The organism is Microcoleus sp. PH2017_24_DOB_U_A (assembly GCF_020738205.1).
Lineage (GTDB): Bacteria > Cyanobacteriota > Cyanobacteriia > Cyanobacteriales > Microcoleaceae > Microcoleus.
The window spans coordinates 83,687-141,357 of sequence record NZ_JAEQCT010000055.1; the positions used below are offsets into that span (position 1 = coordinate 83,687).

At 44.7% G+C, this 57,671-nt stretch carries 46 protein-coding genes and 4 pseudogenes (1 of these 50 cut by a window edge); 29 read left to right on the forward strand and 21 right to left on the reverse strand.

Translation table 11 applies throughout. The features are described from left to right. Positions 1 to 143 precede the first annotated feature (143 nt). Positions 144 to 2,063, reverse strand: a complete 1,920-nt coding sequence (locus tag JGK07_RS16455; protein ID WP_293189810.1) for a response regulator — start codon at positions 2,061 to 2,063, stop codon at positions 144 to 146. 445 nt (positions 2,064 to 2,508) lie between these two features. Next, positions 2,509 to 3,795, reverse strand: a complete 1,287-nt coding sequence (locus JGK07_RS16460; RefSeq protein WP_293175564.1) for a chemotaxis protein — start codon at positions 3,793 to 3,795, stop codon at positions 2,509 to 2,511. Positions 3,796 to 4,221: 426 nt separating this feature from the next. Between JGK07_RS16460 and JGK07_RS16465 the strand changes: the two genes are divergently transcribed. From JGK07_RS16465 to mrdA, 4 genes are all read left to right on the forward strand, one after another. Next, the gene (locus tag JGK07_RS16465; protein WP_293242613.1) at positions 4,222 to 6,765 is read left to right on the forward strand and encodes a GAF domain-containing hybrid sensor histidine kinase/response regulator; all 2,544 of its coding nucleotides are present in this window, start codon (positions 4,222 to 4,224) and stop codon (positions 6,763 to 6,765) included. Between the two features lie 71 nt (positions 6,766 to 6,836). Continuing rightward, positions 6,837 to 7,202 carry a four helix bundle protein gene (locus tag JGK07_RS16470; protein ID WP_293189812.1) on the forward strand — a complete coding sequence of 122 codons (366 nt, stop codon included), beginning with the start codon at positions 6,837 to 6,839 and terminating at the stop codon, positions 7,200 to 7,202. A 96-nt stretch (positions 7,203 to 7,298) separates the two neighbouring features. Further along, entirely contained in the window at positions 7,299 to 7,985 is a 687-nt protein-coding gene (locus tag JGK07_RS16475) for an N-acetylmannosamine-6-phosphate 2-epimerase (protein WP_293175844.1), read from the forward strand. A 360-nt stretch (positions 7,986 to 8,345) separates the two neighbouring features. Beyond that, the gene (mrdA, locus tag JGK07_RS16480; protein ID WP_293242616.1) at positions 8,346 to 10,163 is read left to right on the forward strand and encodes a penicillin-binding protein 2; all 1,818 of its coding nucleotides are present in this window, start codon (positions 8,346 to 8,348) and stop codon (positions 10,161 to 10,163) included. A 364-nt stretch (positions 10,164 to 10,527) separates the two neighbouring features. On the opposite strand, the gene JGK07_RS16485 is transcribed toward mrdA, so the two are convergent. Next, the gene (locus JGK07_RS16485; RefSeq protein WP_293189813.1) at positions 10,528 to 10,755 is read right to left on the reverse strand and encodes a hypothetical protein; all 228 of its coding nucleotides are present in this window, start codon (positions 10,753 to 10,755) and stop codon (positions 10,528 to 10,530) included. Between JGK07_RS16485 and JGK07_RS16490 the strand changes: the two genes are divergently transcribed. From JGK07_RS16490 to JGK07_RS16515, 6 genes are all read left to right on the forward strand, one after another. Then, positions 10,754 to 11,407 carry a pentapeptide repeat-containing protein gene (locus tag JGK07_RS16490; protein ID WP_293290958.1) on the forward strand — a complete coding sequence of 218 codons (654 nt, stop codon included), beginning with the start codon at positions 10,754 to 10,756 and terminating at the stop codon, positions 11,405 to 11,407. The two genes, JGK07_RS16485 and JGK07_RS16490, sit on opposite strands and share 2 nt — an antisense overlap. Positions 11,408 to 11,447: 40 nt before the next feature. After that, positions 11,448 to 12,095 (forward strand): pentapeptide repeat-containing protein, encoded by a 648-nt coding sequence (locus JGK07_RS16495; RefSeq protein WP_293236664.1) that lies wholly within the window; start codon positions 11,448 to 11,450, stop codon positions 12,093 to 12,095. 52 nt (positions 12,096 to 12,147) lie between these two features. Continuing rightward, entirely contained in the window at positions 12,148 to 13,221 is a 1,074-nt protein-coding gene (locus JGK07_RS16500; RefSeq protein WP_293175550.1) for a pentapeptide repeat-containing protein, read from the forward strand. A 374-nt stretch (positions 13,222 to 13,595) separates the two neighbouring features. Continuing rightward, on the forward strand, positions 13,596 to 14,114 hold the full coding sequence (locus JGK07_RS16505) for a pentapeptide repeat-containing protein (protein ID WP_293175548.1): 519 nt from the start codon (positions 13,596 to 13,598) through the stop codon (positions 14,112 to 14,114). A 325-nt stretch (positions 14,115 to 14,439) separates the two neighbouring features. After that, positions 14,440 to 14,922 (forward strand): pentapeptide repeat-containing protein, encoded by a 483-nt coding sequence (locus JGK07_RS16510; RefSeq protein WP_293175546.1) that lies wholly within the window; start codon positions 14,440 to 14,442, stop codon positions 14,920 to 14,922. Between the two features lie 367 nt (positions 14,923 to 15,289). Then, positions 15,290 to 15,772, forward strand: a complete 483-nt coding sequence (locus tag JGK07_RS16515; protein WP_293175544.1) for a pentapeptide repeat-containing protein — start codon at positions 15,290 to 15,292, stop codon at positions 15,770 to 15,772. 215 nt (positions 15,773 to 15,987) lie between these two features. On the opposite strand, the gene JGK07_RS16520 is transcribed toward JGK07_RS16515, so the two are convergent. Continuing rightward, positions 15,988 to 20,334 (reverse strand): DNA/RNA non-specific endonuclease, encoded by a 4,347-nt coding sequence (locus tag JGK07_RS16520; protein WP_293290960.1) that lies wholly within the window; start codon positions 20,332 to 20,334, stop codon positions 15,988 to 15,990. Between the two features lie 421 nt (positions 20,335 to 20,755). Then, positions 20,756 to 21,784 carry a hypothetical protein gene (locus JGK07_RS16525; RefSeq protein WP_293225168.1) on the reverse strand — a complete coding sequence of 343 codons (1,029 nt, stop codon included), beginning with the start codon at positions 21,782 to 21,784 and terminating at the stop codon, positions 20,756 to 20,758. A gap of 103 nt (positions 21,785 to 21,887) precedes the next feature. On the opposite strand from JGK07_RS16525, the gene JGK07_RS16530 reads away from it, so the two are divergent. Then, entirely contained in the window at positions 21,888 to 22,823 is a 936-nt protein-coding gene (locus tag JGK07_RS16530) for a metallophosphoesterase (protein WP_293225170.1), read from the forward strand. Between the two features lie 156 nt (positions 22,824 to 22,979). On the opposite strand, the pseudogene JGK07_RS16535 reads toward JGK07_RS16530, so the two are convergent. The 3 genes and pseudogenes from JGK07_RS16535 to rpe form a co-directional block, all read right to left on the reverse strand. Beyond that, positions 22,980 to 23,180: pseudogene (locus JGK07_RS16535) on the reverse strand (transposase); the annotation flags it as partial. 328 nt (positions 23,181 to 23,508) lie between these two features. After that, on the reverse strand, positions 23,509 to 23,862 hold the full coding sequence (locus tag JGK07_RS16540; RefSeq protein WP_293191563.1) for a hypothetical protein: 354 nt from the start codon (positions 23,860 to 23,862) through the stop codon (positions 23,509 to 23,511). A gap of 323 nt (positions 23,863 to 24,185) precedes the next feature. Continuing rightward, the gene (gene rpe / locus JGK07_RS16545) at positions 24,186 to 24,887 is read right to left on the reverse strand and encodes a ribulose-phosphate 3-epimerase (RefSeq protein WP_293175534.1); all 702 of its coding nucleotides are present in this window, start codon (positions 24,885 to 24,887) and stop codon (positions 24,186 to 24,188) included. 240 nt (positions 24,888 to 25,127) lie between these two features. On the opposite strand from rpe, the gene JGK07_RS16550 reads away from it, so the two are divergent. Further along, entirely contained in the window at positions 25,128 to 25,502 is a 375-nt protein-coding gene (locus JGK07_RS16550) for a hypothetical protein (protein WP_293156757.1), read from the forward strand. Between the two features lie 104 nt (positions 25,503 to 25,606). Further along, a complete protein-coding gene (locus JGK07_RS16555; RefSeq protein ID WP_293175532.1) occupies positions 25,607 to 27,013 on the forward strand; it encodes an LCP family protein in 1,407 nt (468 codons plus the stop codon). 111 nt (positions 27,014 to 27,124) lie between these two features. Here the strand turns inward: JGK07_RS16555 and JGK07_RS16560 are convergent, their stop codons facing one another. After that, on the reverse strand, positions 27,125 to 27,547 hold the full coding sequence (locus JGK07_RS16560; protein WP_293175530.1) for a DUF2809 domain-containing protein: 423 nt from the start codon (positions 27,545 to 27,547) through the stop codon (positions 27,125 to 27,127). A 159-nt stretch (positions 27,548 to 27,706) separates the two neighbouring features. Here JGK07_RS16560 and JGK07_RS16565 point away from each other — a divergent pair, with 159 nt between their 5' ends. Then, positions 27,707 to 28,348 carry a ceramidase domain-containing protein gene (locus JGK07_RS16565; protein ID WP_293219538.1) on the forward strand — a complete coding sequence of 214 codons (642 nt, stop codon included), beginning with the start codon at positions 27,707 to 27,709 and terminating at the stop codon, positions 28,346 to 28,348. A gap of 433 nt (positions 28,349 to 28,781) precedes the next feature. Here the strand turns inward: JGK07_RS16565 and JGK07_RS16570 are convergent, their stop codons facing one another. Continuing rightward, a complete protein-coding gene (locus JGK07_RS16570) occupies positions 28,782 to 31,472 on the reverse strand; it encodes an ABC transporter substrate-binding protein (protein ID WP_293242628.1) in 2,691 nt (896 codons plus the stop codon). A 93-nt stretch (positions 31,473 to 31,565) separates the two neighbouring features. Between JGK07_RS16570 and JGK07_RS16575 the strand changes: the two genes are divergently transcribed. Beyond that, positions 31,566 to 31,703, forward strand: a complete 138-nt coding sequence (locus tag JGK07_RS16575) for a hypothetical protein (RefSeq protein WP_293175524.1) — start codon at positions 31,566 to 31,568, stop codon at positions 31,701 to 31,703. Between the two features lie 88 nt (positions 31,704 to 31,791). Here the strand turns inward: JGK07_RS16575 and JGK07_RS16580 are convergent, their stop codons facing one another. Then, positions 31,792 to 32,025, reverse strand: a complete 234-nt coding sequence (locus JGK07_RS16580; RefSeq protein WP_366934298.1) for a sensor histidine kinase — start codon at positions 32,023 to 32,025, stop codon at positions 31,792 to 31,794. Positions 32,026 to 32,665: 640 nt separating this feature from the next. Continuing rightward, positions 32,666 to 33,565 (reverse strand): alpha/beta fold hydrolase, encoded by a 900-nt coding sequence (locus JGK07_RS16585; RefSeq protein ID WP_293175518.1) that lies wholly within the window; start codon positions 33,563 to 33,565, stop codon positions 32,666 to 32,668. A 229-nt stretch (positions 33,566 to 33,794) separates the two neighbouring features. Between JGK07_RS16585 and speB the strand changes: the two genes are divergently transcribed. From speB to JGK07_RS16630, 9 genes are all read left to right on the forward strand, one after another. After that, the gene (speB, locus tag JGK07_RS16590; protein WP_293175516.1) at positions 33,795 to 34,724 is read left to right on the forward strand and encodes an agmatinase; all 930 of its coding nucleotides are present in this window, start codon (positions 33,795 to 33,797) and stop codon (positions 34,722 to 34,724) included. Between the two features lie 133 nt (positions 34,725 to 34,857). Further along, complete coding sequence (locus JGK07_RS16595) at positions 34,858 to 35,415, forward strand: thioredoxin family protein (RefSeq protein WP_293175514.1); 558 nt, start codon at positions 34,858 to 34,860, stop codon at positions 35,413 to 35,415. 243 nt (positions 35,416 to 35,658) lie between these two features. Then, positions 35,659 to 36,447: a molybdate ABC transporter substrate-binding protein gene (modA, locus tag JGK07_RS16600; RefSeq protein ID WP_366516875.1), complete on the forward strand. Its 789-nt coding sequence runs from the start codon at positions 35,659 to 35,661 to the stop codon at positions 36,445 to 36,447. Between the two features lie 166 nt (positions 36,448 to 36,613). After that, on the forward strand, positions 36,614 to 38,608 hold the full coding sequence (gene modB / locus JGK07_RS16605; RefSeq protein WP_293242634.1) for a molybdate ABC transporter permease subunit: 1,995 nt from the start codon (positions 36,614 to 36,616) through the stop codon (positions 38,606 to 38,608). 314 nt (positions 38,609 to 38,922) lie between these two features. After that, positions 38,923 to 39,321, forward strand: a complete 399-nt coding sequence (gene msrB, locus JGK07_RS16610; RefSeq protein WP_293175510.1) for a peptide-methionine (R)-S-oxide reductase MsrB — start codon at positions 38,923 to 38,925, stop codon at positions 39,319 to 39,321. A gap of 129 nt (positions 39,322 to 39,450) precedes the next feature. Then, on the forward strand, positions 39,451 to 40,179 hold the full coding sequence (gene pyrH / locus JGK07_RS16615) for a UMP kinase (protein WP_293156721.1): 729 nt from the start codon (positions 39,451 to 39,453) through the stop codon (positions 40,177 to 40,179). Then, entirely contained in the window at positions 40,166 to 40,672 is a 507-nt protein-coding gene (gene frr / locus JGK07_RS16620) for a ribosome recycling factor (RefSeq protein ID WP_293290962.1), read from the forward strand. The genes pyrH and frr overlap by 14 nt, the downstream gene beginning before the upstream one ends. A 771-nt stretch (positions 40,673 to 41,443) precedes the next feature. Then, positions 41,444 to 41,914: an NADAR family protein gene (locus JGK07_RS16625; protein ID WP_293175505.1), complete on the forward strand. Its 471-nt coding sequence runs from the start codon at positions 41,444 to 41,446 to the stop codon at positions 41,912 to 41,914. A 345-nt stretch (positions 41,915 to 42,259) separates the two neighbouring features. Then, positions 42,260 to 45,262 carry a GAF domain-containing protein gene (locus JGK07_RS16630; protein WP_293207529.1) on the forward strand — a complete coding sequence of 1,001 codons (3,003 nt, stop codon included), beginning with the start codon at positions 42,260 to 42,262 and terminating at the stop codon, positions 45,260 to 45,262. A gap of 33 nt (positions 45,263 to 45,295) precedes the next feature. Here JGK07_RS16630 and JGK07_RS16635 read toward each other — a convergent pair whose 3' ends face one another. From JGK07_RS16635 to JGK07_RS16645, 3 genes are all read right to left on the reverse strand, one after another. Continuing rightward, positions 45,296 to 46,063: a pentapeptide repeat-containing protein gene (locus JGK07_RS16635; RefSeq protein ID WP_293175501.1), complete on the reverse strand. Its 768-nt coding sequence runs from the start codon at positions 46,061 to 46,063 to the stop codon at positions 45,296 to 45,298. Between the two features lie 190 nt (positions 46,064 to 46,253). Then, positions 46,254 to 46,376 carry a hypothetical protein gene (locus JGK07_RS16640; RefSeq protein WP_293175499.1) on the reverse strand — a complete coding sequence of 41 codons (123 nt, stop codon included), beginning with the start codon at positions 46,374 to 46,376 and terminating at the stop codon, positions 46,254 to 46,256. 218 nt (positions 46,377 to 46,594) lie between these two features. After that, positions 46,595 to 47,239, reverse strand: coding sequence for a pentapeptide repeat-containing protein (locus JGK07_RS16645; RefSeq protein ID WP_293175497.1), 645 nt, complete (start codon positions 47,237 to 47,239; stop codon positions 46,595 to 46,597). Between the two features lie 1,051 nt (positions 47,240 to 48,290). Here JGK07_RS16645 and JGK07_RS16650 point away from each other — a divergent pair. Both JGK07_RS16650 and JGK07_RS16655 read left to right on the forward strand, forming a co-directional pair. Continuing rightward, complete coding sequence (locus JGK07_RS16650; protein WP_293158055.1) at positions 48,291 to 48,728, forward strand: helix-turn-helix domain-containing protein; 438 nt, start codon at positions 48,291 to 48,293, stop codon at positions 48,726 to 48,728. A 406-nt stretch (positions 48,729 to 49,134) separates the two neighbouring features. After that, the gene (locus JGK07_RS16655; protein ID WP_293175493.1) at positions 49,135 to 49,302 is read left to right on the forward strand and encodes a hypothetical protein; all 168 of its coding nucleotides are present in this window, start codon (positions 49,135 to 49,137) and stop codon (positions 49,300 to 49,302) included. A 40-nt stretch (positions 49,303 to 49,342) separates the two neighbouring features. Here the strand turns inward: JGK07_RS16655 and JGK07_RS16660 are convergent, their stop codons facing one another. Continuing rightward, positions 49,343 to 49,699, reverse strand: a complete 357-nt coding sequence (locus tag JGK07_RS16660; protein ID WP_293175491.1) for a metal-sensitive transcriptional regulator — start codon at positions 49,697 to 49,699, stop codon at positions 49,343 to 49,345. A 285-nt stretch (positions 49,700 to 49,984) separates the two neighbouring features. Here JGK07_RS16660 and JGK07_RS16665 point away from each other — a divergent pair, with 285 nt between their 5' ends. Then, complete coding sequence (locus JGK07_RS16665; RefSeq protein WP_293175489.1) at positions 49,985 to 51,268, forward strand: HhoA/HhoB/HtrA family serine endopeptidase; 1,284 nt, start codon at positions 49,985 to 49,987, stop codon at positions 51,266 to 51,268. Positions 51,269 to 51,512: 244 nt separating this feature from the next. Here the strand turns inward: JGK07_RS16665 and JGK07_RS16670 are convergent, their stop codons facing one another. Beyond that, positions 51,513 to 52,283 carry a hypothetical protein gene (locus tag JGK07_RS16670; protein ID WP_293225180.1) on the reverse strand — a complete coding sequence of 257 codons (771 nt, stop codon included), beginning with the start codon at positions 52,281 to 52,283 and terminating at the stop codon, positions 51,513 to 51,515. Positions 52,284 to 52,465: 182 nt separating this feature from the next. Here JGK07_RS16670 and JGK07_RS16675 point away from each other — a divergent pair, with 182 nt between their 5' ends. Next, positions 52,466 to 52,723 (forward strand): hypothetical protein, encoded by a 258-nt coding sequence (locus JGK07_RS16675; RefSeq protein WP_293191573.1) that lies wholly within the window; start codon positions 52,466 to 52,468, stop codon positions 52,721 to 52,723. Positions 52,724 to 53,339: 616 nt separating this feature from the next. Further along, the gene (locus JGK07_RS16680; protein WP_293177058.1) at positions 53,340 to 53,954 is read left to right on the forward strand and encodes a hypothetical protein; all 615 of its coding nucleotides are present in this window, start codon (positions 53,340 to 53,342) and stop codon (positions 53,952 to 53,954) included. A gap of 444 nt (positions 53,955 to 54,398) precedes the next feature. On the opposite strand, the gene JGK07_RS16685 is transcribed toward JGK07_RS16680, so the two are convergent. From JGK07_RS16685 to JGK07_RS16700, 4 genes and pseudogenes are all read right to left on the reverse strand, one after another. Next, on the reverse strand, positions 54,399 to 55,787 hold the full coding sequence (locus tag JGK07_RS16685; RefSeq protein WP_293177056.1) for a UDP-glucose/GDP-mannose dehydrogenase family protein: 1,389 nt from the start codon (positions 55,785 to 55,787) through the stop codon (positions 54,399 to 54,401). 201 nt (positions 55,788 to 55,988) lie between these two features. After that, positions 55,989 to 56,507, reverse strand: a pseudogene (locus JGK07_RS16690) (NAD-dependent epimerase/dehydratase family protein); the annotation flags it as partial. A 135-nt stretch (positions 56,508 to 56,642) separates the two neighbouring features. After that, positions 56,643 to 57,293, reverse strand: a pseudogene (locus JGK07_RS16695) (LAGLIDADG family homing endonuclease); the annotation flags it as partial. 195 nt (positions 57,294 to 57,488) lie between these two features. Continuing rightward, a pseudogene (locus JGK07_RS16700) lies at positions 57,489 to 57,671 on the reverse strand (GDP-mannose 4,6-dehydratase); its annotated part runs 252 nt beyond the window's last position; the annotation flags it as partial.

The window sequence follows — 57,671 nt, forward strand, 5'->3', positions numbered from 1 at the left end:
TTGGATTTTGGATTTTCGATTGGGGATTGAAGATTTTTGATTGTCAACTGTCAACTGTCAACTGTCAACTGTCAACTCTTCCTTCTTCCTTCTTCCTTCGTGACAACTGTCAACTGTCAACTGTCAACTGTCAACTGTTTAACTTACCGCTGTGTCAGAGCAAGTTTGTGTCGGAGTTGAGTCCGCTCCAAACGATTCAGGATGCGAGCAATTAATTCCGGTTCCACGATCGGCTTATTCACGTAGTCATCAGCACCCGCGACAAACATTTGACGCACTATTTCCGACTCAGAATGAGCGGTCAAAAATAGCACGGGAAGCTTGCTCCAGCGCAAATCGTTTCGCACTGCCAAACACAGCTCGATACCGCTGTAACCAGGCATCTCCACATCTAAAATTAGCAAATCTGGACAAGTGGTTTCGAGTACCTCCCAGAACTTTTCGGGCCGATCTAATGTTGTGACTTGCAATCCCCAAGGTTGTAGAATCACTTTCAGTGCAGCCAATAGATGCACATCATCGTCTACCACCATAACTTTGGCTTCAGCAGCACCTGTTTGATCGAGAACCTGGGCGACTGATTTGAGTATATCTGCTGGGGAGATAGATTTGTGTAAAAAGCCGGAAGCTCCCAAACGAGCAACTTCAATTCGATCGCTCAATTGATTGTTCCCGCTAAAAATCATCACTGGAATATCAGGTTTTTCAGTGCGGAGCTCGGCTAGGAGAGTAAGTCCGTTTTCCTGAATTCTGGAAAATGTCAAATCCAGTAAAATCGCGTCGGGAGGCTGTTGAGAAATCGCGCTTCTTGCGGATTGCCCAGATGTGGCAACTTCTATCTCAAAGCCCGAACCGGATGCTGCTGCTTTTAGTCGATCGCTCTGCAAAGTATCATCATCAACGATCAGAATGCGGCGCTTTTTGGAAACCGCAGTAACCAGCTCGCTTTCAGGTTCCGGCGGGCGATCGAATATCTGTTTGAGCAAATCCTGAAAATCCTCAATCTGCTGAGCAGTCTCCGGTTTAAAGATGTTTTGGGCCTTGAACAACTGTTCGATCTTGCGCGCAACTTCCGAACCTTTAGGCAGCCCTAAAGTTCCCAAAGAACCGACTAATTTGTGAGCTTGCTCCTGGGCTTCCCGCCGCAGTTGGTTGTCCAAGGTTCCGGTTTTCAGTTGGGCGATCGCGCGATCGAATATCACCACCTTTTCGATAAAATTAGCTTTTAACTTGCCCCGAATTTCCGCAACCACACTCAGGACTTGGAGGCGGCGCTCATCGTTGCTTAATTCCTGGCTGTGTGCGATCGATTCAGCAGGTACATTTTCTTGACTTTTAGCAGTTTCTGCCGTATCCCGGGCAACTTTTGGACTCTCAATCTCCTCCGGCAGACTTTTGAGCCGGTAGCCCAATCCATACACCGTTTCCACTAAATCTACAGTCATCCCGGCTGCTTTCAGCTTGTGCCGCAGCCCCTTGATATGAGCGGTAACGGCTTCTTCTTGAGGAAATTCGCCCGCCGACCAAATGCGATCGAGCATGGCACTGCGGCTGAAAATGCGCCGGGGATTTCTCAGAAAAAGTTCCAGCAGATTGTACTCTTTGGGAGTCAAATGCAGAACTTTTTCGCCATAAGTTACTTCCGTAGTATCCGGGTTGACTTGCAGTTTTTCCCAAGTCAAACTTGTACTCGACAAACTTGCCTTACCCCGGCGCAGCAAAGCCCGAATTCGAGCAATTAATTCTTGGAGATTAAAGGGTTTGACCACATAATCGTCTGCACCCGCTTCTAAACCTTGGACTCGATCGTTACTGCTATCTAGCGCTGTCAGCAATAAAATCGGCATTTGGCAGCCGGACGATCGCAATTCCCGACACAAACTAATACCGTCGAGTTTAGGAATCAGCACATCCAAAACAATCAAGTCGTAATCGTAGGCTTGTGCCAACTGCAAGGCTGTTTCGCCGTCTTCCGCCGTATTCACATTGTAATTATGAGCATTCAGCGCTCTGGTCAGCAAATTGATTGTAATTGTGTCATCTTCTACTAGCAAAATTTTCATAAGCCTAGCCTGTTATTTGACCAATTCTTGTGACTTTAAATCAAAATCTTGTGATGCAAATAGCGTTGCCTAACTCTTAATTTATTCGTATTAACCTCCTTCAAACAAATAGTATTGTGCAAATTGTAAAATTGTTACTTTTTATTTTTTCAGACCAACCGCCCCGACGATTATGAAGTTCTTGAAACACGAGCTTTTTTCCAGATATCACGACGATAACTCAAGGCGTCTTCCTTTTTCCTTCTCCTTCTCCTATATAGCGGTTCTCAAGCGTAGTGAGTATGCCCTGTTTGGCCGATGCCTCATGCCCCATGCCCCATGCCCCATGCCCTATGCCCCATGCCCTATGCCCTGTTTGGCCCATGCCCCATGCCCATTCGTACCTCATATGAGAGCTAGAAAGGCTATACATATCGAAAAGTTAAATCAGATGAGCCCTAGAATTTTAGGGCTTTTTCGACTTCAGCGCCTGCTGAATTTTTTGAATCAGATATTGCGATGAATCTTGCTGCTTAACTATATCTTCCCATTCAGAAATTTCAGCTTCAGCGTCTTCTAAATCTTTAACTAAAGAATGAGCAACAACACTTTTTTTAACTCCCAAATTTTCTTTAATGGCGGTCGGTGAATTGAAATCTTTTTCCGCTATTAATTCCTCCAACTCTAACAAAGCCATTTCCGCACGATCGATCTTGATGGTCACCGATTTAGCTACATTAGCACCCGCTCTTGCTGCCTCCGTGAGTTCGTGAACCCGAAGTTTAAATCGGCTGGCAATTTGCTCGATTTGGGTCCCCAATTCAAAAGTTTTACTTGCCAGTCTGCCAATTTCCAAACTCACCTTGCTCAGACCGCTGGGCTGATTTCCCATTTGATTGGTAACTACAGCCACCTGTACTGCTAAATGCCTGACTTGTTCGATCGCCTCCCCGATGGTTCGGGAAGTGCGGTTAACCGTTTCTAAATCATTAGCTATTGCTTTGCTAATACCCAAAATTTTCTGTGTATTATTGCAAATAGAATTAGCACCTTGAAAAGTAGCTTGAAATGCTTGGCGGCCTTCTGAAGAAATTAACTTCGCAATCCTCACAAATCGCTGATTTATTTGAGAAATTTCTTCAGCTTGTTTGACCAGTGTCACTTGCTCGCGACTCGGAGTATTCTGCAATACTTGGGCTTGAAGGTGTTGGGATTTTAGCAACTCCTGGCATTCATAAAATTTTGCCTGTTCTTGTTGAATGATTCCCATATATTTCTGTCTTTCTACTCTGTATTTTTGAATAAGCTTGTTAGCTTGAGCTAAAATTTTAGACTGGGCAATCACCAGAGTCCGAACGTCCAAAAGGCGGAAACTCTGATTGTCCATTACCACAATAATTGGTTCATAAATTAAATCTTTATGCCTGTTGAGAGACGCTTGTACGGCATCCTCAACTTTCCAGTTTTCCTCCATCAGCAAAGGCGGTATTCTCATAAAATCTAACAAGGCTCGAATCGGATGCTGACCGTAAATTTCTACGCGATCGGGGAGACTCATTTGTTCTCGAAATTTGACGCGAGAAATCATGCCCAATACCTGTGATTCGTGAGTAATAATCACTCCCGGTAGGTCTGGTTCTTGCTCGAATCTTTGAGCCACTACCTGTCCTGGAGTTGCAGCACTGACTTGGAAGTGGTGACACGGCAGATGTCCGATCGTGAAATCGGGGGTGAGTTGAGTTGGATTGCTCATTTACCCGGATAGTGTTAAGTAGAAGTTAACAAATTATATATTGATATTATACTGGATTAAGATTGTTTAAAGTAGTCAGCAACCCAGTCTTAAAAGAACTGAGCTTGTAAGAGTAATATCTCGCAAGCTGTGTTGACCAGCCTCAGCCTTAACTGGCTACGTTATTTGAGTCACGACACCGCAGAAAAACGGATACAAGCGCGCGACTTAAGTTGCGAGCAGCCCAAAATCTTAGCTCGAAGTTCCTGCTCCGGTGATTCACGAAGCTGCAAGTAAATCTAAAATCTAAAATCTAAGATCTAAAATCGACTGACTTCTTTGATCTCAAGTCTTTTGGAGCGGCCCCGTCTGCTGCGCCCCTGGTTCCCTCCCCAAAACAGCGGCATTCATATTTTGTCCTTTAAAACAACCGGGAAAATACCTAGATTGAAACCAAAAACCTTAAATCGAACTTTGCCGATCGCAACCTTTGAGGCTGCTTACCAGTTGTTAGAGCAAATGGCTGAACTCCCGGGGGCGATTTGGCTCGCCGACGATGCGATCGCCAATCCTGAAAATGGGGAAGGAAACTCGTCCCAAAGGTTTGCAGCAGTGGTATCAGCTCGGTTTAGCGCGCTGCTGCGGGGCGAGGCATTAGATGAGTTGGCAACAAACGGACGCAAACACAGTGAAAAACATCTCACTTCGCAATTAAATGTGGATTTGACTTTCGATCCAGGGGCGATCGCCAAATTCCTCTCTCCCCTCGCAGACAAACTCGCAGAAATAACGCCCGCACCGCCAAGACAAATTGACATTCGCGCCCTCAAACAAGCAATTAACAACATACAGCCGAACTCGGCAATTTTGCAAAGCGAATTCACCCTAAATTTGCTGGATCTTCTCGCTACCGATGCCAGCAAAAACAGTCCCCTGCCCCTAAAGCTCCCAACAGAAATAGAGGGAAACTCAGCGTTAAAACCGATCGCTCCAGAAACGCTACACCACCAGATTGCCGAAGCCGTCAATCACTTACAAATTGCCAGTCCCTGCATTTCATTTTGTCAGTCTGTGGAAGATGCTTTGCAGCAGCAGCTAGAACAAGAGCGACTTTTGAATCAGGTGACAACTCAAATCCGCCAGAGTTTGGAATTACCAGTAATTTTGTCAAAAGCAGTTTCGAGAGTGCGAGAGTTTTTGGATGTCGATCGCCTGTTAATTTATCAATTTGAAAAAGTGCCAGCCCCCCACCATGCCGAATTAGGTAAAGAAATACCTATGGCGGTTTCTGGCGAAGTCAAAGAAAATCCCGGTTCTTACTTGTATTTAGGTCGCGTTACCTACGAAGCTTTAGCCAGCGATGCTATCTCGTCTGTACTGGATTTTAGTGAAGGCGCCCAGTGTTTTCCCGATGGAGTCATTGACAGAGAGAAATATCGCAAAGGTTTGGCTTTGTGCGTCACTGATGTGGAAATAACTTACTCTTCGCACTCTTGTTTTTTAGAGTTGATGCGGCGGGCGAAGGTGCGCGCAAAGTTGCTAGTACCGATCGTAGTTCAAGACGAATTGTGGGGGCTGCTAATCGCCCACCAGTGTACTGTGTGCGAGTGGGAAGAAAGCAAAAAAACATTTTTGCGGCAAATAGCAGAACATTTGGCGATCGCCATTTACCAAGCCGAACTTTATGCAGAAGTCCAGCAGCAAAAGTGTACCTCTGAACAGCGCGTCATAGAGCGAACGCAAGAACTGCGCGATGCCCTTGCTACCGCCCAGTCTGCCAGCCTCGCCAAAAGCGAATTTTTGGCAGCTATGAGCCACGAATTGCGGACTCCCCTCACCTGCGTCATCGGCATTTCGGACACGCTGCTGCGGTGGTCTTACGGCAAAGTTGGCACCAAAGAAGTACCAATTGCCAAACAGCGACAGTACCTGCAAACTATCCGGGACAGCGGCGACCACTTATTAGAATTAATTAACGATATTTTAGATTTATCGCAAGTAGAAGCAGGAAAAGCAGTATTAAAAATTAGTGAATTTTCAATTTCTAAATTAGCTTCTCAGAGCCTGCACGCCTTCAAAGAAAAAGCTATAGCTAAAGGCGTGGAACTCGTGCAAGAACAGCGGATCAAACAAGAGTGCGATCGCTTCACCGCAGACCCGCGCCGCTTGAGACAAATTCTGTTCAATCTTTTAGGAAATGCGATTAAATTTACTCCCGAAGGCGGGCGAATCGTCCTGCGAGTGTGGGTGACAGAAGATAAAACTCGGACGCCAGCAGTGCGACAGCCCGGTACTGCACCCCCAGGTAGCACCGCTGTTTTTCAAATCAAAGATACCGGCATTGGAATTCCCGAAGATCAGCGATCGCTCTTGTTTCAAAAATTCCAGCAGTTAGATTCCCCATACCGCCGCGAATACGGCGGCACGGGTTTGGGATTGGCATTAACGAAACAGTTAGTAGAACTTCACGGCGGCGCGATCGAAGTCAACTCTACAGTTGATGTTGGCTCTACTTTTACAGTTTTTATACCAATGCAAACTAAAAGCAAAGATGAATCCACAAAATTCAAATATGAAAAATCGAATTCATCTTTACCGCTGCACTCTTCCTCCTTGCGGGGCAGCCTCGTCCTCGTAGAAGAAGATGAAGAAACTGCCATGCTGATTTGCGATATCCTGACAGCCGCAGGAATGCAGGTAGTGTGGATGATTGAAGGCTCGGCGGCGGTAGAACAAATTGAACTTTTGCAGCCCAATGCTGTGATTGTGGATATGCGTTTACCCGGGATGAACGGCTGCGAAATAATTCAACAACTTCGCCAAAAACCCGCTACTGAAAATCTCAAAATTCTGGCTTTAAGCGCTAAAGAAATTCCCGCAGATGAAATATCTTTTGTGACGGCGGGAGCTAACGATTGTTTGGCTAAACCGATTCACCCCGAGCAATTGCTTGACAAAATTCTTTCTTTAATGGCCGGGATTAATGGATAATGGGGCATGGGGCATGGGGCATGGGGTATGGGGCATGGGGCATTTAATATAATTGAGTTTTTGAGGTAATTATGGGAAGACCTGATTTTGAGGAATTAGAAGTTTATAAGTTGGCGGAAAGTTTGGCGAATCAGATTTGGGAGATTGTTAAAAAATGGGATTACTTCACAAAAGATACGATGGGCAAACAGATAGTTCGGTCTGCTGATAGTGTCTGTGCTAATATTGCTGAAGGAAGAGGTCGTTATAATGATCAAGATAATCGGCGTTTTGTAAAAATTGCCAGAGGCTCTTTGTACGAAACCGTAAACTGGTTAAGATTAGCCTATGCTAGACACCTTATCACCAGCGAAGAAGTAAGCAAATTTAAACCAATTGTTGATAAATTACTACCAAAACTTAACGCCTATTTGAGTTCAATAGGACACAGGGAATAAATTACAAAAAAAGCCCAATTCCCAATGCCCTGTTTGCCCCATTCCCATGCCCCATGCCCCATGCCCCATGCCCCATTCCCCATTCCCCAATTCCCCATGATTAACTGTCAAATTCCCACAGGATTAATTGTTTCTTGTCAAGCACCTGCTGATTCGCCGCTGCACGATCCGATCGTGATTGCAGCAATGGCTCGCACCGCCATCAATCGAGGGGCATCGGGCGTGCGGATTGACACCCCGGCTCACGTTGCAGCGGTGCGACAACAGGTATCGGCTCCCGTAATTGGCATTTGGAAGCAGCAATTGGCGGGATGCGAGATTTACATTACTCCTCGGTTTGAAGACGCACGGGCGATCGCACTTGCAGGAGCAGATATTATCGCCATTGACGCGACTTTGCGAAACCGCCCTGCTGGCGAAGACTTAAAGACGTTAATCGATCGCATTCACAAAGAATTAGGGAAATTAGTCATGGCGGATGTAGATACTATAGAATCTGCGATCGCCGCTGCTGAAGCTGGTGCAGATACTGTCGGTACTACTCTTTTTGGCTACACACCCCAAACAGAAAGTTTCTCGCCGCCCGGATTTGATTTGCTAGCGCAAATGGTAGCAAAGCTCAAGATTCCCGTTATCTGCGAAGGCGGAATCTCTGGGCCCTCCATGGCTCAAAAAGCATTGAATTTAGGAGCAACGGCTGTTGTTGTCGGTGGAGATATTACTGGAATTGATATTAAGGTGACAGCCTATGCGTCGTTCATTCAGTTGACAGTTGACAGTTGACAGTTGACAGTTGATCTGTTGTAGGGGCAGTGCCCCCGTGAGAGCCCTCTTAGTTGACAGTTGACCGCTTGAGGGCAACCTCTACCTGGAAGTCCGAGGATTGGAGTAATGAATCGTCTGATTTTAATTTCTACGCCAAACCCAGAGGCTTTCAAGCAATTATTTATGCTAATAGGAAAATAAATAGGAAATTGTAGAACAAGAACTGTACGGGATTTTACGTATTTATGTATCTGCCAATAGGCATATTTATGTCGGTCACTAAAGAGCTAAAAGTTGTCATCGCTGTATCCTCCCCGAAATAATCCGGATGAGAATTAGATCTGCCTGTTAATTCAATCAAAGAGCAGATTAATTAATATGGCTAGCGATTTTTCTTTTAACTCTAAAGTCCGATTAAACAAAAATACCTCGGACAATCCTGCACAGCAACGGAGTCGATCGCTCCAAGTGATGATTTTTATGCTGATAGTCACTACATTAGTGACGATGCCGATGTTTCGTCTAGCCGAATTGCAACTGGTACAGGGAGCCTACAACCGACAGCGGGCGGAAAATAACCGCATTCGCCCTGTCTCAGTCGCAGCGACTCGCGGTCAAATTTTAGATCGCAACGGCAAAATTTTGGCGGCGAACCGCGTATCGCGATCGGTGTATTTGTGGCCAAAAGAGCGATCGGCAAAGGATTGGCAAGAAGTCGCGGCTACACTGAGCCCGATCGTCAAACTTCCCGCCACCGAAATCATCAAAAAAATCGATGTAGCCGGCTACAAATCAGCCCTGCCAGTGCGAATTAGTAAAGATATCGATGTCGCTACTTTCGTCGCTTTGGGAGAACAAAGCAATACTTTGCGGGGAGTTGAAATTCGCGTAGAATCGAGCCGCGACAATCCCAACCAGCAATTAGCAGCTCACCTTTTGGGGTACGTCGGTGAAGCTACTTTAGACGAATTAAAAGCTAATCCTGCATATCCAATGGGGATGATCGTCGGTCAAATGGGAGTTGAAAAGTTAGCCAATCCAACTTTAGAAGGCGTTTGGGGGAACCGTTTGATCGAGGTGAACGCTAAGGGCGAGGAAATTCAAGATTTAGGCGTAAAAGAGCCTATTCCCGGCAAACCCGTGCAGCTAACTTTAGATTTAGATATGCAAAAAACTGCCGAAAAAGCTTTGGGCGATCGCCTGGGTGCCGTTGTAGCGATCGACGTGAAAACCGGAGCGCTTTTAACAATGGCTAGTTGGCCGACATTTGACCCCAACATTTTCACCCGCAAGGTGACTCAAACAGAATGGGATCGACTGCAAGGGCCAGAAAAACCATTTTTAAATCGGGCAGTTCAAGGCTATCCAGTCGGCAGCACTTTTAAGATTGTAACTTCTGTCGCAGGGATGGAATCGGGCAAGTTTTCTCCTGACTCGACTTTAGTATCATCCTCTTCAATTACGATCGGTGGCATTTCTTTCAACGAACACGGCGCGGGTCAAGGTGTTATCGGTTTTCGCGATGCTTTGGCCTTTAGCAGCAATACATTTTTCTATCAAGTAGGCATGGCGGCAGGCCCGGAACAAATGTCGAAATGGGCGTCTAAAATGGGCATTGGCGGGACGATTAATTTAGATATTTTGGGGATAGACGGCGCCAATCACGGTCAAGTGCCCACGCCAGCAGAGAAAAAGAAAATGTACAAGGAAGATTGGTATGTGGGCGATACCGTCACAATGGCGATCGGTCAAGGCTTGGTACTTTGTACTCCCCTAGAATTAGCAGTTATGGTATCAACAATTGCTAACGGCGGTTCGCGAGTGCAGCCGCACTTGTTGGCATCTCAAACCAATACACCCCTCACGAAAAAAATCCCCACAGGAATTAAACCTTCTACTTTAAAGGTGATTAAAGAAGGATTGATGGACGTGGTGAAAAAGGGTACAGGCCGCGGTCTGAATGACGGTACAATTCCTTTAAGTGCTGGTAAGACAGGGACTGTGGAAATGCCAGGTCATCCTGACAATTCGATGTATGTGGGTTTTGCACCCGCTGACAAGCCGGAAGTTGCGATCGCAGTTATAGTCGAAGGCGGAGGATTTGGTGCCGTCTCGGCCGCACCAATTGCTCACGAAGTATTTAAAACCTATTTTCAAAAACAAGGTTTTAAACCTACTAACAAGCCTTTCAAATAATAATTGATATTATAGCGAATCTAGCTCTCATATGAGGTATGTTGTTGGGCTTGGGCCCTATACGTCTAAGCGGTTATCGAGCTGTCAGTTATACCTCATCTTTTTGAGAAAGGCTATATGCCCTGTCAATTACGCTAAAAACCGTTTCTAGTGAAGACTTTAGTCACACCGTGTCAATTATCAGCCCTAAAAATGGTTTGTAGTGAGGAATGCAAGTCCGCATCCAAATCCGAGGACTGAAGTCCTCACTACAAACCAATCTTATTATGGTCGTTCGACGGGACATGATATTAATTCTTGACTGCTGACTGTTAATATTTTGTCAAGTAAGGTGCTCCCGCGCACCTTACTGTTGTCAATGCACTCAAAAGTTTTCTCCAACCAATCGTCTCACCTCCAAAGTCGATAAATTCATCATTTGCGCCACCTGTTCCAGATTCATCCCAGAATTTAAAACTTGAGTTAAGAGCGATCGCAAAGCTGACTCCGCTGCCAGCCGCGCTTGCTGTTCTTCCTTGTGAGCCTTCAAAGATTGAGCTATTTTAGTAGTATCAACATTTTTATTCTCAACAGATTCTAGAAATAAAGTCATGAACGAAGAAGAAAAAGAAGCAGAATATATCAGAATATACAACAGTAGAAAACAGTTGTGGTCAGGGGAGAGAGACTTTTCTCTAATTCAAGTGAACTTGACCGGCGATCAGTGTAAGGATGGTTACTTTAGTGGAGTAAACTTGAGTGGGGCTAACTTCAGGGAAAGTGACTTGCAACGGCTGGTTTTTTACGGACAAGGAATCAATTTTAGTGGCTCAGATTTGAGCGACCTCGACTTGGCCTACGCGCATTTTGAAGATGCGGATTCGAGTGGGGCGAACCTGAGCGGAGCTTGTCTGTGGCGGGCTAACTTTCGCAGAGCGAATTTGACTGGGGCAAATTTCAGCAGAAGTGACTTACAGGAAACTGGTTTTCACATGACTAATTTGAGTAGATGCAAATTTAGTGGAGCCAAAATGATTGACACCGGGTTTGGTTTTTGTGACTTAATTGATAGTGATTTTAGGGATGCTAAGTTTCAAAATGGGGTGGGTTTTTCTAAGTGTGACTTGACGAGAGCTAACTTCTTTGGCACTGAATTTAAAATAAGTGAAGTTAACGATCACAAACCTGGAAGGGTTGTTTTCAAAGACGTTTACTTTAAAGATACCATCATGCCCGATGGCGCTATTTGGAATAGTGAAGACTAATCCGTCATTTTTATTCTCAACAGATTCTAGAAATAAAGTCATGAACGAAGAAGAAAAAGAAGCAGAATATATCAGAATATACAACAGTAGAAAACAGTTGTGGTCTCTAATTCAAGTGTACTTGAGCGACCAGCAATCTAAGGAGCGCTACTTAAGTGGAGTGAACTTGAGTGGAGCTAACTTCAGGGAAAGTGACTTGCTACATCTGGTTTTGTACGGACAAGGAATCAATTTTAGTGGCTCAGATTTGAGCGACCTTGACTTGGCCCGCGCACATTTTGAAAATGCTGATTTGACTGGGGCTAACCTGAGCGGAGCTTGTCTGTGGCGAGCTAACTTTGGCAGAGCGGATTTGACAGGGGCGAATTTGACTCAAACCGATTTGCAGGAGACTAAGTTTTACGACGCGAATTTGAGTAGAGCAAACTTAAGTGGAGCCAAGATGATTGAGACAAGTTTTGATGATGCTAACTTAACCGATAGTGATTTTAGGAATGCTAAGTTTAAAGATAGAGTTCGTTTTTATCGGGCTGACTTGACGAGAACTAACTTTTTTGGTACTGAGTTGGATCTGGATGAAATTAGAGCTAACAAATCTGAAATGGCTATTTTTACAGATGCTCACTTTAAAGATACCATCATGCCCGATGGTACTATTTGGAATAGTGTAATCCCGGGAGTAGAATAGCTTTTTTAAAAGTAGTATTATTAAGAGTGTAAATAGATAAAGGTCGAAAGTTATGGACGCTGAAGAATTGCTCAGACGCTATGCCGATGGCGAGAGAGATTTCTCGGAAATTAGCTTGGTCGATGCCAATCTAGCAAACATGGACTTGAGTGGCATCGAGCTCAGTGGCGCTGATTTGAGAGGTGCTAATTTGAGAGAAACCAATCTCAGCGGAGCGCATCTAGCTTCTTCTAACCTGAGCACTGCTAATCTCAGTCGCGCTAACTTAAGTAATGCTTGCTTAGAAGAAGCTGACTTCAGTGATGCTGACTTAGGACTGGCTGACTTGGAAGGTGCTAATCTCAGTCACGCTAATTTGTGGGGAGCTGATTTGACGGATGCTTATTTGATTGATGCTAATTGTACCTCGGCAAATTTTAGCATGACATACTTGGTTGGCGCGAAAACTAAACGTGCCAACTTTCAGGGAGCGCAGATAGATACCGCTATTTTCCAAATGCAAAAGATGCTGTTTACAGATATCATCAATCGTTATGCGGCTGGGGAAAGAAATTTTAGCGGCTTGATGGTAGAGAGTCCCAATTGCAGCCGGGAACGCAGGTCTTGGGAGCTCGGACAATTAAAAGGATTGGATTTGAGCGGTATTATTTTGCGTAATAGTAATATCCAAGAGCTCGGGCCCTACATGAATGGAGTGATTTTGGGAGGAGCTGACTTGACTAGGGTTGATTTCGATCAAAGCAATTTTGAAAGAGCAGATTTGAGCAATGCTATTTTGCGGGAAACCGGTTTCTTCCAATCAGTTTTTGCCCATGCCAATTTGAGCGGAGCCGACTTTACGGGAGCTGGGTTATTTGAGAGTCGTTTTTTCTGTGCCGATTTCAGTAGAGCCAAATTGAATAAGGCAAGAATAGGCAGTTTCAGCTTTATCTGCAATAATTTGACGGAGGCAACCTTCAAGGGAGCTAGGTTACACAGTGTTGATTTTGATGAAGCCAAGTTGACTAAAACGGACTTCCGGGAAGCCGACTTCGGTGTGAAAGATGATATATTCGGGGTTAAATTTCGAGATTGCCATTTTGAGGAAACCCTCATGCCCGATGGCAGAGTGCGTAACAATAGTTAAGGTAAATAGACTTCCCTTTTTTTTGAGAGCAACAAAATGGATGTCGCTTTTTTTAAATTAAATTATGTATGTCGAATCGTACTTTTGAAGAGCAGAAGGGGTCAAAGGGCTAAAAGGGCGATCGGCTAATATTGAGCTTTAGTAAATGCAGTATTAATAAAAATGAAAATTAGACTTTATTAAAAGTCAATAGCCTGGTATGCTAAGCAAGCTTTCCAGGCTAATTTGTTTGATGTCTAGACGATCAGCCTTATGATTCGATTATTTCCGCTTCCATGTTTGCTAACTTCTCCAAGCAGCTTTGTATTGATACAAAATAAAAGTAAAAGTGACAGTGCTATTATAAAAGTATAAACAGCTTGAACAAGACAGCTATGGATGTTGAAGAACTATATAGACGCTACGCGGCGGGAGAGAGAGATTTTCCTGGAGTTGATTTAAGTCATGCTGATTTAAACATTGCTAACGTGACATACATGGAAGACCTCCAACCAGGTCAGAATGAGTTGAGTGGTATCAATCTCAGCGGTGCTAACTTGACTAGAGCCAATCTGAGTTGTGTTAATCTCAGCGGTGCTAACTTGAGTAGTGCGAACCTAGACTCTGCCACCCTTGAATGTACGATATTGACTGGTGCCGATTTGAGGAAAGCCATTTTAGATTATGCCGAACTGGTATGCAATCTAATTGATGTTGACTTGAGAGAAGCTAGTATATTTTGTACGCGATTGATTGGTACTGACCTGACCAGAGCCAACTTGATGGGGGCAACATTTCAAGTCATGACAGAAGAAGATGGTTTAATTTTTTGCGATACGATCATGCCTGATGGCACTATTAATAGTAAAAATTGGCCCGAAAGAAATAAGTATAGCAACCGCCAACGCGGTTAGGATCTAAACTAGAAGTATTCCCTTTTGCTGCTTCTAAATTTTATTAAAAGTCAAGAGCCTGGTAAGCCAAGTCAGCTTTCCAGGCTAATTTGTTTGCTGTCTAGACGATCAGCCTTATGATTCGATTATTTCCTCTATCTCGTCTGGAATATTTGAGAAGAAGTCAAGGTCAGTCAACTCCTCGATTTGGTTAACAGTCAACTTCCATGTTCGCCAGTTTCTCCAAGCAGCTTTGTTTTGTATGTCTGGAAGACTTAACCCCAATAAAGTAAAGTAAAAGTGACAGTGCTATTATGAAAGTATAAACAGCTTGAACAAGAAAGCTATGGACGTTGAAGAACTATATAGGCGATATGCTGCGGGAGAAAGGGATTTCTCAGGAGTAGATTTAAGTCATGCTGACTTAAACTTTGATAAAGTGGGATATCCCGAAGAACTCGAACCAGGTAAAAATGATTTGAGCGGTATCAATCTCAGCGGTGCCAACTTGACCGGAGCCAGACTGATTTGTGTTAACCTCAGCGGTGCTAATTTGAGCAGTGCAAACCTAGAGTCTGCTACTCTAGAATGCACGATATTGACTGGTGCTAATTTGAGTGATGCTATCCTAGATTATGCTGAACTGGCATGCAACCTAATTGATGTTGACTTGAGAGAAGCCAGTATGTTTTGTACGAGATTAGCTTATGCTCACTTGACCAGAGCTAATTTGAGGGGGGCAATATTTCAAGTTCATGTAGATGGGTATGTAGTTTTTAGTGATACAATTATGCCTGATGGTACTATTAATAATGAAGAGTATGAGTAGCCTAAATAATTTGTGTAATAGCGTGTAATAGTAATGCTTGATGGAGTGGCTTTTTAGATATTTTTGCCTTCGATCAATTATTTATATTCGCTAGGTTTTAATTAATTAAAAGTTAATAGCCTGGTAAGCAAAGTCAGCTTTCCCGGCTAATTTATTTGAAATTTAGACCATCAACTTTCTGATTCGATTATTTCCTCAATCTCGTCGGGGATATTTGAGAAAAAGTTAAGCTCAGTCAACTCCTCGATTTGCTTAACAGTCAGCTTCCATGTTTGCTAACTTCTCCAAGCAGCTTTGTTTTGATACAAAGTAAAAGTAAAAGTGACAGTGCTATTATAAAAGTATAAACAGCTTGAACAAGACAGCTATGGATGTTGAAGAACTATATAGGCGTTACGCTGCGGGAGAGAGAAATTTCCCTGGAGTTGATTTAAGTCATGCTGATTTAAACGTTGCTAACGTGGGTGATATTAGAGACCTCCCACCAGGTCAGAATGAGTTGAGTGGTATCAATCTCAGCGGTGCTAACTTGACTAGAGCCGATTTGAGTTTTGTTAATCTCAGCGGTGCTAATTTGAGTAGTACGAACCTAGAATCTGCTATCCTATTGGGTACTATATTGATTGCTGCCGATTTGAGGGACGCTATCTTAGATTATGCCGAACTGGGAGGCGAACTGGTTGATGCCGACTTGAGAGAAGCCAACCTGCATTGTACGCGATTGATTGATACTAACCTGACTAGAGCCAATCTAATGGGTGCAGAATTTGCAGCCACCGGAGAAGGTCGTGTGATTTTCTGCAATACCATTATGCCTGATGGTACTATTAGGAATGACGATTGCTCCTAAAGGGATTGATAGATCGGTTTTGCTGGAAAAGGGTATTGGAGATGGTAGGATATACTTTGATTATCTCATTAGCACGGTCTAAGATTGATTTGATATAAGAAAAAGTCAAATCATCTTCAACTCATAGACTTTATTAAAAGTCAATAGCCTGGTATGCTAAGCAAGCTTTCCAGGCTAATTTGTTTGATGTCTAGACGATCAGCCTTATGATTCGATTATTTCCTCAGTTGCCATGTTTGCCAATTTCTCCAAGCAGCTTTGTTTTGTATGTCTGGAAGACTTAACCCCAACAAAGTATTGAATGGGTGAGGAACTGGAAGTGGGAAATCTCCATTGGCATCTACCGATCCATTTGGATTAGTTGGGACGTGAGCTGGTTCAACCTCGTTGGGTGTCAAAATGCCGTAAGTTGTAGTGTTAGCAATTGTGACATTAGCAGGATTCAGTCCTGGTTGCTCTAAATCCAGTACGACCTTCCAAGTCCAACCAGGAATATTGATTCCTTTGCTTGTAAGAATCTGGGGATTTGTTAATCTGCTGGGTCTTGCTCTATGGCTTATACGTTGAGGATTTAGATTGCTTTCATAACCCCCAGCGACAACATAAAGCTCTTTTGAGTCAATATTAGTAGTGGATGCAAGCAAATCATCAAAACTCGTCCATGCTGGACTTTGCGGATTTTCATCTAGGCTGAGATCGTTGTTATCTTGATGCTGTGGAACTACATTCGTCATCAAAAAAGTCGCTATGTTGTCCTTTTCACTATTAGTTCGCTGAGACGAAGGTAGCATATGACCCCTTGAATACAAACTGTTGCTGTAGTCCTCATTTTTGACCCGACCCCAAGTTTCAGGAATACTTTGATCTTCGATAAATCTGAGATTTGAGCGCGCAACACTACCCAGCCACTTTTGATTCAGTTGCCAACTTACCCATTTAGGAGTTTTACTGCTGTCATCATAAGCAGTGGCAAACTGTGCTTTCTCTAGCAAATAGTTATTGCGCTCCGCAATAGCAAGATCAGTTGTGTTCCTTGCATCTGAGGGATTTCCAAACAGTAGATGTTGGCTTTTAAAAAATACATTATCTAAGTAAACATTACCGCCACCAACAACTTCAAACTTCAGAGTTGCTACTTGACCGCGCAAATTGTCAGGCACCTCTACTTGGAAAGTCTCAAACCCTTGAATTCCATAATCAATCCTTTGTGTATCTGCTAAATATGCACCTCTTGTACGATTCGCTCGCCTCAAGTTGATCGATGATGAAACGCCTAAAGGACTTCCATCTGCTGCTGACAAAGTGACCAAAACACTTCTTCCCGAACCTAGTTCTGCTTCGGGAACATGGAGGTCAAACCGTAAGTTTCCCCAATCAGGTACAACAAAACGATTGTGGGTAATACTTTTTCCTGATTCTAGCTTCAGAGCATAATTTGCTTGAGTTCGATCGACTCCAATTCTATCGAGTTCCGCGTGCAAAGCTGGAGCTTCTGTTGCAGATAACTGATTCACATCAACAAGATTGCTGGTAGACACACTCGGTGACGTTTCACCATTATGCAAAGACCAACCAGGAATCGCATCAGAAAAAATAGTCCGATTACCACCCTGCGGATTGAAAACAGCATCAAAATTGCCATTAAACAAAGTAGGAACCGCCCCATCTCCCCGCATCCTGGCATCATAAGTATTGTCAAAATCAACCGGGATACGCTCTACATTCGTTTGGGGACGCAACTCCGAACCGCCACCCAAAACCGAATAAAACCACCCCGTACCAATTCCCTCCCAAGGAGCAGCATCAACACCGTGTTCAAAACGCTCTTCCGGCGTATACCAAGGGCTAACGCGAGCGGAGTCTGTCAAAACAGTACCGCCAAATGAAAAGTCCTTATCGAATAAAGGTTCGCGATACCCATCGCCGCGTCGGCGGAAAAGAGGATTAACATCTAAGTCTTCATTGAAAGGGAAGTTAGTTGGAAAGAGGTCTGATGTTCCCCCATACCAGCTCAAAACACGTCCGTGTACAGCTCCCCTTCCAGCAATACCAACAGTAGGATCTGTTTCCTTGGTAAACCCAGCACGACTTTTATTATAATCTGGGTTGTTTTTATTAGTTCCCAGAAAAACCGACAAATCCGGTTTTCCCAACAGCGGAGCTGTAGCATCGGGATTTTCTGACCTCCAACCTTCTCGCGGCAACTTAAGTCCGGGGGCTGTTTTCCCATTCTCAGTAGACGGGAGATTCGGAATATCCCGACCCGCAGGCGAAACCGTACCGCTTAATAAATTCGGTACTGTCTGATAGTAATTATCCGCAAAAGTGACATTTTTCCACACCTGAACCTTTGGCTCGCGGAAATCGCCGAAATTCTCTGTCACCACATCTAGCCCCGGTTGATCGAAATCGTGGGGGTCTAAAGTTGTCATCTGAAGGTCGCGAGTATTGGAATTTTCTTTGCCGCCAGCATCAGGAAAATAAGAACCTAAACGCTGAATAATTTCGCTGTTAACAACAGTACCTCGACTGAAACCAACAAAGTGCAGCGGGGAATTGAAAAGTGCGCCTTGTTTAGCCGTGCTAGTTTCATCCTTCAACACTCCATCCAACTGCACGAGGGAAGTAAAGAAAGCATCTGCTGCCGCCTCTGTGAAGCCTGAATCAGGAACGGCCGATTCATTATTTTGCGACCAGTCATTCAGCAGCACTAACGGTTCATTGTTGTCAAGGTAGGGAGCTATATAACTCTCCAATTTAGTGAGATATTGCGGATCGTTTTGCGGGTTCAAACCTGATGGGAAGTCTCCGGGCACTGCACCATATTTGTTGACAGGAACCCAGTAACCTGTAGGCAGGTCGTACCTCATCATCAAACCGCCACCGTCGATACCTGCATTGGCAATGCTATTACCCAGTTGATAAAATTCTGAAGGAATTCCAGGGTTATTGAAAAAGGGAGGACTAAAAGGAGGTTTAAAGCCGTGGGTCAGCACGGTGACGCTGCTGAAGGTATTGTCACCGTTGAGGGCTGGCGGTAGCGGCGTCCAGAAATTACCAAACTCCTCGTTGCGTTTTCCTTCTTTATTCCAAGCTTCAACTGCCCAATTGTACTTCTGGCCGGCAGTCAGTTTGAGACTGGGAGGAAGTGTAAAGCTGGTATTGGTTCCCTGAGTAAATGTTTTACCGCCATCGAAAGTCCACTTGCCGATATTGGTGCTATCTTTCTGCCAAGTCGCAGTTAAAATGCGGTTGGGATTGAAATCGTTTTCTTGACCGTGGTAAGAAGATGTGTTCCAAGGTTTTGTCAGTAAACCTAACTGCTGGGGTTTGCTCAATCCTTGGTCGGAGAGAAATTTGTTACCGTTAGGATCTGGTAAATCAACTACTTTATCCCACGGCAAAAGTCCCTCACCTTCGTCAAACAGGCTGACGAAGAGATTAACTTCTGTAATGTCCTGATTCGGTGGACTGTCAAAACTCCATTGGAACTTTGGGTTAAGGGGATTTTCTGAACTCTTGCTAGTACCTATCGGCTCTTTCAAATCCAGCCAATCCAGCGGTGTCGCCGCCAAACCGCGAGGGTTTGTCACAGAAACGGGAGCTTTCTTACTTCCCGGCGGTACGCCGTAAGTATATTGATTGTTCGCGTCGGTCAGAATCTGAAAATCAGCAGCAACACTAACTGCTGGATTAATATTATCAATTGGAATCGCCGCCAAGTCAGCAATCGTAGCATTTCGTGCCGTAGCGCTGTTAAACAACGGCAGCCCAACACCCCGACCTTTATTATCTACTTGGAATTGACTGGGGTTGGTCAGCGTTTTGACAAATTCCTCCACATCAAAAACATAAACTTTGCCATTCGCACCGCTTAAATTTGGATAGGAAGCGTAAAGAAACTTGCTATCACTTGACAGCGCTAAGTCTGTAGCGAATCCATCTGGAATCGGTCGAGTTGCCGCTACTAATTGCGGATTTGTCAGCGGGTCTTTGATAATGCCGATGTTGCTGCCTGCTCGCGGGTCTCCATCTATGCTGGGTATTTCCTGACCGAAAAATTTCGTATCCGCATTCCGACCCACAACAAACGCATAACTCGCATCCGGTAAAACTGTTACCGAAACTCCCTCATTCACATCGAAGTAATCAAAAGTTGAACCCAGCCCTAAATTTGTATAGCGAGTAGTAGCAGCAAAACTTACGGGGTCGTTATTGGTAATATCCAGTACCCCAAATCCTTTGCTATCTTTGCCGCTGTTTGTAAATGTCATTTTCAGCGGATCGACCGTAGCAGCTAATCCTTCTACGCCTTCATCGGCTGTTACAGTTCCAATTAATTGATTCCATTTTTTGGGGTTCGCGCCGGGGCTGATTGGTCGGTCTTTGGGGTCGATGTTAACGGCGTAAATCTTGCTGTTCGCGCCGTTTGGTGCGGTAACAAATAGCTTTTTGCCGTCGCTGCTAAGGGCGATTTGCCGCAAACCGCTTGGGGCTGTGCCGACTGGGATGGTTTGGGTGACTTGGTGATAGGTTGGTGAAAATGGGTTTGCGGGATTCACCTAGCCGTAAGTTATATAATGGCGCCGGATGTCGCTTTCAGCGATCGCATCTGGGTCGCTGCTGGGATATTTAATTTCTACTTGTTGGACTTGAGTTAAAATTGTCATTTTTCAATTTTTCTCAAAATTAATTAATTTAATCTCTGGTGTAAATCAACTTTTTAAGGTTCGTAGTGAGGACTTCAGTCTTCTCTCATTTGATGAGGACTGAAGTCCTCACTACAAACCTAGCTAATTTGATGCTGCGTCCTGGACTTTCAGATGGATCTGACTGTTTGCAGATACAGAGAATTTAACGGTGCATCTCATTGTGGCAAGGGCGAAGCATTTCGGCACATAATTTATGAACCAGAATCAGAGATTTACTGCCGAAATGCTTCGCCCCTACGAATAGATTTGTAAAAAGGAGATGCTCCCGAATTTAAACTTTATTAATTCCTCTTTCTAAAATAATCATCTCCGAGCCAACAACCGGACTTCTAGCTATTAACTTTCCTTCCAAATTGGCAATTTGTAATTTGCTGAAATCCAGTGAGTTAGCTTCTTTCCACATTTGACTGGCGAGCTGATTTTGCTCTACATCGCTGAGTTTGTACCAATCTTCAGCGACTTTGACAGTCAAAAGACCGATCGAGAAATCAGCATCAACAGACTTAACTAAACCGCCGCCCAGTCGATTAGTAATTTCAGCAACTTGATTTTGAATCGCCGCAATCAGAGACTGTTCCGGCGTTAGCGGCGGTGGCGGGATAATTTCTACAGGTTCCGGTTTTTTCGGCGCTGCTAAATCGGGCAATTTGCTTTTAAAATTAGCGGGTGTAGGCTGAGAATTTGCGATCGCCTCTGGGGATTTCGCTGTTCCCGGCGCCACAAAATCGTCAAAGGTTGGGGATAGCTGTGCTGCTGGGATAGGCGCTTTTGCTAATTTCTGGGGCGGTTTTGCCGAGAAACTGTTGAAAGTTAAACCGATCGCAACGATGAGAATTGCAGCTAAGGAGGCGTTTAAAATTGGATCGGACAGCTTGGCGTTCGCAGATGCAGGTAGGAACGATCGAACTAACCGCACAATACTTTGCCAAAGTACGCCGACTTTCCCTAAAAAACTGCCGCCCGCGGGTTTAGATACAGGCTTTTTAGCGAATTTTACCCCAGCTTTTGGCGGGGGAACGCTGTTAACTTTCGCAGGCGGAGGAGGAGTTGTTGCTGAGTTGGAAGCAGTTGGTGCGGGCTTTTGGGGCTGCAAAGGAGGTTCTGCTGCTAATTTTTTTCCCCCTTTTCCCAAATTCCCAATCGAGGTCATCAAAGCTTTGATTTTCTCATTTGTGGGAACAGAACTGCTAGCATTTTTAGCTGTGGTGCGAGTCGCGGCCGACTTTGCTGGGGAATCTACCTCGGGTGTCGGAGATTCAAACGGTTCTGGAGTTGGTTGGTTTAGTGGTTCTTCTGACATTTTATCTGCCTTGGAGCGTTACAAATATATCTAAACAGGATAAATTTTAGGTGAGCCATCTCATCCTTAATTTATCATTTCATTAGTTCTACCCAAATTTCTCATGAGCATCAAACGCCGTCACTTTCTAATTTTAGGCAGTCTGAGCGCCCTAGGTTTGGCCGGAGTCTCGAAAATGCTTCAGCTTCGGACTTCCTGGGGTAGAGACGCCAATGCTGCTGTGCCTTCTAACCTTGAGGCCCAAAGGGCGATCGTCCCATTGCCGGCCTCACCGCCTATTTTACGCTTTATTTCGCTGGCCGACACCGGTACCGGCGCTGAAGGTCAGTATGCTGTGGCTGAGGCGATGGCGCAATATCACCGGGAAAATCCTTTTAACATAGCTGTTCTCGCCGGCGACAATATCTACAATAACGGCGAAATTGAAAAAATTAATGCTGTTTTTAAGAAGCCTTATCAGCCGTTATTGCAGCAAGGCGTTAAATTTTATGCTTGTTTGGGAAATCACGACATTCGCACTGCTAACGGCGACCCGCAAGTTAAATATCCGGGTTTTAATATGCAAGGTCGCTACTATACTTTTCGGCGCGATCCGGTACAGTTTTTTGCATTAGATACCAATGACAATGCTGACTGGAAAAATCAGCTTGTTTGGCTGGAGAAAGAGTTAAGCCAAAGCACTGCACCCTGGAAAGTTGTGTTCGGTCACCACCAGATTTATTCCTCTGGCGTGTATGGATTGAATCAACCTTTTATTAAGACTTTGACGCCTTTGTTTCAAAAATACGGCGTGCAGCTTTATATCAACGGACACGAACACAGTTACGAACGCACCCGCTCGATTGACGGTACGACTTATTTAATTTGCGGTGCTGGCGGAGGGACTCGTCCGGTGGGGCGTTCTGAGTGGACGGAGTTTTCTGCTAGCCGCCTGAGTTTTGCGACGTTTGATGTCTATGAAGACCGGATGTTTGTCAGTGCGATCGGTACTGACAAGCGGGTTTTTGACCGGGGAGTGCTAAAAGTGCGATCGGCTTAATTCAAATTATATTCAGGAGCAAACAAAATGAATAGGGGTTGTAGAGCCAATAAAACGGTTTTGTTTTAGAAGCAACTGTAGAAGGTACGTTGAGAGGTCAACGGCATCCCCTAAGTCTATCAAAACCGCATAAAATAGCCAACTAGCCCAGATTTAAATCTGGATTCCGTTGAGCAAACCTGTCCATAAATAACTTAAATTTAAAAGTCTCTTTACTGTACAAAAGATATCTTCAATTTGCCAGCGTCTTTGATACAAATCTGCCACTACATAGGGGGGTAATATTTTAGGTTCTCGGACACTTGTTAGATAAGAACGCCAGGATTTCTTTGAGCGAACTTGTACTAATCTTATAGTCCAATACGGTTTACTTAAAATTGTCCGAAGAGAGGAACGAAGCATAAGCCCTAGCCCTTTCAGGGCGGCTTCGCCAACGGGCAGGCTTCGCCAACGCAGTATCTATTTTTCATAGGGTTTTACCCTTATAGTCAAGGCTGGTGTTTTTTTGTCCCTGCACCTATCTAAATTATCTGGTTTTTGACATCATAAGTATTGGTTAATACCCGCTCGACCTGATAAGATGCACCTTTCTTAATCCGAGTAATAAATCCAATTTCTTGCTCGATTAATTTTTTCCAAAAAGCGAAATGATAGAAGCCTCCTACCATACAGCAAGATTTTTGGCTTAACTGTTTTTAGGAAATCTTCCTCGAACATGAGTATCTGCTTGTTTCGGATTTTCCCAAAAACAAATTTCTTCGGGAAGATGAGTTACTAGGTCTACGATTACTCCCATTTTTCCGGATAATTGACCAATTGGAAAATCTGATAAACTTTCTAGTTTACGAAATAATGCTTCTAATGTTGAGCCGTCAGCTATCCAGATATTTTCAAAGTTTTTTAAGGCAAATTGTACGCTATCTGGTAATGGTCTCGATTTTCTCATCAACCATTTTTGTCGAAAATGAGGTAGTAATTCTTTAAACACTTTTTCAAATAAAATTGCTCTCAAAGTTAAAAATATGAGTGATAATACCATTTTTTTAAAGTTATGACAGACTTTGGCAAACAGGGAAAGTGTATAAATTACAATGTCTTGTCGTGTTCGATCTCTATCGGATCTTTAGAAAAGAGATTAAACGATCGCTTTTTAGTTGGCTAGTTCCTGGCTTTGTGAAGGATACCGTTAACCTGACGTTGCGGCTTAGATCTTGATACTTTTAGGACTGATAATGTCGGCTCAATATTCGACATCAACAGACGTTTAAATATCTCAAATAATTATCGCTTCACAGATGCCTGTGAAGCGATAATTTTCGGAAAAGTCTATTAGCAATTTATCGGACGCGATCGCATTTTCAATTAAACAGCCGCCAACTGTGGAGTCGGACGCTTGCTGTTGCGGATACCCTCGATCGCACCAGCATAATCCTTCGCCTTAAATACCGCAGAACCAGCTACGATCGCATTTGCGCCCGCTTCCAACACCTGCCAAGTATTATCCACCTTCAAACCACCATCCACCTCAATCCAAGGATCGAGACCTCTCTCGTCGCACATTTGGCGCAACTTGCGGATTTTCGGCACAACAGTCGGAATAAAACTTTGACCGCCAAAGCCCGGGTTGACGCTCATAATCAGCACCAAATCGCAAAGTTCCAGCACGTGCTCGATCAACTCCAGCGGTGTCGAAGGATTCAAAACCACACCAGCCATTTTGCCCAATTCCCGAATTTGACCCAGGGTGCGGTGCAAGTGAGGCGAAGCATTGTGTTCGGCGTGCACCGAAATAATGTCAGCACCAGCCTTAGCGAAGTCCTCCACGTACTTCTCCGGCTCCACAATCATCAGGTGGACATCCAGGGGCTTGGTAGTAACCGGGCGAATTGCTTCGACAATCAGCGGCCCGATCGTAATATTAGGTACAAAGCGACCGTCCATCACATCTACGTGAATCCAGTCGGCGCCAGCGCGATCGACAGCCTGAATCTCTTCTCCAAGACGGCTAAAATCGGCTGATAATATTGATGGAGAAATAACGATCGATTTTTGGGATTTGGTCATGGCTAAGTCTGTTCTCCTGTCTCCTGTGCTGTATCCAGTTTATCAAAATGCGGCTCTCCAGGTCGAAAAGTTGTCAATAATAGGTAAAGGCAGGTTTAGCGGCCAAATTTTGCCTCTAAGAGACAATCTTTGTGCAAAACCTGCCCTGCTCTCCGAATTTTGGTTTAGGATATAAATTTTGCCTCTAACAAATAACTTGTGTGCAAAACTAGACCTTCTACAAATTTTCAGTAGCGAATTATGAAAAATAAAGATCCCTTAGACAATCCCGAACTCGATCGGGCAAGTCTGTTTGTACTAATGATCCCAGTCATCGGCTTTTTCCCCGCCCTGTGGAATCTTTACCGCCGTCAGGGCAGCCCCGAGCGCAAAGCCGTCAGCCGATTGGCAATTGCCCTTGCATTTAGCTGGCTCTTAGGACATATTCTTTTAGAAGCTGGAGCGATTTCTGCGGAATCTTCGACACTTACCATGTTATTAATGAGTAGCCTGCTGACAACCAGCTATTTTATCGTTGCCCTGGGACTGATGGTTCGCCTCTGGAAGCGTCAACCGCTATGGTTGCCCGGAATTAGCCGCGTAGCCGAGCAAGTGGTCGGCAAACATTTATCATAATTTAGGGTTCTTTTAAGCCCCTACCGTATTGATTGACTGCGTTTTCAGCTTGATACTACATATTGTCACGATCTTTTTTATTTTTGTTGTGTGTGAGGAAGCCAGTGCCAGCTCAAAAAACTCCTAATCAAGACCCTATCAAACAATCAACCGCTCAACCTTCAACCAAAAAATCGCACCAACCGCATCGAGGCCGTTGGCTGGGTTTTGGTTTTGGTTTGGCTGGAGTAGCCATGCTCTCAGCCACAGCCGGAGCGCTGCTAGCCGTCTCCCTTTCCACAACGCCGCTTCAGCAACAAAAGTTGAGCCCTGAAGAAGCGGCGGTGTTTTCTCAAGGCGACATGGCAAAGCTCAACATGAAGATGCCGGAGCTGACTCGCCCAGTTAATATTTTAGTTCTAGGACTTAAGGTTCTGAGTTCAGACCTCGAAGGCCATCCCGATAAAGACAAGGGATACGATGTCTGGCAAAACTCTTTTAAGGGGTTAACCGATACTATGCTGTTGGTGAGGTTTGACCCTCAAAATAAAAAAATAAGCGTGCTTTCCATTCCGCGAGACACCCGCACCTATGTCGAAGGTAGGGGTGTCGTGAAAATCAACGAAGCTAATTACTACGGCGGCCCTGCTTCTTCAGCGAAGTCAGTGAGCGGACTGCTGGGCGGCGTGGGAATCGATCGCTATGTCACAGTCAATATTCAAGGCATCAAAAGTTTGGTAGATGCCCTGGGCGGGATTACGATTAATGTCCCTAAAGACATGAAGTATACCGATGAAAGTCAGCATTTATATATAGATTTAAAGGCTGGCAAACAACGTCTGAATGGCGAACAAATCGTACACTATTTGCTTTACCGACATGACGATTTAGGGGATATCGGGCGGGTACAGCGCCAGCAATTGTTGATGCGGGCTTTTGTGGAAGAGCAAGTTAATGTTGGTTTGCTCTCTCGGTTGCCGAAGATTTTATCGGTGATTCAGTCTCACCTTGATACTAATTTGAGTATAGAAGAATTGGTGGCTTTGGCTGGTTTTGCTACTCAAACCGATCGCGCTGGAGTGCAGATGTTGATGGTTCCGGGCAAATTCAGCGATCCTAAGGACTACAAGGCAAGTTTTTGGTTGCCAGACCAAAATGGCATCGAAACTCTGGTGGCAAAGCATTTTGACTTCGGTCAAAATACTTGGACAATCGAGAATGCTGATTCGACTTTTCTGAAGGTGGCGATTCAAGACAGTACGGGCGATCGATCGGCGGTTGAAGATTTTGCCAAGACTTTAACTCGGGCAGGCTATCGAAATGTGCAAGTTTCTAAAGCTTGGCCTGAACCGCTAGATGTAACGACGATTGTAGCTCAAGACGGGGACATTAAAAGTGCTGAAGCGATTCGCCAGTCTTTGGGTTTTGGAGAGGTGCTGGTTGAGAGTACCGGTTCTTTGCAGTCGGATGTGACAATCAGATTGGGTAAGGATTGGTTGAGTCAAAAAACTCAGTCTGGCGGAGGGCTTTAAGTCTTTGTGAACGGAGATATTTTTGCACTAATATCAGCAACAGGCAAGATGCCTGTTCCACAAAAATTAGATTTTATTGTGGAACGGGCATCTTGCCCGTTTATGAAAGGCTTATTGACAATGGTTCGATCGCCTCAGCCACCGCACCCACACCCAACCCAAAAAACTACCGATAAAATAAGACGGAAAATCCCACCAAGTAAAGGAGTTTCCCAATACCAATCGTCCCGGTAAAGTAGCTCTAGCTGCTTGTAAAAACGGAGGTTGCCACAGTTGCAGAAACTCCAATCCGCAGATAGCAATACACACTCCTATAGCAACCCAAACGAGGGAAGCTTGCGGCCACAAAAAAACTGTTAGCAAAATCCAAAATATTTCATAAGCTACGGCCCCGAAAAAATCGTTGAACCATTCCGGTGCAGGGCCGCGAGAAAACCTGACTGCGTAACCTAAAGGGATAATCACAGCAATGCTTATTAGCAAGGCTACTCGGTATTTGAAAAAACGGCGATCGGGATAAAATGGAGAATTCATTAAATTTGAGACAGGTTTTTTGTTCAATTTAACGATTGTACTGTAGTCTGAATTAGACATCTCCTAAAGAGCCACTCAAGGGCAGGCGTTCCGCCTAATCCCTACTTTCCACAAGAATTATGGAACAGGTCTATTATACTCTCAAAACAGTGACATGACATGAATGATTACATCGATCTTTACTGCGAACGTATTATTCCTGGTTTATGGAGTGAACCACTAAATGCTGTATCTAATATTTCTTTCCTCATTGCAGCATGGGCTATTTTTCAATTGACTCGGCAACAGCAAAAAGTACCGACTGGTATTTGGATATTGATTAGTTTAGCCACCAGTATAGGTATTGGAAGTACCCTATTTCATACATTTGCGACAGAATGGGCAGGATTGCTAGATATGATTCCTATTGTGCTCTTTCAGCTTGTTTTTTTATGGTTATATAGCCGTCAAGTAGTTAGAATGAAATATGGATATGCAGGAGGATTGCTAGTAGGATTTTTATTTGCAAGCAACTTCAGCAATCAATTTACAAATGTACTCAACGGTTCTCTTTCTTATGCTCCTACTTTTTTAGTATTACTAGGGCTTGGACTATATCACTACCAACAGCAAAAGCGTGAGCCATTTGTTCTATTAGCAGCATCGGGGGTATTCTTGTTAGCCCTTTTATTCCGAACTGTCGATCGCGCAATTTGTCCTTACTTTTCAACGGGCACTCATTTTCTTTGGCATCTTTGTAATGGTATTTTGCTGTACTTATCGGCAAGAGCATTAATCCTAAACAGGTCTATGATGGAGTAGGGTTTACTTAAGAAAAATCTGACTTGCCCAAAATGGCTATATTGCCAGAAAATCGTCAGATGAAATTCATCAAAAGCATTAAGTAAACCGTATTGCAATACAATCCACTCCATCAAGAGAAGAGTTTTGAACCGTATTGGGGCGCTTTTGGCGCAGAGGGAAGAGTATTGCGAGGGTTTTGGATGTCGTAAAAAAACCTTTTATCCCTCCCCTCTCTGTGTTCTCTGTGTTCTCTGCGGTAAAATATTCTTAATATCTACTTCACCTCTTTATAATCCAAAAATCGTCAGATGAAATTCATCAAAAGCGTTAAGTAAACCGTATTGGTCTATGATGGAGTAGGGAGCGATCGCCTCTACCCCTCTCCACATCCCTAAGCACCTCTTCTAGCAACATCCGCTCTAAATGCCGGGAGTAAGCTAAAATCTGCAATCTACCGATCGACTGGCGCAAAATCGTAACCTGCACCAGATTTAGAATCGGGTACAATTTGCAAAAGAACTACTTTGCTATTGCGATCGCCACTCGACAAAAATCTAATTTCCCCCGTCGCACCGCTAACTTTAAAATCCTCAGCAGCTAAGGCTTTAGCCAGCATCACTCGCCCCGCTTGACCGCTATTCGGAGCAATTTTCCCGATCGACCTTCCCATCCGCAACACCTGCACCGCATCGTAACTCATCGCCGTCCGCCAGCTAACATCAATTCCCCACAAATTTCTAGCTAATTCTACAAATTTTTGATTTTTACTATCAGCAAAATGCCAAGGTACAGAAATTATAGCCCCGTTCAAAGCTGCTCCACCCTGTTTCAATAAATCCGTATTGTATAGAGCATCACCGCCAATTATTGGCAAACCTTTTTGATTATTTTTAGCGATTTCCAGGAATGAATTTACAGTATCTGAATCTGGTAGCAAAACCAACACATCTGCTTCCATCCCATCGATGTGCGTCGCCGAATTTGGCTCAGATAAATCTACTTCTTTAACAACTTGACCGCCTTCCAGAATCAAAGTAGTAGAAAAAGCTGTTTGCAGAGACTTGCTATAAGAACTTTTGGAATTGTAAAAAACCGCAGCCGTGCTTTTTTTCATGCCAGTTAACATATAGCGAGCTAAAGCCGTACCTGTAAATTGGTCGCTCGGTATCGTCCGAAAGAAATAGTTCACGCCGTCAGGGCGCCTCGGAACCGTTGCTAATTGAATGCTCGTGCTCGTAGGTGCGATCGCCACCATTTGATTTTGACTGTAAATTGGAGCAACTGCGATCGAAGTTTTGCTGGTTCCGTGACCGACAACCGCTAAAATACTGCTATCTGCAATCAGACTCTGTGCAATAGCCTTCGCCCGATTTTCATCATTACCGTCATCAGCAATTACTACCTTTAAAGGCACTCCCGCCTTAATTGCTTCGTCTTGAGCTTGAGCTATCCCGCGCAATATTTCCGCCGCCCCGCTGAGATTGTCGCCAATCGGAACTACTGCGGCAATTTTCAAAGCTTGTGCAGTACCGAGTCGAGCGTTATTGAGATAAATTAAAGTTTCCGCGTCTGTGCGATCGACTTTTACAGCCGCTTCTAGCTGACTTACCGCCGTTTTGAAGTCACCGCTGGCGATCGCGCGAACTCCTGCTTGCTTGTCAGGATTTGCCGTGCTAGCGAACAAAATGCGATCGCCCGCACTGATGTAACTGCTGGCATCTACAGGCGAGGAAGTCTGGGCATTTTCCGGTGTCACCCCAGGCAAAGAGGGCAATTGAGAATCGCTAGGATTCAGACTTCTCTCAGCTAAGTGTACAGCATCTTTGAGGATACTTATCAACTCTTTTTTGAAGACAAAAGCACCCGCACCTAAAGCAATTAAAAATATCAAAAATACATAAATAAGCCAGCTTTTGTTACTGCTTTTTTGAGAGTTATCTTGCTCGTGACTGCTCGCCAAAGTAGCCACTGTTGGCTCCTCCAAAGCTGCTAACATTTCCTTAGCATTAGCGAACCGACTTCGGGGGTGAAATCTAATCGCTTTATCCAGAACTGCGGCAAATCTCACACTCACCTTTGATGAATGATTCTGCCAAAGCATCTCCCGAGTTTGGGGGTCAGTTTCTAAATCCTGGGGCCACTTTCCAGTTAGTAAATAAATTGCCGTCAATCCCAAACTGTATAAATCGCTCGAATATTCGGGTCTCCCAGCGGCTTGTTCCGGAGCCATAAATTGGGGCGTTCCAATGGAGATTGTTACATCATTTAACCCAGCAGTCATCCCTTGATTAATTGTTTCCTTAACTACGCCGAAATCTATCAAAACTGGTTCGTCGTCAGACTTGCGTAATATAATATTTTGGGGTTTAATATCTCGGTGGATAATCTGTTTTTCGTGTATATAATCCAAAACTATTAGCAGACTTGTCAGGATTTTTTTAACTTCCTCCTCGTTCATTCTTCCAACAACTTTGACTCGGTTGTTAAGCGTTTCCCCGTCTATCCATTCCAGCGCCAAGAAAAATAAACCGTTTTCCTCAAAGTGCCCGTAAAGTTTGGGGATTTGAGAATGCCCTTCGCCCAACTTTTCCAAAACAGCAGCTTCTTGAGAGAAACGCTCTCGAACACTTTGATCGATATCAGGATTATTTGTCTGCGGCTTAAGCTGCTTAATGACGCAACACCGGTGCGAAGGCATTTGCGTGTCTTCGGCCAACAATGTTAAGCCAAAACCTCCTTCTCCCAACTTCTCAATTACCCGGTACCGATTGTTTAAAAGTTGTTCTGATTCTGGGTTGGGTTCCGGCGGCTGCAAAATCTCTCCGTTGATTTGCACGGGACTTTCTACTGCGAGAATTCCATATTTGCCACTCCCGTTTGGTTCGGTATGAATTAGCATGGATGTGTCGCCGTTGTCTTTTAACTTTCTCTTGAGTTCAAAAATGCGATCGACTATTATTTTCTCTTCGTCACCTGTTGGGGGACGCTTGTACAACACATTAAAAATCGCTGTCGGTGCGACATATTTGCCGTAGTGTTTGCTCAACAGCAGCAGCACGATATACTCTTCTTTGTTTAGGTCTATGCACTCGGAAGCTAGCTTGACGGTGCGGGTTTTAGTGTCGATGCTCAAGTTGTCCATACCGAAAAGTTTTATTGATAACTGAGAAATTAATAAAAATGCAAGTAATTGGTAAGAAATCGAGTATAGCCTTTATCAGGCAGATCTGGTACAATGACAGCACTGGGTAAACTACTGGAGAGATGTTTAGCTCGTCAACTGGATGGAATGCTCGTACCAGAGGCTGCAAAACAGGCTCGATCGCACGAGCGAGAAGGGACAATATCCTTAACCCTTAGACTTATTGTATAAATCTTCTATCGCTCCCGAAACCGCAGATAAACGCAGATAAACGCAGATGTATTTCCAGATAAGTCTTCTTAAAAATTTTCAAGTTCCGTTAATAGCGATCGCCCACAGGTAAGCTCAGTATAAACGCTGTTTGACCGAGGATAGCAGTATCTAGTTGAATATCGCCACCGTGGGCCCTTGCGATTTCCCGTGCTAGGCTTAGTCCCAATCCCGATCCTGCTATTTTTTGGATCTGAGTGAAGTAGCCGCGATGGAAGCGCTCAAAAATACGATCGCCCTCGCTCAAAGAAATATCCTGAGAACTATTGACAATTTTCACAATGACTCTTTTTTCCTGATTGCCTGTATGTTAAAATTGCAATTGCAAAATTTGATAAAGTCAAAGGAGCAATACGAAGGACAGTTTTAGATCTAATCTAGTATCTCAAACCCTTGATGGCTATAGGGATGACTATTTTTTCAATCTTTAAGTCTCGCCCGCTCGTTTCAAAAAATCATTAAAAATGCCAGGGCTTACTCGCGATACGCTTAATTACTGACAGTCCCTTTAGCAAGTTTTCCGTTGGTGGGTACTAAAAAGCAAATCACTAAATATTTAATACGCCTAAAAGCAATGCACTGTACATGGGAAGAAGATGGTAAGTATTATTTGATCGATCCTAAAAAAAACTATCTTCCTAATACGCTAAAATGTTGCACCATACGTTATCACATTGAGCGAGAAGATGATGATAAAAATTCTGACTCGTTTGTATATTATTTAACCAATCTTAACTACATTTCGCCTCAAGCGTTTCAAGAACATGAGCTAAAACCCTTATTTTGGGACTCATTGTTAAGATGTTGCGGTATTGAGGTTGACTAAAATATTAATAGATGAAATTTTAGCAATACTATTGCTATCCCCATCAGCATTACCAGGCTCCAGCCTGGTAACGAGTAGAAACTTCAACTGTCAACTATCAACTGTCAACTGTCAATTGTTTAATCCATTCGAGTAAAATCGGATTCACTAATTCCGGGGCTTCATCCTGGGGACAATGGCCTACGCCCTCCAGCGGAATAAACTTTTCTACAGCCGGAAACTTGGCTAATTCTCGCCCGAGGGCGATCGGCTCCCAAGGGTCTTTTGCGCCCCATATAATCAAAGCAGGACAGTTCAAACGCGGTAACAAATCCTCCGGTAAGGGGCCTTGAGAATAGCTGATAAATGCTACAAATACATCCACTGCGCCGTTGTCTCGCGCTGGTTTTAACAAGATTTCTACAAGTTCGTCGCTGACAGCTTCGGGACGGTGATAGGCTTGCAAAAGCACTTTTTTGACTGTATTCGGCGTTGCTAATTGTTTGAAAAATAATTGACTAATCCATTTGACATTTAAAATCTTTTGTGCTATTGGCGCTCCAAAACTGCGATACCAAGGCATTTCGGCGCGTTTGCGATCGTGCAACAAGCGCAGGGAACAATTGAGTAAAATTACACCAATGGCGATATCTGGAAAATCGACAGCGGCTTGCATAATTGCTACGCAGCCGATCGAATTTCCCACCAAAAAAGCAGGCCCGCCCGCAACTTCCCGACAAAAATCAGCAATCAACTGTCCCCAAGTCTCAAAAGTATAATCAATCTCCAGCTTGGGTGCGGGTTTCGCAGAACCGCCAAAACCGATAAGATCGATCGCAAAACAACGACAATCAGCAGCCAACGCCGGTAAATTCTTGCGCCAGTGGCCCCAAGACGCGCCGAAACCATGGACAAACACCACCGCAGGGCCCTGGGAACCCGCAGTCTGATAGCAAATCGGAAAGCCTTTCCACATCCAGGTTTGAGGCCGGGCAGCAGTTAACGTAGAAGAAGTCATATAGGTAAAAAAGTGAAAATTTAAGGGTGCAAAGGACTAAAGTCCTTACTACCAACCGTATCGCAATTCGAGGCAACCACGGAAATATACGCAAACCTTCCTTCCCTCCTCCCTCTGCGCCCTCTGCGCCCTCTGCGGTTAAATCCTCTTTCTCCTTCCTTTGTAGTTAGAGCCGCTATTATGTCAGGATTAAAGATGCTGCATTTTTTGCCTTATTCAAACTTCCCCTATGCCAACGATCATCTCAACTTCTGTCGTACCCTTTCTCGGTTCCGAAATTGTACCCGACTACGACACAGCCAAAGTAGTTATTTTACCAATTCCCTACGAAGCAACAACCACCTATCGGCGGGGGTGCGAAAACGGGCCGGCTAAACTGCTAGAAGCTTCTCACCAGCTCGAATGCTACGACGAAGAACTCGATCGCGAAGTTTGCTACGATGTTGGTATTTATACCGCATTGCCGATCGCCGATACCCGCAACCAGCAACCAGTATCATCCCTAGAAATGCTGCAAGTCACGCAACAAACCGTGCACCAGCTAATTACCGAAAATAAGTTTGTCATCTCCCTCGGAGGCGAACACAGCATCACCGCCGGCGTTGTCGAAGGCTACCGCCAAGGATACCCCGACGAACCCTTCACAGTCGTGCAAATAGACGCCCACGGCGACTTGCGGCACGAATACGAAGGCTCGATTCACAACCACGCCTGCGTGATGCGGCGGGTTGTCGATATGGGCTTACCGACACTGCAAATCGGGATTCGCGCTATCTGCAAAGAAGAAGCCGACTTGATTAAAGCCAAACAGCTAAACGTGTTTCGAGCTCGGGAAATAGCTAATCAACCGGATTGGGCCGATCGCGCAATTGCTAGCATAACAACCAAACGAGTATTTTTGACGATCGACCTAGACGGCATCGATCCGACATTAATACCAGGAGTTGGCACGCCGGAACCAGGTGGGTTAAATTGGTATTCGCTCACCGGATTTTTACGCCGGTTATTCGAGTCCTACGAAGTCATCGGCTGTGACATCATGGAACTAGCACCTGTTGTAGATTCTGTAGTCTCAGAATTTACCGCCGCCAAACTAACATACAAAATGATTGGATATCAAGCTCTGGCGAAAGGTTGGCTAAAGCAAGACGAGGAATAAATCGCCAAGTCCGAATTCAAATAGGCTGTTAGTCAGGCTATAATTAAGGTAAAGTCCAAAAATAACCTATTAGATTCGCACCGATCCTTTCATCTTTCATCTTAGAAAATACTGCTCCTCACATCCTGAAAAAATGAGTTTAATCAGCGAAACAACAGGTACTCCCATTAACGGCTACGCTCCCGATTTTGAACTTCCGGGAGTTGACGAAGACGTTCACCATTTATCTCGATATTTAGAAAAATTTCGAGCGATAGCGGTGATATTTTTGTGCAATCAGTCTCCCTGCGTCCAGTTGTATCTCAATCGCCTCAAACAACTGCAAGCAGATTTTCAAGATAGAGACGTTACTTTAATCGGGATTAATGCTAATGATGCCAACCAGCATCCCGACGAAAATTTTGAAAATATGAAAATTTTTGCAGCCAACAATCAACTCAACTTCCCGTACATCCGAGATATGGCTCAAGATGTGGCTGAAAGTTTTGGGGCTTCTCATACGCCGGAGGTTTTTTTGTTAGACCAAGACGGCAGATTGCGCTATAAAGGTTTAATAGACGACAATGCCGACAATTCAGAAGCGGTGCAATTTTCTTATTTGCGAAGTGCGATCGACCAATTGCTGAATGACCAACCGATAGAACCTTCGAGTACAGAGGCGATCGGTTGTGCCCTCAAATGGCGGGAATAGACGGCGGTTGAAACCGCCAGAAAGTCAAACATAGACGGCGGTTGAAACCGCTCCTACACAAACATAGACGGCGGTTGAAACCGCGTCTACACAAACAATGTCCGCCTCCGCGGACTGAAGAAGATAACATATTTTAACCGCTTGCTCTTCAACCCGCGGAGGCGGGTTTTGTATGTATCGACGCGGTTTCAACCGCCGGGTCTTCAACCGCCGGGTCTTCAACCGCCGGGTCTTCTATTTCCCATGAACTCAAAAAATACACATATTCTCAATTTAATTATCGCAGGAATGGTGGCGATCGCACTACTGATTAGTTGCACTCCAGCCACAACGCAGCAGCGCACATCTTTAACCATATCCGCTGCTATCAGTCTTTCGACAGCCTTAACAGAAATCAAAACAGTATATCAAAGCAGCAATCCCAATGTTAATATTACCTATAATTTTGGTGCTTCCGGCGCCCTAGCCCAGCAAATTCAGCAAGGATCCCCAGTAGATGTATTTTTTAGCGCCGCTACCAAACAAATGGATGCTTTGCAGCAAGCTAATTTGCTCCTCAACCAGACACGACGAAACCTCCTGACAAATCGCCTGGTATTGATTGCACCCAAAAATAGCGCTGTTTTGACCGATTTTAAACAGTTGACAGATGTTAAAATCAAGAAAATTGCGATCGGCGAACCCAACAGCGTCCCCGTCGGACAATACGCCCAAGAAATGCTAACTAAACTAGGATTGTGGCAGCAAATTAAGCCAAAATTAGTGCTAGGAAATAACGTCCGCCAAGTGCTGACATTTGTCGAAAGCGGAAACGTTCATGCTGGCATAGTCTACGCCACTGACGCCAAAACATCCGACAAAGTAACTGTACAGCTAACGGCCGCCGCAAATTTGCACTCGCCCATTGTCTATCCCCTAGCAGTTATCAGAAACAGCCGCCATCCCGCTGCCGCAAAAACGTTTGTTGAGTTCTTGGCGGGCGATCGCGCTAAAATAGTATTTCAGAAATATGGATTCGGTTTAGCTCGTTAATTAGCTAAGATTAAGACGGCGGTTGAAACCGCGTCTACACAAACGAAGTCCGCCTCCGCGGACTGAATAAAATAACATAATTTTAATCTCCTGTTCTTCAACCCACGGAGGTGGGTTTTGTCTGTATAGACGCGGTTTCAACCGCCCGGTTTTATTAATCCCAAATATGGAATTCGACTTATCTCCATTGTGGATATCCCTAAAAGCATCCGCCATCGCCACATTTCTTACATTCTTTCTCGGAATCGCCGCCGCCCGCTGGATGCTTTCAACTCGCATCCGAGGTAAAGCCTTAATTGAAGGCATTTTCATCTCTCCCTTAGTTTTGCCGCCCACAGTAGTCGGATTCTTGTTGCTGCTGCTGTTTGGGAGAAATGGCGCGATCGGTCAATTGTTGCTAAAATTCGACTTAACAATCCTCTTCACTTGCCAAGCCGCCGTCATTACAGCCACAGTCGTATCATTTCCCCTGATGTACAAAACTGCTTTGGGATCTTTTGAGCAAATTGATGCCAATCTTCTCAACGCAGCCCGCACTTTAGGCGCCTCCGAATGGACAGTTTTTTGGCGGATTATGCTACCTCTAGCCTGGCCGGGAATTTTAGCAGGAACTATTCTCGCATTTGCCCGCGCTTTGGGTGAATTTGGCGCGACTTTGATGTTAGCTGGGAATATTCCCGGACAAACTCAAACTATCCCGATGGCAATTTATTTTGCTGTGGAAGCTGGGGATATGAGGCAAGCTGCTATTTGGGTTTTGATTGTGCTCAGTCTTGCTTTGACGATGCTCACTGCTGTTAATTATTGGACTGATTTACAAAAAAAATCTCCCCAACCAAATCCCCACTATACTAATCCTAAGTCAGCCACAAAACTGGTTCAGGCTTATCCTCTGGACGGGCAAGATGCCCATCCCACAATTCTGGACGGGCAAGATGCCCATCCCACAACTCATTTAGGATTGGGATATAAATGGGACGGGCAAGATGCCCATCCCACAACTTATTTAGGATTGCCATATAAACGGCAATCTCATATTCCCAAAAATGCACCAAATCTTACCCCAAAATACCCAACAAAACAATCGCAAAGTGGACTTTTTCTAAACATCTTTAAACCTCTTTCTGGCTTTGCCTTAAATGTCGGTTTCGATATCGGGCCGGAAGTGCTGGGAATTTTGGGCGCGTCGGGTTCTGGCAAGAGCATGACTCTGCGCTGTATCGCAGGTTTGGAAACTCCAACTAGCGGTAAAATTGCAGTCAACGGTAAGGTTTTATTTGACTCAGTACAGGGCATTAATGTGCCTTCTAAAGACCGCCGTATCGGTTTTTTGTTTCAAAACTATGCTTTGTTTCCGCACTTGACTGTGGCTGAAAATATTGCCTTTGGCTTGCAGCATTTATCTACAAGCGAGCAACAACTTCGAGTCAAAGAACAATTAATTTCGGTGCAAATGTCGGGACTTGAAAATCGCTATCCGCAGGAACTTTCGGGTGGCCAGCAGCAGCGGGTGGCTTTGGCGAGGGCGATCGCGAGTTCGCCAGATTTGCTGCTGTTAGACGAACCGTTTTCGGCTTTGGACACGCACTTGCGGAGTCAACTGGAACGGGAGTTAATGCAGGCTTTGGCTAATTATCGAGGCATTACTTTGTTTGTCAGCCACAATTTAGAGGAGGTTTATCGGGTGTGCGAGAATCTGTTGGTTTTGGCTGATGGAAGTGCGATCGCCTTTGATACCAAACAGAACATTTTCGATCGCCCGCGCAACTTCACCGTCGCCCAGTTGACTGGCTGTAAGAACTTCTGTGCTGCTAAACCGATCTCCGAAACTGTCGTGGAGGCGATCGACTGGCGCTGCGATCTGACTGTCGCCGAACCAATTCCCAAATCTCTAGTTTCTGTAGGAATTCGGGCTCATCAAATCAGTTTTGTTAGCGCCGCGCGCGATCGCGAAAATACATTTGCTTGTTGGATCGCCTCAACCGTGGAAACTCCCCACCGGGTGACATTATATCTCAAGTTGCACTCGCCTCCCCACGATTCCCAAGATTATCACTTGCAAGCTGAAGTTTTCAAGGAAAAGTGGCGGGCGATTAAAGACAATCCTTTTCCCTGGTATGTTCATTTGGAGCCAATTAGGTTAATATTAATGGAGGCATGATACCAATTTTTTATGAGGTGGCTCCCGAATCAGATCCCCCCTAACCCCCCTTAATAAGGGGGGGACAAGATTCTTCTCAAAGTCCCCCTTCTTAAGGGGGATTTAGCGGGATCGGATTCTATGCAACGACCCATTAAATTGGTATGAGTTAACTAGCTATAGCCGAAGGAAGAAGATAGATGTGAAGATGCAATAAAATCAATGGTTTTAGCAATTAATAACGTCCTAACTACCTTAGTCGTTGCTATATATACAGTCAACAGTCAACAGTCAACAGTCAACAGTCAACAGTCAACAGTCAACAACATTAAACCATGACAGACAAAGTTAAGAAAACCGATGCCGAATGGCAACAGCAACTAACGCCAGAACAGTTCAAAGTCACCAGAAAAAAGGGAACAGAAAGAGCTTTTAGCGGCGAATATCACGACAACAAAAAGCCGGGAATTTATAAGTGTATTTGCTGCGGCACTGAGCTATTTGAATCAGAAACAAAATACGATTCCGGTACCGGTTGGCCGAGTTTCTACGCTCCCATTAAAGAAGAAAATGTCAGGAATGAGGCGGATAATGCCTTGTTCATGCGCCGTACTGAGGTACTGTGTGCTGTTTGTGACGCTCATCTCGGCCACGTATTCAACGATGGGCCTAAGCCAACCGGTCAGCGTTACTGCATGAATTCTGCTGCTCTTGATTTCGATCCCAAGGAATAAATTTAGTCGAGAGTTCTCACCCAGGTGTGCTGGAACAAGCTCAAAAGCCTGTTCCAGCCAATTGATGTTCAAAATGCACCCGTGCTGCTATCTTATGGTGGAGACAAAAGAGTAAAAAATAGTGGCGGCATGGGGATGGTTTATCAGCGGGTTTTGCTGAAGCTCAGCGGTGAAGCGCTGATGGGTAGCTTGGGCTACGGTATCGATCCGGTAGTCGTTGGGTCGATCGCCCAGGAAGTGGCGAAAGTCGTTTCCGAAGGGATTCAAATCGCGATCGTTGTCGGCGGCGGCAATATTTTTCGTGGCGTGAAAGCTGCTTCCGCAGGGATGGATCGGGCAACAGCCGACTACGTGGGCATGATTGCTACGGTAATGAATGCTATCACTTTGCAGGATGCACTGGAACAAGCAGGAGTGCCAACAAGGGTACAATCGGCGATCGCCATGCAAGAAGTAGCTGAACCCTACATTCGGCGGCGCGCCATTCGTCACTTGGAAAAAAAACGGGTAGTGATTTTTGGTGCCGGTTCTGGTAATCCTTTCTTTACTACTGATACTACAGCCGCTTTGCGGGCGGCTGAAATTGATGCAGAGGTGATTTTTAAAGCGACGAAGGTAGATGGGGTGTACGATTCTGACCCCCACGTCAACCCAGACGCACGCAGGTATCAAACCCTCACCTACGCCCACGTCTTGAACCAAGACTTGCGGGTGATGGACAGTACCGCGATCGCCCTGTGCAAAGAAAATAATATTCCTATTATGGTATTTGACCTCTCGGTATCGGGCAACATCTACCGAGCCGTAATGGGAGAATCTATTGGAACTCTTGTCGGAGGATTTTGTGAAGTTAGCTGAAGCAGAAGATCATATGCAAAAGGCAGTTGAGGCTACTCAACGGTCTTTTAATACTATCAGGACGGGACGGGCCAACGCCTCCCTCCTCGATCGAGTCATGGTAGATTATTACGGAGCTCCAACTCCGATCAAATCCCTTGCCAATATCGGAACCCCGGATGCGACAACGATCAACATTCAACCGTTCGATCGCACAGCGCTTACCTCAATCGAAAAAGCAATTTCCCTGTCCGATGTAGGCCTCGTACCTAACAACGACGGTTCAGTTATTCGCTTGAACATTCCACCGCTTACAAGCGAAAGACGCCAAGAATTCGTCAAAATGGCCTCGAAGTTTGCCGAAGAAGGTAAAGTCGCAATTCGCAATATCCGTCGCGATGCCGTTGACTCGATTCGCAAGCAAGAAAAAAGCAGCGATATCTCTAAAGATGAGTACATTGCCAAAATAGAAGATGTTCTGGCATCGAAAGAGAAAGACATCACGACAGTTTAGAGTCTGAGAAATTGGGCATGGGGAAAGTGCAGCAATCTTAGCCGGAAAAAGGAAAATAAAGTATAGCCTTTCTCAAAAAAGTGAGGTATGCCCTATGCCCGGTTTGGCCTATGCCCACGGAGCCCTATGCCCACGGAGCCCTATGCCCACGGAGCCCTATGCCCATGAGTACCTCATATGGGGGATCGAAAGGCTATATGTATTCTTAAATCCCAATTTCTGGCGATCGATTCCTCATTCCCAATTCTCGATCGTTAATTACAATAGAAATTACATCGTTTCCGTTGCCTCAGCATCGGAATCATAATTTTTTCATGAAATCCCCACTTGCAACCGCGTCAGACAATAACAACTGAGTTCTTTGACTTGTACTCCTAGGGCGCGCACCGCACATCATCAGAGAAGCTGCTGCGCCAGATCGATTTCTCTGGCGATTGAGAGGCATAGAAGGCGATATAAAGAAACGAATTAACGATTTTTGATGACGATCGAAATATACAATTTAAATGCACAAGTGCAATTCGTCAAGCGAGTATCTCAGCTTTTTATTTGAGTGCGAGCGGGACAACACTCAAATAATACCAATTTTCAACGAAATAACAGTATTATTGTTCCCCCCCTGATTCATGGGGGGGCTAGGGGGGGTCGAAGAGTGTTGCACACTCTTCGATAAATGGTATAAAAAATGCTTTTTATCAAAATTAGATGCTCCCTTCGTCAATACTGTAAAATTGAAAATGTAAAATTTAATATCTAATATCTAATATCATTATGATAATTTATTTTTATAAAGTAGAGGATCCTTACGGCTGCTTTTCCAATTTTTCACTACACGACATTTGCTTGTACGGTCAAGATTGGTTGACTGTGGAACATTACTATCAAGCCCAAAAATTTGTCGGTAGCGCTGATGAAAGATTAGTGGCCGCAATTCAATCCGTACCAACTCCTCAGGAAGCCGCCAAATTAGGCCGCGATCCAAACCACCAAATGCGCCCTGATTGGGAAGCGGTAAAAATTCCCATTATGCGCGAGGCAGTTTTAACTAAGTTTCTCACTCATTCAGACATTCAAGCTATTCTCCTCGCCACAGGGGATCGAGTGATTGTGGAGGATTCGCCAACAGATTACTACTGGGGGTGCGGCTGCGAGGGAACGGGCCAAAATCATTTGGGTAAAATTCTGATGAGCGTGCGAAGCGAAATTAGTCAGCGCCCGGGGCCAGATCAAAACTCACATTAATCTATCATTATATGAAGTTATACAAACTAATGTCAACTTATCCTAAAAATAAATAATTCTGAGACTGAGAATTCAAGATTGCAAGAAATTGATAAGAGGATTAAAATAATAATTATCATTTGGTTAAGTCGCCCTGTCTGTAGAAGGCAAGGAATACACCACAGGCGATCGCCGATTTTTGTTCTTCAGGGTGCCACAGGGGATACACGGTCGTCACTAAGCAGTACGCCACGGATTAATAGTAAAGCTCGGTTTAGTCAAAAACTCAGGCTCGTAAAGTTGAGTTCGATCGCGAATGTAGATCAAAACTTCTTATTATCATTCCATAATTGCCAAAGGAGATTTATGCAAATCACAGAAAATACGCAAGAATTACATCATAAACTAGACAAAGAAGTTTTGGTAAGGCGAATCACAGAACGCATCCGCCAATCTCTAGAATTAGAAGATATTTTAACCAGTACAGTAGCAGAAGTGCGGTCTTTTCTGAAAACAGATCGCATTATGATCTACAGGTTTAGTGCCGACGGCTGCGGAGAAGTTGTTGCCGAATCAATTAATAATATATATCTCCCTTCCTTGAAAGGTCTCCATTTTCCAGTAGACGACATTCCTCCCAGCGCGCGGGAGATGTATGTCCGTATGCGCCAGCGGACAATAGTAGATGTTAACTCCGAGACGATCGCCCTCAGTCCCGTTGATGCTGCGGATACCGGTCAACCTTTAGTAAATGAAGAAATCCACTATCGCTCGCTCGATCCTTGCCACAAAGCTTACTTGATGGCAATGGGAGTCCAATCTTCCTTAGTCGTGCCAATTTTGCACCACAGGAGTGTGTCGCAACAGAACAAAACAGAGATCTGCGAGGCCCCCGCCTGCGTAAGTAGATGCGAGCCTGGAAGCGATCGCCAAACTCACATCGAACTGTGGGGACTGTTAGTGGCTCACCACTCCTCCCCCCGCAATATTTCATCCACAGATTTAGAAGTAGTTCAGCTCGTAGCAGATCAATTGTCGATCGCCATCGGCCACTCGCTCCTGCTCCAAAAAACCCGCTCTCAAGCATCTCGGGAAGCCACCGTCAGTCGCGTCGCAGCCCTGTTGTACGGTCAGATCGACATTCAACTACAACAGGCTTTAGAAGCCACTGTCACTGCTTTGGGGGGGAGTGGCGGCCGACTCTATCTCAACCCCCGGAAAATCAACAGCGAACAGTTACCGGTTCCCCAGATCGATCGAAGATTTCCCATTGCCCCTACTGCGATCGATGCTACCTTTGAACTGTTCGTCACAGGGACTCAACCGACACTTCCCCATTGGGAAACAGTCAGCGCGATCGAAGCTCATCCCCTCTGGCAACAATGGCTAACCACAGGATTGAAAAATACCCCCGATTTTCCCAAATTCCCAATTCCCAATTCCCAATTCTGGGCTTGGATAATTACAGACTTATACAAAGAATCTCTATTTAGAGTGTTAGTTCCAGCTTTCCAAGGAACTCAAATTCGGGGTTTGCTGGTAATTCCCCTCCACTACCAACAACAAGTAGTTGGCTGTTTGACCGTTTTTCGCAATGAAATTGATACCGAAAAAATGTGGGCGGGGCGCTTTGACAGCAGTGTTGCACAAATCCTTCCCAGACAATCCTTTGAAGTCTGGCGAGAAATCAAAAAAGGTCAGTCGCCCGAGTGGAAATGGGAGGAGATCGAGCAAGCTTTAACGATCGGCAGCCAATTTTGTTCGGCAATTGGGCAGTACCTTCTTCATAAAGAAGTGCAAGCCCTGAATGCCAACTTAGAGCGCCAAGTTCAAGAGCGTACCGCCCAATTGCAAAAATCCTTAGAGTTTGCCCAAGTATTGACGCGAGTCAGAGACCAAATTCGCAGCACCTTGGATTTAAAGACCATACTGCAAACTATTGTGCGGGAAGTGAGAGTTTTGTTAAATACCGATCGCACGGTAATTTTCCAATTTGGTGCCTGCGAACACGGCGAGGTAGTTGTTGAAGCTGTTCGCGGCCACTGGCAGTCAATTTTAGGTATCAAATCTCCACATGAATGCTTTCCCGAAGACTCAGACTGCTTTTATCGATCGGGACGGATGCGAGCAATTAATGATATTTATACTGAGGATTTAACGCCCTGTCACCGCGAATTTTTGGAAAACTTGCAGGTGAGGGCAAGTTTAATTGTGCCGATGATCGGCAAAGATGCCGAATGTTGGGGGTTGCTGATTGCCCACGAGTGTTCTGGGCCGAGGGTTTGGCCAACCGCAGAACAAGAGTTACTGCAAAATTTGGCCTCTCAAGCTGCGATCGCCATTCATCAAGCAGAACTTTATCAAGAAAGTCTGAATGCAGCAGCAGCCGATCGAACAAAAGCCGAACAACTAGCTAAAACCGTCACTGAACTGAACAATACCCAAGCCCAACTGATTCAAACCGAGAAAATGTCCAGTCTCGGACAACTGGTGGCCGGCGTCGCCCACGAAATCAATAACCCCGTTAACTTTATCTACGGCAATCTCTCCCACGCCAGCGAATACAGCAAAGATTTGCTCTGCTTGGTGGATCTCTACCGCCAGCACTATCCCAATCCCAACCCAGAAATTAGCGAGTGTGCCGAAGCAATCGACATCGAATTTCTTGCCACAGATTTGCCAAAAATTTTGGGTTCTATGAAAGTAGGAGTTGAGCGCATCCGCCAGTTAGTTGTATCTTTACGCAATTTTTCCCGGCTCGATCAAGCTCAAAAGAAAGGCGTTGACATTCACGAGGGCATCGACAGTACCCTGTTGATTTTGCAGCACCGGATCAAAGCCCAGTCGGATCGCGCCACCGTAGAAATCATTAAAGAATACGGCAATTTGCCCTTAATTGAATGCTATGCCAGCTCGCTCAATCAGGTATTTATGAATCTGATCGGCAATGCCATTGACGCCATAGAAATGGGACAAATAGATCGAGTTGTGAATGTTAACTCCCTAGGGGCAAGTACAGCCGTGACATATTTGAGTTCGCAACAACTGGATGTCGGGACAGTAGATATAAAGGTCAATACCGAGTGTTTGATACCTGATTCACCATCCCCTTGCATTCGGATTCGCACCGAATTAATTGATGAAAAAACAGTAGGAATTTGCATTGCAGACAACGGTCACGGCATCCCCAAAGAGTTAATTTCTCACATTTTTAATCCCTTTTTTACTACTAAACCCGTCGGTCGGGGGACGGGTTTAGGACTGTCTATCAGTTATCAAATTGTAGTTGAGAAACACCAAGGGGTACTCAAGTGTGTTTCTGTACCCGGTCAGGGTACAGAGTTCTGGATCGAGATTCCTCTGAATTAGTAAGTTAACAGTTAACAGTTAACTTACTAACAACTATAGAAAATTCAGCAGAAGAGAAGTGAGCGACTCCAGAATACTCATAAAGCTGCCGCCCCCAGTGCGCGGCTCCGTTGGCTTTTGGCGGGCCACAATTGCTTCTGCTAGCTGCTTTGACAATTCCTGACCTTGGGGATTTCCTTGAGTGGTAAAGAGTTGGTTTGCTCTTGCAACATCTTGAGCCGCGCCGGCGAAGTCTCCCAAGTCAGCGCGAGACATACTGCGCGCAAAATAAACCGCAGCTATATCCGATTTCAGATTCAGGGCTTGATTGTAATAGTCAATGGCGTTTCTGTAGTTTCCCGCTTGAGCTTCCAGCACTCCCAATCGGTAGAAGTCTTCTGCGGTACCAATATTAGTTGGCATTCCTCTAGCACCCAGCAGTTGGGCGTTAGTTAAATTGGCGTCAGTTAAATTGGCGTTGCTGAGATAGGCGCTTCTCAAGTCAGCACCGCTGAGGTTTGCCCCCGTCAGGTTTGCTCCCGTCAGGTTGACGCCAAACAAACTGGTGCCGCTGAGGTTTGCCCCGCTGAGATCTGCCCCAGTGAGGTTGGCTCGGCTGAGGTTAGCCAATCTCAAGTCAGCGCCTTTGAGATTTGCTCCTGTTAAGTTGGCTAAAACCAGACCAGCGCTGCTGAGGTCGCAGTTTGGACACTGTCGGGTGGCTAGTAATTGTTGCGTGTGTTGAATGTTCTCGGCCTGTGCAGGGGCTAGAGGGGCGATCGCGCTCAGCAGCGTTGCAGCAGCCATGATTCTGAGTTTCATCTTAAGCATCCAAAATCCCAATTAATAAATCTAAAATAGCTTTTATCGCAGCAATTGAAAATCTAGATCGCAGACATTGCTAAATATTGCCAGATTCTCAGCTATCTATCCCAGACATCATACATAGGGCTGACGCACGAGTGGTCAGAAACCGGGTTTTTTAGGAAAATCTTTCGTTGTAGTCCACAGATTAGGTGAAAAACCCGGTTTCTTTGCCCTTAATCCGTCCAGGACTGATACATTGAAATTCACCAGAAAGAATTGGTTGAAAGCCCCAACCCTTTGAGGGAGAAATGAAAATCAGACTATTCATTACTCCAATCCTCTTCCTTCTAGGTAGAGGTCGCTCTCAAACTGTCAACTGTCAACTGTCAACTGTCAACTGTCAACTGTCAACTGTCAACTGTCAACTGTTGAAGGTCTCACCAGAGTTTCAAATAAACGTTTTGCTATCAATAAATTAGGGTAACAAAAAAAATGTTACCCTTAGTATTGGTTCTCGCCAACCATAACATTTAAGACGTAAATTAATCAATCGTGAATCGTACCGTCAGGCATCGTCGCACCCTTAAGATATACTCCGCTCAGGTTAACTTTTGTCAGGTTTGCTCCCAACAGGTTTGCCCCGCTTAAGTCTGAGGCACTTAAAATTGCTTCAGTCAAATCTGCCCTAATTAGGCTCGCTCCCATTAAGTCGGCTCCGCTGAGGTCTACTTTAGTTAAGTTGGCTCCAATTAAATCTGCTTCTGTGAGAACGGCCCTTCGCAAGTTTACTCCGTAAAGGTTTACTCCGTGCAAGTCTGTACGAGAGAGTGTTGCCCGAGATATGTTGGCTCCGATTAAACTTGCTTGGATCAGGGAAGCTCCACTTAAGTCTGCTTTGCTAAGATTTGCTCCCATCAACTCAGCTCGATACAGGTTAGCTTCAGCTAAAAGTGCTTCGGTGAAGTCGGCTCCAGCTAAGTCGGCTCTGCTCAAATTGATCTGGCACAAATTGGCTTTGCCAAAGTTGACTCTGCTGAGTTTGGCTTTGCTGAGATTGGAGCCAATCAAGTCGGCTTCAGACAGATTGACTCCAATCAATTCTGCTTCGTAGAGGTAGACTTCGTGCAGGTAGACCCCACTAAAATTTCTTTCTCCTATTCCGTATAGCTTGAGCAATTCGTCAACGTTCATTTTGGCTTCTCTACACCTTTTAAATGAACAATACTCTCCGCAAGCTGCTTGCACCGGATCTTCTGCCATTTTAGACTTGAGATGCTAAAAGATTCACGCCCAGTACAAGACTGCCCTAGACCGTTTGGGGAGGTTGAAGGACAAAACAGGATGCTTGTTCACCTGGGTAAAAATGTTTAACAAAAATGTCAATGTTATCGTACTTCCTAACTAAATCAAAGAATTCTCGCTGGAAAGTGCGATCGAGGCCATAACTTTTTATGGCTAGTTGAGGTTACTGAGTATTTGTGTGATAACGATCACTAATTAATGTTAGTAGTATCACATAGAAGCAACGTTTTCGATCACGACAGGCAGGCGAAAATAGCCGATAGTGGTACTGTGATGTTGAAAATTTGACAATCCCACGGTAGACGTGTTTTACTCAACTGGCGATCGAGCAAGTAATTTCACAGAGGCCTGCCCGCGTGCCGTGAAAGTTGGTTGCACCGTCACTCGGCGCGATCCGCTTCGGCCCATCAGAGTGCTAATGTCTCAGGATTTCTCACAAAGGGAAAGCCAGAAATACACTTCTGGGAGCAGGATAATCTGTGTCTAAATGTGCTTCTAGCTAGCGTACAGACCAAGGTTATATGCTAGCTATAAATCGCCAAGACATTCGCAAAAATTACCAAAAAACACCAGAAAAACCATGATATATGTTTAACAAAAAGAGAATAAATGGTATTCCTTAAAAGTCAACTATTGCAGCTAATGTTGCGGTCGATCAGTTAACTGATATCAGTATTAGCAATGATGCTTGTGCCATCCAATACCAAACTGACTCATAAACCGGGTCTTTCACCAAAAGACGCGTTCCAGCCCTTGCTCCAGGTAAAAAAAAACAAGCTTCTGAGCATCTGAGTAAGTCCAGGCATGAAAAAGTTTAATTGAGATAGCTTGTCTATTCCTTTCTTGGCAAGCAAAAGGCGAGCATTTAGGAGGGGAGAAGATTTTTATCCCCAGTCAAAAAAAACAATTGTATAGTGCGAATCCTCGTGAGGTAATTGATATGGCTGGAGTATGTAAACTTAGCATCACAGAGACCACAGAAGAACTAAAAAGCCTGTTAACCGAACAAAAAACGGCAAGCGGCTTTCAAAAAATTCAAGCACTTTACCTGTTCAAAATTTGTCACGTTAAGACAGTTAAAGAATTGGCAATGACGATCGGCGTAAACCGCATTACTGTGCAGCGGTGGCTGAGAAAGTACAGATCTGATGGACTTGAAGGACTCCTGGAAACCAAGCACAGCGGTGGCAGGAAGCCGGCGATTCCTCCTCTGGCCCGCGCTAGTTTGGCAATGCGCCTCAGCGATCCCCAAAAAGGCTTTAAAAGCTATGGAGAAATTCAAGAGTGGTTGCAGCAGGAATACAGCATAGACGCTTCCTATAAGGCCGTTTACGCAACAGTCAGATACCAGCTCAAAGGCAAGTTGACGAAAGTTTAGATAGACAGTTCATCCCAAGTCTGGTTAATCACCGTCCAATTGTTGATACTCAGAGTTTAAAGCTGTTGATGACTTTGGTTGTCACTAAAAACTCACTACTTCTTTTTGAACTAAGATCGCTCTCACCAACTGCCGATCGTATAAATTATCTGTTGTGCCGATTGGGTTGAGGGGGAAAATATTTGATGGTTTTCCCTGGTTGGTGAAAGATGCTTAAGCAATGCGCCCGAATTCATAACTTGCAAGTTGTGTCTAATTTGCAGGTTTTGTTATAGAAGAATGAAGAAGTCATTAGTCATCAGTCATCAGTCATCAGTCATCAATAACGGCTTGCTTCAGGATAAAAAGAAGGAAGAAGCCAGCCTTTAGTTATCGTCGCGAGAGACTTTTCTTTGCAGTTGATCGCATGAGTAAAGCGATCGCGCGCCAGAACTTCCCAACCATCAGTCATCAGTCATCAATAACGGCTTACCTCAGGAGAAAAAGAAGGAAGAAGGCAGCCTTTAGCGATCGTCGCGAGAGACTTTTATTTGCAATTAATCGGATGAAGAAAGCGCACGCCAGAACTTCCTAACCATCTGGCGGGGCTGGTATATGTAAAAAAATGGCAGCGACTAAGGCAAAAACCGATCCAAAGCAGCTTTCAACTCTTCTATTTCGGTATCGATATTGCCTTCTTTCGCGGCTCTGGCAATGCACTGAGTTAAATGTTCGTCAAGAATGATTCTTGCTACGCGATCGAGCGCGCCTCGAACTGCTGCAACTTGCACGAGAACTTCGGGACAGGGACGGTTTTCTTGTACCATGGTTTTGATGCCCCGGACGTGTCCCTCAATCCGAGATAAGCGATTAACCAGCCGTCGCATCGATTCTTCATCGTGATGGTGAGGGTGGACTGATTGATTGTCGTGATGGTGGTGGTGGGAATTTGAGGGTACGGATTTGTCAGTAGAAGTGTCAGATATAATCATCAGGGTTGTGCCATTTGAGATTTGAGATTTGAGATTTGAGATTGGGGAATGAGTTATTCCGTAATGGTTTAGAGCGCTGGACTACAGTTGAATTCTTTTTTTGAAGCTGGTATTACTAGGGAAAATTTTCAAGTTAGAATTGAGAATATGTTGAGTTTGTGCTGGCTCCAGACTCGTGTATTGTAGCTCTCTAAATATATTTAGGATCTTCATAGCGGCAGATTATTGAGTCCGCTCGATCGCACGCCTTTACCAGAATAACCCAGACTAACAAAGATTGACGCTATGCGACTATTTAAGTTTTTTGGCTCCGCACCCCGCACCGATCGCTGGTTCGGACTCATCTTAGGAATGACGATCGCCCTGAGCGCTCTCTTCATCAATGCTGCACCCGCTTCTGCCGCAGACGGCAAAAATCCGCCCAACTGGCAGGAACAGCCCAAAAAAGCCGTGCAGCAAGTACATTGGAGTTCCCCAGCAACTCTCCCAAATCCGCAAATGCTAGCGCTGCGGAGCCCGGAACTCCCGGTGGCTGTGGCGGCAGATACCAGCAGTTTTGTGACGGCGGCAGTCGATCGAGTCGGGCCTGCTGTTGTCCGGATTGATACCGAGCGCACTGTCAGCCGCAACCTCGACCCCTTAATGGAAGACCCCTTCTTCCGCAGATTTTTGGGAGAAGATTTGCGGAGCATGACGCCCAGACAAGAACACTTGCGGGGTCAAGGTTCTGGCTTCATCATTGACAAAAACGGGATTGTGTTAACCAATGCTCACGTGGTTGACAAAGCCGATCGAGTAACTGTCACCTTAAATGACGGCCGGACATTTCCAGGAGAAGTCCAAGGTACTGACGAAGTAACAGATTTGGCTGTTGTCAAAATTAATACCAAAGGTGTTAACTTGCCCGTGGCAGCACTGGGAGATTCCGATGCGGTGAAAGTCGGTGATTGGGCGATCGCCGTGGGCAACCCCCTCGGATTTGACAATACCGTCACTTTAGGCATTATTAGCACTTTGAAGCGATCGAGCGCAGCCGTCGGCATTCCCGACAAGCGCCTCGATTTCATTCAAACAGACGCCGCCATCAATCCCGGCAATTCCGGCGGGCCGCTGTTGAACAGCAGAGGAGAAGTGATTGGCATCAACACGGCGATTCGGGCGGATGCAATGGGTATTGGGTTTGCGATTCCGATCGACAAAGCGAAAGCCATCTACGCCCAGTTAGCCAAGGGAGAACAAGTCAGCCATCCGTTTTTGGGGATTCAGATGATTGCTTTGACTCCGGAAATGGCCAGAGAGAATAATTCTGACCCCAATGCTCCTTTGATTGTGCCCGAAGTTACAGGGGTATTGGTGATGCGAGTTGTACCCAATACGCCTGCTGAGAAAGCCGGGATTCGGAAAGGAGATGCGATCGTTCAAATTGAGGGCGAGAAAGTGACTCAACCCGAACAGTTGCAAAATTTGGTGGAAAATAGCCAAATTGGTCAAATTTTGAAACTGAAGGTGCGCCGCGGTTCCCAGGTTAAGGAAGTTGCCGTGACAACTGCTCAATTGAGGGATTTTTAGAGCTGAAGGGGAAGGGGGGAAATTGTTAAAAACTCCCCCCAAAAAGTTTGTAGTGAGGACTTTAGTCCTATCTTGATAGTTCTAGCTAATAAATGACTTAAACGGAGTGGAAAATATTGAACTCAAAAAAGTCACACAGCTCTAATTTAATGGGTTATGGAGGTTCCGATCGCTCCTGTGCGATCGACCCACAACAGTCAATCAACTCTCAGCAGTCGATCGATCATAGCAATCGATATGTTATCTATATTCGTGTGGGTTCGTAAAAAAAATCTGGAATGGAAACAGTTATTTTTTCCAAGACTGCCCTTTGATATACATAATAAGCAACAGCAAGATCAAGGATTCCCATACCAAATGGCGAATATACGGTTGGCTTGTGTATGTCTAAAGTGAGTTTTCCTTGAATAAGTTGATCGATAGTTCCTGTAACAAAATCTCGGTTTCCAACTTCTTGCTCGGTAAGATGCAAAGATGTTGCAGATTTTAAACAGTGATCTACATCATCGACAATGTTGTTTGACTCAAGAATAATTTTTGATGATAAATCTCGCAAAGATAAATGCAAAATAATTGGATTGTGGGAAAAGACACTAATATCGTCAATATATGGTGCATCAGCCGTTGTAGTAAAACTAATCAAATCACAAGATGAAATCAGGTTTTCTTTGGTCGATGAGATTTGAACTTCCTTGATTCCTCTCTCTTGAGCATACTCTTTCATCGCCATACTGTACTCATCAGCTAAGTCAAACAAATCTAGTGCAGATATTGTCCAACCAGTATTTAGCAAAAATTTCAAGACATAACGAGCAATTAGTCCGCATCCAACAATCCCCAATCTTTTGACTGTTTTTGGTTTGATAAGATTTTGGGCTGCTAAAACTGCTGAAGCGGCGGTTCTAGAAGCACTTATAATCGAGCCTTCAAGACAGGCTATTGGATATCCAGGGGGAACGCATCTTATTGAAGACTGTTCGCCAGTGGTGAGTATATTTTGACATAAATTCACCATGCTTAGAAGCTACAGAGACGCTTTATAATGACTTTTGTAAGAAAACAGTAATTGATTAATGGTGGTTTTTAGGTTTCTGCTAATTTTGAGACAATAAAAATATTACAGTATCCGCTCAATAATTCGGGGTAGCAGAGGAAAAAAAGTAAGCAGAGTGCACAAAGTGTTATAAAATAGGACACATGACGCCAAAGACTATTTCACAAGACAAGTCATCCTCCAATATACTGCAAACCATCGACCCCTCAGGTATTGCAGACCAATCAATGCGTCAGACAGTAGAACTCTTACTGAACCTCATAGAACAATTACAATTAAAAGTCAAAGACTTGGAGTCAGAGAATCAACGGTTGAAAGATGAAAACAACCGATTGAAGGGAGAACAAGGAAAACCAGACATCAAAGCCAACTCCAAAGGATTCAAAAGTCAGCACTCATAGCGAAAAAGAACGAAAAACGCCAACCAAAAAAGCACAAAAAAGGCAGTAAAAACGCCACAATTAAAATAGATCGAGAAGAAATACTAGAATACCCCACAGACCAACTGCCAGCAGACGCAGAATTTAAAGGATACGAACAAGTAATCATCCAAGATATCAGCTTGGCAACCGACAACATATTGTTCCGTAAACAGAAATATTACTCACCCTCACTCCGAAAAACTTATGTAGCAGAATTACCAATGGGCTACGAAGGAGAATTTGGACCAGGAATCAAAGCCTTAATCATCAGTTTGTACGCTAGGGGGTAATATGACGATGCGGTAAACTACTGGAGTTTTTAGCCGATCTAGGTATTTCCATCTCAGCAGGTTATTTATCCAACCTGCTAATCAAAAACCACTCCGGTTTTGAAACCGAGAAAAAAGAAGTTTATGATTCAGGACTAGCGAGTAGCCCCTGGCAACACTTCGACCAAACAGGCGCACGTGTAGCTGGAGTAAACCATACCACCAATATCATCTGCAACCCTTTATATACAGTATACTTCACAACAGCGAATAAAGACAGACTGACTGTCCTGAGAGGATTACAGCCAGGACGAGAACTAAAATTCATGCTCAATCCACTGATATTCTCACTAATTGAGGACTTCAAAATCCCGGCTAAATGGCAGAATGCTCTCAAGCTATTACCCCAAGAAACGGTGTTGGGTGAGTCAGAGTTTAATCACCTACTTAATAAGTATGTACCCAAACTGGGTGCTCAACAAGTTACCAGGATTAGGGAAGCAGCAGCTATTGTTTTCTATCATCAGCAAACTGATTGTCCAGTCGTACAAACTCTTTGTTGTGATGATGCTCCGCAATTCAAGTTAATCACTGCTGATAGAGCATTATGTTGGGTGCATGAGGGAAGGCATTACAAGAAGTTAAGCCCGGTATTCCATTGCCATCAAGTAATTTTAGGGAAATTTATCGAAGATTTTTGGGATTATTATCGGGAATTATTAGCTTATAAAGATGTTCCCAGTCCTGAAGCTGCACTGCTTTTAAGGTCGAAATTTCGGCGGCTTTTTGAAACTCCAAGCGGCTATGAATTGTTGGATGAACGCAAACAATTAACTGCGACAAAAGTATCGGAGTTGCTGAGGGTTTTAGAGCACCCTGAATTACCTTTACACAATAATCCCGCTGAGTTAGCTGCCCGAACTTGCTGTGCAGCGACGTAATATTAGCTATGCAACTCAGACGATTGAGGGTACGAGGGCATGGGATACTTTTATGTCTCTTGTTGCTACTAAGGAGTCAGTTGGGAATCAGTTTTTAAGGGTTATGTGCGCGACCGAATTTCTCAACTTGGAATTATTCCCTCTCTGTCCACTATTATTCGCGAAAAATCTTCTCTTTATCCCTTGGGCTTGTCTTGGCAACTAGATTAACTGCTACCCCTACTTATTGAGCCGATACGTACGTATGTATGTTGATGTAGACCTTGGCAGGGCTCTCGCATGAGGACAAAAAAATGGTTGGCGATCGCGATCTACTGTCGCCCTCATGCGAGAGCCCCTACATAATACATATTTTGTTCTTTTTGTCAAAATATTCTACTGTACCGACGCTCTAGGTGCGCAATGCGCACCTTACAGGATAGAGGTTATCCTCCAAACTCTTTCTTATCTTCCAATCCCGACATATTGGAAACCAGCCGCTTCTAAAACCTTCTTATCTAAGAAATTGCGGCCGTCAATCATCACCGCATGAGCCATCAATTTGCCCATTTTATCGTAATCTAAATTACGAAACTGTTCCCAGTCAGTCACCAACACCAAAGCATCGCAACCGTCAGCCAATCTTTCCGCATCGGTTTCCACCAAAACTCCCGACAAACCGTGACGCATCCCAGTTTGAGAAACAATCGGATCGTAAGCTTTAACTTTCGCTCCCAATCTGTTTAAATTCTCGATTAAATTCAGGGAAGGAGCATCCCGCAAATCATCAGTATCCGGCTTGAAAGTCAAACCCAAAAGTCCGATTGTTTTGCCTTTAAGAATCTTCAAAACTTGCTGCAACTTTTCAATCGCAATCGAGCGCTGGCGTTCGTTCACTTCCACCGCCGCTTTCAGCAAATGCGCTTCATATCCGTAATCGTCAGCAGTGTGAACTAAAGCCGAGACATCTTTGGGGAAACAAGAACCGCCCCAACCAATGCCAGCCTGCAAAAACTTACTACCAATTCGCGAATCTAAACCGATACCTTTCGCTACTTGGGTAACATCTGCACCGACTCGATCGCAAATATTAGCAACTTCATTAATAAAGCTAATCTTGGTAGCCAAAAAAGCATTAGCTGCGTACTTAATCATTTCTGCGGAACTGATGTCAGTCATCACCACAGGTACCACAGGCAAAGACGGATTTTCTGCAAACTTGCGATCGACAATTGGTGTGTATAATTGTAGCATCAGATCCATCGCCCGCTGAGAGTTGCTGCCCAGAACAATGCGATCGGGATTAAACGTATCGAAAACAGCACAACCCTCGCGCAAAAACTCTGGATTGCTAACCACATCAAAATCAGCACCAATTTTTGCTGCTACTTCCTCACCCGTAGCGCCCTCACCGCTTTGAGCTTTTTGACGTTCAGCCAAACCATCTAATACAATCCTCCGCACCCAATCTCCCGAACCGATGGGTACAGTTGATTTGTTTACGATCACTTTGTAATCGCCGTCGAGGTGAGCGCCAATGCCGCGCGCCACCGCTTCCACGTAGCGAGTATCGCTTTCCCCAGTGGGCAAAGGAGGCGTCCCCACCGCAATGAATAAAATCTCCCCATGAGCCACTCCTGCTGCTAAATCTGAAGTAAATTCTAAATTTCCCGATTGAGAAGCAGAGGACATTAATTCAGACAGTCCGGGTTCAAAAATAGGTGACTGTCCCGATTTCATTAATTTAACTTTTTCTTCGTTGTTGTCTACACAAATGACATGATGTCCGATGTGGGCCAAGCAAGTGCCGGTGACTAAGCCAACGTATCCTGTACCGATGACGCAAACACGCATAGAAATGTCCTCAAAGTTAGTAAACAGTTGACAGTTGACAGTTGACAGTTGACAGTTGACAGTTGACAGTTCTTATTAGTCAGATGGCAGGCAGATTGAGGAAGCAAAAGGGAATAGGGAATAGGGAATAGGGAAGAATGAAGAATTAAGAAGTAAAAATACTCCCCCTCTCCTCCTCTCCCCCTCTATCTCTCCCTCTCTCTACTTTTGGTTTCCCTCGATGCGATCGCGAAAATCTTTCACAGTTAACTCTAAACCTTTATCCAGCGGCACAGTTGGTTCCCACCCCAACCAATTTTTAGCAAGAGTAATATCCGGTTGTCGCTGTTTTGGATCGTCTTGTGGCAGCGGTTTGAAGATGATTTCCGCCCCTGGATTAATCATATTTTGAATTTTCTGTGCTAACTCCAAGATAGTGTATTCGCCGGGATTCCCCAAATTCATCGGCCCGATTTTGTCGCTATTCATCAACCGAATAAATCCTTCCACCAAATCGGAAACGTAGCAAAAACTCCGGGTTTGGGAACCGTCACCGTACACAGTCAGCGGCTCATTCCGCAAAGCTTGCACAATAAAATTGCTGACTACTCTGCCGTCATTTTCCAACATCCGGGGGCCGTAGGTATTGAAAATTCGGACAACTCGAATGTCTACCCCATTTTGGCGGTGGTAGTCAAAAGATAGGGTTTCAGCTACTCGCTTCCCTTCATCATAACAGTTGCCACAAAACGCTGCCTTGCCGTTGCGGCGGACGCAGATTACGTGATTTTTAACATTGACACAATAAACATTTCCCGCATAACGAACTGGTTCGGGAGTTACGAGATTTGCATCTTTTGGAGGGCGAATATTAACGCGATAAAGATCGCGACCGATTGCATGATTGACTACCGTTGCTGCATAGCCGCAGCGCATTGCTAACTCTTGTACGTCATCAGCCAATTGCTTTGATTTAGTGTAATAAGCGTAGGCATTTCCTTTTTGAGAGCCATCTCCCAATATCAAAGCTTTGAACAAAATTAATGACTGTCGCTGAGACAGATTTAGGTATTCTCGCGGTATGTATTTGTCACCAGACTTGCCCAGAGGCAGCAAAATTTCTGCTAATTGTTTGCTGCAAATCCGAAATTGATGGTCGTCGGAGTCAAAAAACTTGAAAGGAGTCCGCTGGAGACACTCTGCTATTGCTGTCCGTCCTTCTGGATTTACTTGAGCGATTAATATGTTGTAATCAGCAATATCATAATCGCAACCGTTAACGACTCGCGCTCGCCTGCGGACGTGAACGCAACCTTCGGAAATGTAATAACCCAGAAATTCCAGCCAATCATCCATCCGCACCCGTTCGACATTTACTTTAGCATTGCGCGGCGGTTCTCCTAATTCAAACCATTCTTGTTCTGCCGCTAAAAATTCTGCTCCCGTGATGGCTCTTTGATGGTGCCAATATACATCTGTATCGGCTTGGAGAAAGTTCAATTTACCAGTGCGGTTTTTGACATACATCCAGTGATTGGGAGTCACACAAAAATCAAATTTAGAATTGGCAAATCGGAGCAAGTTACCCACATAAGGCTGCACGATATGCTCGTCAGGAACGTGATATTCAATCTGATTGTCTGGATTGAGAGTTGCTACGCGAACTCCCGGCTGTAAGTTAGGAAAAGGAACCCAACCGTTTTCTGTCAAAATTTCAGTATTCTCGTCGTAACAACTGCGAATACCTATACAATTAACGTTACCGCGATAGTCTTCTGTTTGGGGATGGACATCTGGATCGCCGTAAACTTCTGATGTGGAAGCCAGAAAAAATCTGGCCTTCACCCGTTTCGCCAATCCCAACATATTCATCGTGCCGATGACGTTTGTTTTAATTGTCTTGAC

Excerpts from the sequence above, each read along its gene's own strand:
- JGK07_RS16455 (WP_293189810.1), bottom strand. The coding sequence starts at position 2,063 with ATGAAAATTTTGCTAGTAGAAGATGACACAATTACAATCAATTTGCTG.
- JGK07_RS16460 (WP_293175564.1), bottom strand. The coding sequence starts at position 3,795 with ATGAGCAATCCAACTCAACTCACCCCCGATTTCACGATCGGACATCTG.
- JGK07_RS16470 (WP_293189812.1), top strand. The coding sequence starts at position 6,837 with ATGGGAAGACCTGATTTTGAGGAATTAGAAGTTTATAAGTTGGCGGAA.
- JGK07_RS16475 (WP_293175844.1), top strand. The coding sequence starts at position 7,299 with ATGATTAACTGTCAAATTCCCACAGGATTAATTGTTTCTTGTCAAGCA.
- mrdA (WP_293242616.1), top strand. The coding sequence starts at position 8,346 with ATGGCTAGCGATTTTTCTTTTAACTCTAAAGTCCGATTAAACAAAAAT.
- JGK07_RS16490 (WP_293290958.1), top strand. The coding sequence starts at position 10,754 with ATGAACGAAGAAGAAAAAGAAGCAGAATATATCAGAATATACAACAGT.
- JGK07_RS16485 (WP_293189813.1), bottom strand. The coding sequence starts at position 10,755 with ATGACTTTATTTCTAGAATCTGTTGAGAATAAAAATGTTGATACTACT.
- JGK07_RS16495 (WP_293236664.1), top strand. The coding sequence starts at position 11,448 with ATGAACGAAGAAGAAAAAGAAGCAGAATATATCAGAATATACAACAGT.
- JGK07_RS16500 (WP_293175550.1), top strand. The coding sequence starts at position 12,148 with ATGGACGCTGAAGAATTGCTCAGACGCTATGCCGATGGCGAGAGAGAT.
- JGK07_RS16505 (WP_293175548.1), top strand. The coding sequence starts at position 13,596 with ATGGATGTTGAAGAACTATATAGACGCTACGCGGCGGGAGAGAGAGAT.
- JGK07_RS16510 (WP_293175546.1), top strand. The coding sequence starts at position 14,440 with ATGGACGTTGAAGAACTATATAGGCGATATGCTGCGGGAGAAAGGGAT.
- JGK07_RS16515 (WP_293175544.1), top strand. The coding sequence starts at position 15,290 with ATGGATGTTGAAGAACTATATAGGCGTTACGCTGCGGGAGAGAGAAAT.
- JGK07_RS16525 (WP_293225168.1), bottom strand. The coding sequence starts at position 21,784 with ATGTCAGAAGAACCACTAAACCAACCAACTCCAGAACCGTTTGAATCT.
- JGK07_RS16530 (WP_293225170.1), top strand. The coding sequence starts at position 21,888 with ATGAGCATCAAACGCCGTCACTTTCTAATTTTAGGCAGTCTGAGCGCC.
- JGK07_RS16540 (WP_293191563.1), bottom strand. The coding sequence starts at position 23,862 with ATGGTATTATCACTCATATTTTTAACTTTGAGAGCAATTTTATTTGAA.
- rpe (WP_293175534.1), bottom strand. The coding sequence starts at position 24,887 with ATGACCAAATCCCAAAAATCGATCGTTATTTCTCCATCAATATTATCA.
- JGK07_RS16550 (WP_293156757.1), top strand. The coding sequence starts at position 25,128 with ATGAAAAATAAAGATCCCTTAGACAATCCCGAACTCGATCGGGCAAGT.
- JGK07_RS16560 (WP_293175530.1), bottom strand. The coding sequence starts at position 27,547 with ATGAATTCTCCATTTTATCCCGATCGCCGTTTTTTCAAATACCGAGTA.
- JGK07_RS16565 (WP_293219538.1), top strand. The coding sequence starts at position 27,707 with ATGAATGATTACATCGATCTTTACTGCGAACGTATTATTCCTGGTTTA.
- JGK07_RS16570 (WP_293242628.1), bottom strand. The coding sequence starts at position 31,472 with ATGGACAACTTGAGCATCGACACTAAAACCCGCACCGTCAAGCTAGCT.
- JGK07_RS16575 (WP_293175524.1), top strand. The coding sequence starts at position 31,566 with ATGACAGCACTGGGTAAACTACTGGAGAGATGTTTAGCTCGTCAACTG.
- JGK07_RS16585 (WP_293175518.1), bottom strand. The coding sequence starts at position 33,565 with ATGACTTCTTCTACGTTAACTGCTGCCCGGCCTCAAACCTGGATGTGG.
- speB (WP_293175516.1), top strand. The coding sequence starts at position 33,795 with ATGCCAACGATCATCTCAACTTCTGTCGTACCCTTTCTCGGTTCCGAA.
- JGK07_RS16595 (WP_293175514.1), top strand. The coding sequence starts at position 34,858 with ATGAGTTTAATCAGCGAAACAACAGGTACTCCCATTAACGGCTACGCT.
- modA (WP_366516875.1), top strand. The coding sequence starts at position 35,659 with ATGAACTCAAAAAATACACATATTCTCAATTTAATTATCGCAGGAATG.
- modB (WP_293242634.1), top strand. The coding sequence starts at position 36,614 with ATGGAATTCGACTTATCTCCATTGTGGATATCCCTAAAAGCATCCGCC.
- msrB (WP_293175510.1), top strand. The coding sequence starts at position 38,923 with ATGACAGACAAAGTTAAGAAAACCGATGCCGAATGGCAACAGCAACTA.
- pyrH (WP_293156721.1), top strand. The coding sequence starts at position 39,451 with ATGGGGATGGTTTATCAGCGGGTTTTGCTGAAGCTCAGCGGTGAAGCG.
- JGK07_RS16625 (WP_293175505.1), top strand. The coding sequence starts at position 41,444 with ATGATAATTTATTTTTATAAAGTAGAGGATCCTTACGGCTGCTTTTCC.
- JGK07_RS16630 (WP_293207529.1), top strand. The coding sequence starts at position 42,260 with ATGCAAATCACAGAAAATACGCAAGAATTACATCATAAACTAGACAAA.
- JGK07_RS16635 (WP_293175501.1), bottom strand. The coding sequence starts at position 46,063 with ATGAAACTCAGAATCATGGCTGCTGCAACGCTGCTGAGCGCGATCGCC.
- JGK07_RS16640 (WP_293175499.1), bottom strand. The coding sequence starts at position 46,376 with ATGAATAGTCTGATTTTCATTTCTCCCTCAAAGGGTTGGGGCTTTCAA.
- JGK07_RS16645 (WP_293175497.1), bottom strand. The coding sequence starts at position 47,239 with ATGAACGTTGACGAATTGCTCAAGCTATACGGAATAGGAGAAAGAAAT.
- JGK07_RS16650 (WP_293158055.1), top strand. The coding sequence starts at position 48,291 with ATGGCTGGAGTATGTAAACTTAGCATCACAGAGACCACAGAAGAACTA.
- JGK07_RS16655 (WP_293175493.1), top strand. The coding sequence starts at position 49,135 with ATGAGTAAAGCGATCGCGCGCCAGAACTTCCCAACCATCAGTCATCAG.
- JGK07_RS16660 (WP_293175491.1), bottom strand. The coding sequence starts at position 49,699 with ATGATTATATCTGACACTTCTACTGACAAATCCGTACCCTCAAATTCC.
- JGK07_RS16665 (WP_293175489.1), top strand. The coding sequence starts at position 49,985 with ATGCGACTATTTAAGTTTTTTGGCTCCGCACCCCGCACCGATCGCTGG.
- JGK07_RS16670 (WP_293225180.1), bottom strand. The coding sequence starts at position 52,283 with ATGGTGAATTTATGTCAAAATATACTCACCACTGGCGAACAGTCTTCA.
- JGK07_RS16675 (WP_293191573.1), top strand. The coding sequence starts at position 52,466 with ATGACGCCAAAGACTATTTCACAAGACAAGTCATCCTCCAATATACTG.
- JGK07_RS16680 (WP_293177058.1), top strand. The coding sequence starts at position 53,340 with ATGCTCAATCCACTGATATTCTCACTAATTGAGGACTTCAAAATCCCG.
- JGK07_RS16685 (WP_293177056.1), bottom strand. The coding sequence starts at position 55,787 with ATGCGTGTTTGCGTCATCGGTACAGGATACGTTGGCTTAGTCACCGGC.